Annotated in this window: 61 protein-coding genes (1 of these 61 running past the window's edge); all 61 read right to left on the bottom strand. The window is 31.4% G+C overall.

From position 1 onward, the window contains the following. A protein-coding gene (gene serA, locus ACAG39_11275) for a phosphoglycerate dehydrogenase (protein MEZ0537813.1) crosses the window boundary here: on the bottom strand, positions 1–852 show its 5' portion. It extends 744 nt beyond the left edge of the window; only the first 852 of its 1,596 coding nucleotides appear in the window; the start codon lies at positions 850–852; its stop codon lies beyond the left edge, outside the window. Between the two features lie 15 nt (positions 853–867). Continuing rightward, positions 868–2,022 carry an alanine--glyoxylate aminotransferase family protein gene (locus tag ACAG39_11270; GenBank protein ID MEZ0537812.1) on the bottom strand — a complete coding sequence of 385 codons (1,155 nt, stop codon included), beginning with the start codon at positions 2,020–2,022 and terminating at the stop codon, positions 868–870. A gap of 301 nt (positions 2,023–2,323) precedes the next feature. After that, entirely contained in the window at positions 2,324–2,809 is a 486-nt protein-coding gene (locus tag ACAG39_11265) for a CD1247 N-terminal domain-containing protein (GenBank protein ID MEZ0537811.1), read from the bottom strand. 60 nt (positions 2,810–2,869) lie between these two features. Next, entirely contained in the window at positions 2,870–3,427 is a 558-nt protein-coding gene (gene efp / locus ACAG39_11260; protein MEZ0537810.1) for an elongation factor P, read from the bottom strand. A gap of 67 nt (positions 3,428–3,494) precedes the next feature. Next, positions 3,495–5,210: a ribonuclease E/G gene (locus ACAG39_11255; GenBank protein ID MEZ0537809.1), complete on the bottom strand. Its 1,716-nt coding sequence runs from the start codon at positions 5,208–5,210 to the stop codon at positions 3,495–3,497. Further along, the gene (locus tag ACAG39_11250) at positions 5,210–5,824 is read right to left on the bottom strand and encodes a TIGR03936 family radical SAM-associated protein (GenBank protein MEZ0537808.1); all 615 of its coding nucleotides are present in this window, start codon (positions 5,822–5,824) and stop codon (positions 5,210–5,212) included. Before ACAG39_11250 ends, ACAG39_11255 begins: the two co-directional genes overlap by 1 nt. Then, positions 5,811–7,655 carry a TIGR03960 family B12-binding radical SAM protein gene (locus ACAG39_11245; protein ID MEZ0537807.1) on the bottom strand — a complete coding sequence of 615 codons (1,845 nt, stop codon included), beginning with the start codon at positions 7,653–7,655 and terminating at the stop codon, positions 5,811–5,813. Before ACAG39_11245 ends, ACAG39_11250 begins: the two co-directional genes overlap by 14 nt. 21 nt (positions 7,656–7,676) lie before the next feature. Next, the gene (locus tag ACAG39_11240; protein MEZ0537806.1) at positions 7,677–8,519 is read right to left on the bottom strand and encodes a DegV family protein; all 843 of its coding nucleotides are present in this window, start codon (positions 8,517–8,519) and stop codon (positions 7,677–7,679) included. A 23-nt stretch (positions 8,520–8,542) separates the two neighbouring features. Beyond that, a complete protein-coding gene (gene trmL / locus ACAG39_11235; protein ID MEZ0537805.1) occupies positions 8,543–9,007 on the bottom strand; it encodes a tRNA (uridine(34)/cytosine(34)/5-carboxymethylaminomethyluridine(34)-2'-O)-methyltransferase TrmL in 465 nt (154 codons plus the stop codon). Between the two features lie 28 nt (positions 9,008–9,035). Then, positions 9,036–9,500 (bottom strand): chemotaxis protein CheX, encoded by a 465-nt coding sequence (locus ACAG39_11230; GenBank protein MEZ0537804.1) that lies wholly within the window; start codon positions 9,498–9,500, stop codon positions 9,036–9,038. Positions 9,501–9,550: 50 nt separating this feature from the next. Continuing rightward, positions 9,551–10,681 (bottom strand): DUF362 domain-containing protein, encoded by a 1,131-nt coding sequence (locus ACAG39_11225; protein ID MEZ0537803.1) that lies wholly within the window; start codon positions 10,679–10,681, stop codon positions 9,551–9,553. Between the two features lies 1 nt (position 10,682). Continuing rightward, a complete protein-coding gene (locus ACAG39_11220) occupies positions 10,683–11,507 on the bottom strand; it encodes a Cof-type HAD-IIB family hydrolase (protein MEZ0537802.1) in 825 nt (274 codons plus the stop codon). A gap of 107 nt (positions 11,508–11,614) precedes the next feature. Continuing rightward, positions 11,615–13,237 (bottom strand): chaperonin GroEL, encoded by a 1,623-nt coding sequence (gene groL, locus ACAG39_11215; GenBank protein ID MEZ0537801.1) that lies wholly within the window; start codon positions 13,235–13,237, stop codon positions 11,615–11,617. Between the two features lie 22 nt (positions 13,238–13,259). Continuing rightward, on the bottom strand, positions 13,260–13,547 hold the full coding sequence (groES, locus tag ACAG39_11210) for a co-chaperone GroES (GenBank protein MEZ0537800.1): 288 nt from the start codon (positions 13,545–13,547) through the stop codon (positions 13,260–13,262). Between the two features lie 213 nt (positions 13,548–13,760). Next, entirely contained in the window at positions 13,761–14,597 is an 837-nt protein-coding gene (locus ACAG39_11205) for a helix-turn-helix domain-containing protein (GenBank protein MEZ0537799.1), read from the bottom strand. 136 nt (positions 14,598–14,733) lie between these two features. After that, positions 14,734–16,911 carry a hypothetical protein gene (locus ACAG39_11200; protein ID MEZ0537798.1) on the bottom strand — a complete coding sequence of 726 codons (2,178 nt, stop codon included), beginning with the start codon at positions 16,909–16,911 and terminating at the stop codon, positions 14,734–14,736. Positions 16,912–16,931: 20 nt separating this feature from the next. Further along, complete coding sequence (locus ACAG39_11195; GenBank protein ID MEZ0537797.1) at positions 16,932–19,019, bottom strand: RND family transporter; 2,088 nt, start codon at positions 19,017–19,019, stop codon at positions 16,932–16,934. Positions 19,020–19,128: 109 nt separating this feature from the next. Further along, positions 19,129–19,449 (bottom strand): hypothetical protein, encoded by a 321-nt coding sequence (locus ACAG39_11190; protein ID MEZ0537796.1) that lies wholly within the window; start codon positions 19,447–19,449, stop codon positions 19,129–19,131. Further along, positions 19,446–19,982, bottom strand: coding sequence for a hypothetical protein (locus ACAG39_11185; protein MEZ0537795.1), 537 nt, complete (start codon positions 19,980–19,982; stop codon positions 19,446–19,448). Before ACAG39_11185 ends, ACAG39_11190 begins: the two co-directional genes overlap by 4 nt. A gap of 13 nt (positions 19,983–19,995) precedes the next feature. After that, complete coding sequence (locus ACAG39_11180; protein ID MEZ0537794.1) at positions 19,996–20,259, bottom strand: hypothetical protein; 264 nt, start codon at positions 20,257–20,259, stop codon at positions 19,996–19,998. 15 nt (positions 20,260–20,274) lie between these two features. After that, on the bottom strand, positions 20,275–21,663 hold the full coding sequence (locus ACAG39_11175; GenBank protein MEZ0537793.1) for a DUF342 domain-containing protein: 1,389 nt from the start codon (positions 21,661–21,663) through the stop codon (positions 20,275–20,277). 10 nt (positions 21,664–21,673) lie between these two features. Next, the gene (locus tag ACAG39_11170; GenBank protein MEZ0537792.1) at positions 21,674–22,411 is read right to left on the bottom strand and encodes a FliA/WhiG family RNA polymerase sigma factor; all 738 of its coding nucleotides are present in this window, start codon (positions 22,409–22,411) and stop codon (positions 21,674–21,676) included. A gap of 21 nt (positions 22,412–22,432) precedes the next feature. Further along, positions 22,433–22,615, bottom strand: a complete 183-nt coding sequence (locus ACAG39_11165) for a hypothetical protein (GenBank protein ID MEZ0537791.1) — start codon at positions 22,613–22,615, stop codon at positions 22,433–22,435. Between the two features lie 15 nt (positions 22,616–22,630). Next, positions 22,631–23,113, bottom strand: a complete 483-nt coding sequence (locus ACAG39_11160; protein ID MEZ0537790.1) for a chemotaxis protein CheD — start codon at positions 23,111–23,113, stop codon at positions 22,631–22,633. A 6-nt stretch (positions 23,114–23,119) separates the two neighbouring features. Further along, a complete protein-coding gene (locus ACAG39_11155) occupies positions 23,120–23,737 on the bottom strand; it encodes a chemotaxis protein CheC (protein ID MEZ0537789.1) in 618 nt (205 codons plus the stop codon). A gap of 2 nt (positions 23,738–23,739) precedes the next feature. Then, the gene (locus ACAG39_11150) at positions 23,740–24,162 is read right to left on the bottom strand and encodes a chemotaxis protein CheW (GenBank protein MEZ0537788.1); all 423 of its coding nucleotides are present in this window, start codon (positions 24,160–24,162) and stop codon (positions 23,740–23,742) included. 26 nt (positions 24,163–24,188) lie between these two features. Next, positions 24,189–26,183, bottom strand: coding sequence for a chemotaxis protein CheW (locus ACAG39_11145; protein ID MEZ0537787.1), 1,995 nt, complete (start codon positions 26,181–26,183; stop codon positions 24,189–24,191). A 15-nt stretch (positions 26,184–26,198) separates the two neighbouring features. Beyond that, on the bottom strand, positions 26,199–26,879 hold the full coding sequence (locus ACAG39_11140; GenBank protein MEZ0537786.1) for a flagellar brake protein: 681 nt from the start codon (positions 26,877–26,879) through the stop codon (positions 26,199–26,201). A 28-nt stretch (positions 26,880–26,907) separates the two neighbouring features. Next, the gene (locus ACAG39_11135; GenBank protein MEZ0537785.1) at positions 26,908–27,822 is read right to left on the bottom strand and encodes a MinD/ParA family protein; all 915 of its coding nucleotides are present in this window, start codon (positions 27,820–27,822) and stop codon (positions 26,908–26,910) included. Further along, positions 27,819–28,940, bottom strand: a complete 1,122-nt coding sequence (gene flhF, locus ACAG39_11130; protein ID MEZ0537784.1) for a flagellar biosynthesis protein FlhF — start codon at positions 28,938–28,940, stop codon at positions 27,819–27,821. The genes ACAG39_11135 and flhF overlap by 4 nt, the downstream gene beginning before the upstream one ends. 2 nt (positions 28,941–28,942) lie before the next feature. After that, positions 28,943–30,979, bottom strand: coding sequence for a flagellar biosynthesis protein FlhA (gene flhA / locus ACAG39_11125; protein MEZ0537783.1), 2,037 nt, complete (start codon positions 30,977–30,979; stop codon positions 28,943–28,945). Continuing rightward, positions 30,976–32,079, bottom strand: a complete 1,104-nt coding sequence (flhB, locus tag ACAG39_11120) for a flagellar biosynthesis protein FlhB (GenBank protein ID MEZ0537782.1) — start codon at positions 32,077–32,079, stop codon at positions 30,976–30,978. Before flhB ends, flhA begins: the two co-directional genes overlap by 4 nt. Continuing rightward, positions 32,079–32,858, bottom strand: coding sequence for a flagellar biosynthetic protein FliR (fliR, locus tag ACAG39_11115; protein MEZ0537781.1), 780 nt, complete (start codon positions 32,856–32,858; stop codon positions 32,079–32,081). The genes flhB and fliR overlap by 1 nt, the downstream gene beginning before the upstream one ends. A 14-nt stretch (positions 32,859–32,872) precedes the next feature. Beyond that, positions 32,873–33,142: a flagellar biosynthesis protein FliQ gene (gene fliQ, locus ACAG39_11110; protein MEZ0537780.1), complete on the bottom strand. Its 270-nt coding sequence runs from the start codon at positions 33,140–33,142 to the stop codon at positions 32,873–32,875. 12 nt (positions 33,143–33,154) lie between these two features. After that, complete coding sequence (gene fliP, locus ACAG39_11105; GenBank protein MEZ0537779.1) at positions 33,155–33,913, bottom strand: flagellar type III secretion system pore protein FliP; 759 nt, start codon at positions 33,911–33,913, stop codon at positions 33,155–33,157. A gap of 17 nt (positions 33,914–33,930) precedes the next feature. Beyond that, complete coding sequence (locus ACAG39_11100) at positions 33,931–34,302, bottom strand: flagellar biosynthetic protein FliO (protein MEZ0537778.1); 372 nt, start codon at positions 34,300–34,302, stop codon at positions 33,931–33,933. 17 nt (positions 34,303–34,319) lie between these two features. Beyond that, positions 34,320–34,682, bottom strand: a complete 363-nt coding sequence (locus ACAG39_11095; protein MEZ0537777.1) for a response regulator — start codon at positions 34,680–34,682, stop codon at positions 34,320–34,322. Positions 34,683–34,748: 66 nt separating this feature from the next. Continuing rightward, positions 34,749–35,885 (bottom strand): flagellar motor switch phosphatase FliY, encoded by a 1,137-nt coding sequence (gene fliY / locus ACAG39_11090; protein ID MEZ0537776.1) that lies wholly within the window; start codon positions 35,883–35,885, stop codon positions 34,749–34,751. After that, positions 35,882–36,868, bottom strand: coding sequence for a flagellar motor switch protein FliM (fliM, locus tag ACAG39_11085; protein ID MEZ0537775.1), 987 nt, complete (start codon positions 36,866–36,868; stop codon positions 35,882–35,884). The genes fliY and fliM overlap by 4 nt, the downstream gene beginning before the upstream one ends. A gap of 14 nt (positions 36,869–36,882) precedes the next feature. Next, complete coding sequence (fliL, locus tag ACAG39_11080; GenBank protein ID MEZ0537774.1) at positions 36,883–37,353, bottom strand: flagellar basal body-associated protein FliL; 471 nt, start codon at positions 37,351–37,353, stop codon at positions 36,883–36,885. A gap of 3 nt (positions 37,354–37,356) precedes the next feature. Further along, complete coding sequence (locus ACAG39_11075; GenBank protein ID MEZ0537773.1) at positions 37,357–37,572, bottom strand: flagellar FlbD family protein; 216 nt, start codon at positions 37,570–37,572, stop codon at positions 37,357–37,359. Between the two features lie 66 nt (positions 37,573–37,638). After that, complete coding sequence (locus tag ACAG39_11070; GenBank protein MEZ0537772.1) at positions 37,639–39,009, bottom strand: flagellar hook protein FlgE; 1,371 nt, start codon at positions 39,007–39,009, stop codon at positions 37,639–37,641. An 87-nt stretch (positions 39,010–39,096) separates the two neighbouring features. After that, the gene (locus ACAG39_11065; GenBank protein ID MEZ0537771.1) at positions 39,097–39,459 is read right to left on the bottom strand and encodes a TIGR02530 family flagellar biosynthesis protein; all 363 of its coding nucleotides are present in this window, start codon (positions 39,457–39,459) and stop codon (positions 39,097–39,099) included. Between the two features lies 1 nt (position 39,460). Further along, on the bottom strand, positions 39,461–39,952 hold the full coding sequence (locus ACAG39_11060) for a flagellar hook capping FlgD N-terminal domain-containing protein (GenBank protein MEZ0537770.1): 492 nt from the start codon (positions 39,950–39,952) through the stop codon (positions 39,461–39,463). Between the two features lie 9 nt (positions 39,953–39,961). Then, complete coding sequence (locus ACAG39_11055; GenBank protein MEZ0537769.1) at positions 39,962–41,428, bottom strand: flagellar hook-length control protein FliK; 1,467 nt, start codon at positions 41,426–41,428, stop codon at positions 39,962–39,964. A 34-nt stretch (positions 41,429–41,462) separates the two neighbouring features. Beyond that, a complete protein-coding gene (locus ACAG39_11050) occupies positions 41,463–42,263 on the bottom strand; it encodes a hypothetical protein (protein ID MEZ0537768.1) in 801 nt (266 codons plus the stop codon). After that, positions 42,260–42,706, bottom strand: a complete 447-nt coding sequence (locus ACAG39_11045; GenBank protein ID MEZ0537767.1) for a flagellar export protein FliJ — start codon at positions 42,704–42,706, stop codon at positions 42,260–42,262. Before ACAG39_11045 ends, ACAG39_11050 begins: the two co-directional genes overlap by 4 nt. Before the next feature lie 13 nt (positions 42,707–42,719). Continuing rightward, positions 42,720–44,015 (bottom strand): flagellar protein export ATPase FliI, encoded by a 1,296-nt coding sequence (gene fliI / locus ACAG39_11040; GenBank protein ID MEZ0537766.1) that lies wholly within the window; start codon positions 44,013–44,015, stop codon positions 42,720–42,722. A gap of 1 nt (position 44,016) precedes the next feature. Beyond that, the gene (locus ACAG39_11035; protein ID MEZ0537765.1) at positions 44,017–44,772 is read right to left on the bottom strand and encodes a FliH/SctL family protein; all 756 of its coding nucleotides are present in this window, start codon (positions 44,770–44,772) and stop codon (positions 44,017–44,019) included. Further along, entirely contained in the window at positions 44,765–45,775 is a 1,011-nt protein-coding gene (gene fliG, locus ACAG39_11030) for a flagellar motor switch protein FliG (GenBank protein ID MEZ0537764.1), read from the bottom strand. The genes ACAG39_11035 and fliG overlap by 8 nt, the downstream gene beginning before the upstream one ends. Positions 45,776–45,781: 6 nt before the next feature. After that, positions 45,782–47,464, bottom strand: coding sequence for a flagellar basal-body MS-ring/collar protein FliF (gene fliF, locus ACAG39_11025; GenBank protein ID MEZ0537763.1), 1,683 nt, complete (start codon positions 47,462–47,464; stop codon positions 45,782–45,784). Between the two features lie 25 nt (positions 47,465–47,489). Further along, complete coding sequence (gene fliE / locus ACAG39_11020; GenBank protein ID MEZ0537762.1) at positions 47,490–47,804, bottom strand: flagellar hook-basal body complex protein FliE; 315 nt, start codon at positions 47,802–47,804, stop codon at positions 47,490–47,492. Positions 47,805–47,824: 20 nt separating this feature from the next. Next, complete coding sequence (gene flgC, locus ACAG39_11015; GenBank protein ID MEZ0537761.1) at positions 47,825–48,265, bottom strand: flagellar basal body rod protein FlgC; 441 nt, start codon at positions 48,263–48,265, stop codon at positions 47,825–47,827. Next, positions 48,265–48,663: a flagellar basal body rod protein FlgB gene (flgB, locus tag ACAG39_11010; GenBank protein ID MEZ0537760.1), complete on the bottom strand. Its 399-nt coding sequence runs from the start codon at positions 48,661–48,663 to the stop codon at positions 48,265–48,267. The genes flgC and flgB overlap by 1 nt, the downstream gene beginning before the upstream one ends. Positions 48,664–48,908: 245 nt before the next feature. After that, positions 48,909–49,691 (bottom strand): GTP-sensing pleiotropic transcriptional regulator CodY, encoded by a 783-nt coding sequence (gene codY, locus ACAG39_11005; GenBank protein MEZ0537759.1) that lies wholly within the window; start codon positions 49,689–49,691, stop codon positions 48,909–48,911. A gap of 18 nt (positions 49,692–49,709) precedes the next feature. Next, positions 49,710–51,101: an ATP-dependent protease ATPase subunit HslU gene (hslU, locus tag ACAG39_11000; protein ID MEZ0537758.1), complete on the bottom strand. Its 1,392-nt coding sequence runs from the start codon at positions 51,099–51,101 to the stop codon at positions 49,710–49,712. A 9-nt stretch (positions 51,102–51,110) separates the two neighbouring features. Continuing rightward, positions 51,111–51,641 (bottom strand): ATP-dependent protease subunit HslV, encoded by a 531-nt coding sequence (hslV, locus tag ACAG39_10995; GenBank protein MEZ0537757.1) that lies wholly within the window; start codon positions 51,639–51,641, stop codon positions 51,111–51,113. A 95-nt stretch (positions 51,642–51,736) separates the two neighbouring features. Further along, entirely contained in the window at positions 51,737–53,056 is a 1,320-nt protein-coding gene (trmFO, locus tag ACAG39_10990) for a methylenetetrahydrofolate--tRNA-(uracil(54)-C(5))-methyltransferase (FADH(2)-oxidizing) TrmFO (GenBank protein MEZ0537756.1), read from the bottom strand. Beyond that, positions 53,057–55,141 (bottom strand): type I DNA topoisomerase, encoded by a 2,085-nt coding sequence (gene topA, locus ACAG39_10985; protein ID MEZ0537755.1) that lies wholly within the window; start codon positions 55,139–55,141, stop codon positions 53,057–53,059. 20 nt (positions 55,142–55,161) lie between these two features. Continuing rightward, positions 55,162–56,229: a DNA-processing protein DprA gene (dprA, locus tag ACAG39_10980; GenBank protein MEZ0537754.1), complete on the bottom strand. Its 1,068-nt coding sequence runs from the start codon at positions 56,227–56,229 to the stop codon at positions 55,162–55,164. 13 nt (positions 56,230–56,242) lie between these two features. After that, the gene (locus ACAG39_10975; protein ID MEZ0537753.1) at positions 56,243–57,598 is read right to left on the bottom strand and encodes an RtcB family protein; all 1,356 of its coding nucleotides are present in this window, start codon (positions 57,596–57,598) and stop codon (positions 56,243–56,245) included. Positions 57,599–57,671 lie beyond the last annotated feature (73 nt).

Raw genomic sequence — 57,671 nt, 5'->3', positions numbered from 1 at the left:
GTGGGGTGTTATTATTACATTGTCAAGTTCGAGTAGTGGATGTTTGAATTCTTGATAAGCAAGTTCATAGTTTGGCTCTTTTTCAAATACATCTATTGCTGCTGCTGCGACAATACCTTCTTTTATGGCATTGTATAGGTCTATTTCGTTAATAATGCCACCTCTTGCAACATTGGCAATTCTGACACCCTTTTTCATCATCTTAAATTCTTTTTCTGTAATCATATTGTATGTTTCTTCTGTCTTTGGTGTATGAACAGTAATTAAATCAGATTCTTTTATAAGTGTCTCAAAAGAAACTTTCTCAACACCAAACTTTTTGAATCTTTCGTCAGAAATGTATGGATCATATGCAATTACCCTCATACCGCATGCCTTTAGTCTTGTTGCAACAAGGGAGCCTATTCTTCCAAGACCTATGATACCTGCTGTTTTTTCAAAAAGCTCAGACCCTTTATATCTATTTCTTCTGAAATCCCCATTCTTGCAGCCCCAATGAGCCTGTGGAATGTTTCTAAACATGCAGAATATATGTCCTATTGTTAGCTCTGCTGCTGCCATTGTATTGCTATCTGGTGTATTTACTACAATAACACCATACTTTGTTGCAGCATCAACATCAATATTATCTATACCGTTTCCTGCTCTACCTACAACCTTTAAGTTTTTTGCCCTAGCAAAAAGCTCTTCATTTACTTGTGTTACACTTCTAACAATAAGTGCATCATAATTTTCAATTATTTCAAGTAGATCATTGTGGCTTATGCCAAACTTTAAATCAACCTCAAAGCCTGCTTCTTTTAAAATATCAACGCCTTCTTGTGCAATTCTTTCGCTAACTATTACTTTCATTAATGTTGTCCCTCCTTAAAAAAACTTTAAAATGCTTGAGACTGCTTTACCTTGTTCAAAGTTTCTATAACCTGCTTTCATAAGCGAAATCTCAAATGCTGAAATGGTTTTAAGAACATCCATTTCATCAACATATCCCATGTGCCCTATCCTTATTATCTTACCTTTTAAATCACTTTGTCCGCCTGCAACCATTATGTCAAATTCCTTGTTCATTGTCTTTCTGACCTGTTCTATATCAACACCTTCTGGTGATTTTATGGCTGTGATAACATACGAGGAATGTTCTTTTTTGGGTAAAAGTTCAAGATTTAAAGCATCTACAGCTGTTTGAACCATTTGAGCTAACTTTTTATGCCTTAAAAAGTTATTTTCAAGCCCAATTTCATCAAATAGGACAGTAAGTGCAGCATCTGTTGCCTTGATTAGTGAAATGGCAGGTGTAAATGGATTGTCCTGAACCTCTTTCATAAGGCCATCTTTATACTTCTTGTAGTCCCAATAGAACTTTGGAAGTGTTGACCTTTTATAAAACTCCCATGCTTTGTCTGAAACTGATGCAAAGGCAAGCCCGGGTGGTGCCATAAGCGACTTTTGAGAGCCTGCAACAACAACATCAAGCCCCCATTCATCTGTCTTTAATTCAATACCACCAAGTGCTGATATTGCATCAACAATGAGTATCCTTTCGCCATTTTTCATATACTTACCAAGTTTTTCTATGTCATTAGTGACACCTGTTGATGTCTCGTTATGTGTAATAAAAACACCCTTGATTTTCATTTCTTTATCTGATTCAAGCATATCTATAATCTCGTCAATATTAGCTACATGACCGTCTTGATATCTTTTTTCTATAACATTAAGTCCGAACGTTTTGCAAATCTTTATGTATCTATCGCCAAAAACCCCAACTGATACAACTAATACTGTGTCATTTGGGCTAAACATATTTACAACTGAACTTTCCATAGCTCCTGTTCCTGATGAAGTGAAGGTAAGAACTGAATTTTTTGTTTGAAAAACTTGCATAAGTTTGTCGTTGACTCTTGTAAATATTTCTCCAAACTCTTTTGTTCTATGGTGAATAATTGGCTGACTCATGGCTTCTAACACCTTGGGTGGAAGTGGGGTTGGACCTGGAGTCATAAGTAACTTTGTTCTTTGCATGCAACTAACTCCTTTCAAACTTGCATCCGATAATATTGTTAAAATTGATTATATATTATCAATCTACTAATGTCAAGTATAATGGGAATATATGTTACGAATATTTTTAATGATTTTTTTGTTATTGTTCGGAAAGAGCCAACGGGGACGGTTCTCCCTGGCTCGCCGCTCATCCCACGATATAATAGGATAAGCAGCACTATGTAACGTTGTGCCAACCAGAACCGTCCCCATTGGCTCGAAAAATAAGGGACGGTGTTGTGGCTGGTGAGCCAACAAGAACCGTCCCCATTGTCACACTTTATTTATCTGTATCGTGGTCATTGTCATCATCATCTTGTTCGTCGTCTTCGTATTCGTCTACCTCTTCAAGTTCATCTACATATATTGTTTCATGGCAGTTTGGACATTCAAATTCATCTTCATCGAGGTATTCATCTTCTTCTACATAAAATGGAACATTGCAGTGCGGGCATGTTATTTCAACAAAGTCTTCTTGGTCAAAATCTTCGTCTTCATCTTCTTCTTCATCATCATAATCATCATCGTCATCTTCATCATAATCGTCATAGACTTCTCTTTCAAGTGTTTCTAAATCCTCATCAATTGAGTCTACAACATCATCCAATTCAGAATACTTCATATCAAGCTCATTTAATGCATCAGCAAATTCATCTAATACATCAATTATACTACGTATAAGCCTTCCTTCTTTTGATTCCTCATTTATACCAAGCCCATCAGCAAGACCTCTTAAGTATGCCACCTTTTCATATAGGTTTTCCATTTTAATCCTCCTAAAATTCAAAAAAAATTCTATAAGATATATTTACCCTAAAAATATTAATTATACCCTTGATAGATATTCTTCTGATTCTGTATCAATCTTTATCTTGTCACCAACATTTATAAATAATGGAACTTGAATGATTGCTCCTGTTTCAACCTTAGCTGGCTTTGTTGTGTTGCTTGCTGTATCACCTTTAAAGCCTGGCTCTGTATCAATAATTTCAAGCTCAACAAATCTTGGTGGCTCAATTCCAAAAACTGAACCATTGTGTGAAAGAACAATAACATTCATGTTTTCTTTTACAAACTTTAATGCATCTCCAATGAGGTCTTTATTTAAGGCAATCTGTTCATATGTTTCTATATCCATAAAGTAGTATAATTCTCCGTCATTATAAAGATATTGCATTTCTTTTCTTTCAATATGAGCTTGAGGCATTCTTTCATCTGGTCTGAATGTCTTTTCTAAAACTGCACCTGTCTTTATATTCTTAAGTTTTGTTCTAACAAAAGCAGCTCCTTTTCCAGGTTTTACATGTAAGAATTCAACTACCTGAAAGATCTGCCCTTCGTATTCTATTGTTAATCCTCTTCGAAAATCGCCTGCTTCTATCATTAAATTCCCTCCAGTTAAAATTTTTGCTCTTATATTTTATTAAAATGTAGAAAATTTTTCAACTATTTTAAAAGGAAGCTGATTCTTTTTCCTTATCTTCACATATCTCAAGTATTTTCCCTTTAGATTCAGTAGAAAAAATCTTTTCAATTTTCACAAAAACCTTTTCACCAATTAGATTTGCTGCATTCTCAAGCTCAATCTTGTTTTGATTTACATAAGCATTGGCATTGCTCTTGTTGTAGTCATTTACCTCTTCTACAAAGGCTAAAACCTCATCACCCTCATAAAGTGCTTTACAAAGTGCCATATAGTGATCCTCATCATTTATTGCTTGTATCTCAAAGCTATCTATGTGAATATTGCTTGATACCTTAAGATATATCTTTTTTTGATATTTTTCTTCTAATTCCTTAAACTTATCTTTATCATCCTTTCTCAAAACATCACATACCTTTGGGTGAATCTCAATAAATATATTCTTTTCTACTTTATTTTTGCAATACCACTCAGCTTCTTTTAACACTCTGAATGCAGTTGCCTCTCTTGAAAATATATTCCCTGTACCACCACAATAAGGACAATCTTCCATCATTACAGATGATAGCCTTTGTCGAACTTTCTTACGAGTCATCTCAACAAGTCCAAGTGGTGTAATACCTACAATTACAGTCTTAGTTTTATCCTTTTTGACTGCTTCTTTAAATGTATCTAACACAAGTTTTTGATGTTCTTGATGCCTCATGTCAATAAAGTCGATAATTATAATACCACCTATATCTCTTAGTCGTATCTGTTTTGCTATTTCAACTGCTGCTTCCAAATTTGTTTTTAATATAGTTTCAGAAACATCATTTTTCCCTGTAAATTTACCTGTATTTACATCTATTACTGTTAATGCTTCTGTCTGGTCAATTATTATATACCCTCCACTTTTTAACCAAACCTTTTTAGACAATGCCTTTAACAGCTTTTGCTCAATCCCAAAATATTCAAAGATATCAGCAGATAGATTAAAATATTCCACCTTACTCTTTAAGTTTGGTGCAAAGGTTGATAAAAACTCAACAACCTTGTTGTACTGTTTTCTATCGTTTATTACAAATCTGTCAACTTCATTTGTAAATACATCTCTTACTGATTTAAAAATCAAATCTAAATCCTTGTGTATCAATACCGGTGCTGATGATGTGCTTCTTTGTTTCACCCTTTCCCAAATCTTCAACAAGAAATCTAAATCCATTGCTAAATCTTCTTGTGATTTTCCTTCTGCAACAGTTCGAACAATTAGCCCCATGCCTTTGGGCTTAATTTGATGAGCTATCTTTTTTAACCTGTTTTTCTCTTCTTCATTCTCTATCCTCTTTGAGATTCCCACATAGTCTGTGTTTGGAAGTAACACTAAGTACCTCCCCGGAAGTGTTATTTGTGTTGTAACTCTCGGGCCTTTTTGTTCATAAGCCTCTTTCACAACCTGAACAACAAGCTCTTGTCCTACCCTTAAAGCTGTCGGAATCTCTTTTAATTCTATAACATCCTCATTATCCGAAAACTCTATTCTATTCATATCACCCAGATATAAAAAGGCATTTTTCTCAAGGCCAATATCAATAAATGCTGCCTCCATACCAGGTAAGATGTTTTCAACAACACCTTTGTAGATGTTGCCTACAATGCTCTTTGAGTTCTCTCTTTCGATGTATACCTCTACAAGTTCCTTGTCCTCCAAAAGAGCCACTCTCGTTTGGTCAAACCTTACATCAACAATTATCTCACAAAACATCATATCCCCCTTTGAAAATTTATTTTCTCCCTAATTACATATAAAATACTTGAGTTAATATTAAAGTCTTCTATGAATTTTTTTACAATCTCCTCTGGCTTTATAAAGCTTTGTTTTATTACTCTAATATCAAAAAGAAATTCAGTATACTTATCAAATATAACATCTGCAGTATTAATAAATTCTTTTGCATTTTTTGGTTTATCTTTTTTTATTATTATAATATCACCTTCCAAAAATTTTAAAAAAAGATTTTTATTAAAAGGCTCTGAATTTGTTACAACTCTGCTAATAAAACCATTTACTTCTATTTTATTAATAGCATTTTCTATTTTCAATATTCTGATACCTTTTGGAAGTATATTATTAATAGTATCAATCTTTTCATCAGTTATCTCTTGATCTAACTCAATCTCAAAAATATCCCCTTTTGTAGATAAACCAACAGACATAGGAAGTATAAAAGTAATTTTAGGGTGTGGATTAAAGCCTTCTGAAAATTTAAGCTTAATATCAGCTATCCTAAATGTTCTTTCCATAAGTCTCATCATATCAAGATGAGATATAAATGACTGCTCCCTCTCCCGTGTAAAATAAAATCTATACCTTGGCAAAACATATTCCTCCTTTGAATGTTGTAGCACCGCATAGAGAACATTTGTCAAAACATGATGGTGTTGTTTTTGCTTCCTTTGACTTTTTATGTTCTTTTATCAAGAATTCTTTGTCAACACCGCTATCAATAATGTCCCACGGGAGAATCTCATCATGGTCCCTTATTCTATCTGAGTAGAATGAATAGTCTACTCCTGCATTTTTGAAAGCCTCTTCCCATTTTGAAAAATCAAAGTAGTCGCTCCAGTTGTCAAATTGGCAACCTAATTTCAAGGCATTTTCTAAAACTACATCAAGCCTTCTGTCTCCCCTTGAAAATACCGCTTCCATCTTTGAGAGGTAATAATCATGATAACTGTAATCAACACCTTTTATTTTTTTCAATTTTTCTTTTAAGAATCTTGCTTTTCTTTGCATCTCTTCAATTGTAATCTGTCCTTCCCATTGAAAAGGTGTGTGTGCTTTTGGAACAAAAAATGATGTTGATATCCCAAGGCTTAGCCTAAATCTTTTTGCTGTTTTTGTATAAATGTCTTTTATCCTTTTTGCAATATCATATATGCCTAAAATATCGTCATCTGTCTCAGTTGGAAGCCCCAACATAAAATAGAGTTTTACATTGCCAAATCCCATTTCAAAGGCTGTTTGTATTGTTGAGAATATATTATCTTCTGTTATGTTTTTGTTTATTACATCCCTAAGCCTTTGTGTTCCAGCTTCTGGTGCAAATGTAAGTGTTGGCTTTCTTACTTTGTCTATTTCTCTTAATAGTTCCAAAGTTGTTGAATCAAGCCTCAATGATGGTAGCGAAAGATTTACCTTTTTGTGTTCAATCTCCCTTAATATATCTCTTGCAAGAAGTTCAACATCTGGGTAATCACTTGTTGAAAGCGAGCTTAATGACACCTCATTTGAGCCAGAGGTTTTTATCAAATTAATTGTTGTTGCTTTTAGTGATTCTTTGTTTTTAAATCTAACTGGCCTATAAATATATCCAGCCTGGCAAAATCTGCATCCTCTTGCACAACCCCTAAAGATTTCTAAGGTTACCCTATCGTGAACAACCTCAATAATAGGGGTTATCATCTTTTGTGGAAAATAAACATTCTCAAGATTTTTTATAATTCTTTTCTTTACTATCTTAGGAATTCCACTATATTTTGGAGTTATGCTTTTTATTGTTCCTTCCTTTGTATATAAAACATCATAAAGTGATGGAACATATATCCCTTCAATTTGTGATGCTTTTATCAAAAACTCTTCTTTTTTGTATTTCTTTTGTTTATAGTCTTTGTATAAATCAATAAGCTCTAATGTAACCTCTTCACCTTCGCCTAATACAAAAAGGTCAATAAATGATGATAGAGGTTCAGGATTAAAACTGCATGGTCCCCCAGCTATCACAATGGGATAGTTTTCATCCCTTTGACTGCTTCTTAGTGGAATATTACCTAATTCTAACACCTTAAGAAGGTTTGTATAGCTCATTTCATATTGTAGTGTAAATCCTATAATATCAAACTCATCAATTGTTGAATATGTCTCTAAGCTAAATATGGGTATTTGGTTTTTCTTCATTATCTCTTGCATGTCAAACCAAGGTAAAAATACCCTTTCACAGTAGATATCTTCTCTTTCATTAAGCATGTGGTATAAAATCTTTAGTCCTAAATGAGACATTCCTATCTCATAAAGATCAGGAAAACAGAAAGCAAATCTGACATCAACCTTGTCTTTGTCCTTTACTACCATATTTATTTCATTTCCAGTATATCTTCCTGGTCTTTCTACATTAAATAGTACATCAAATACCTTGTCTTTTACTATCAATTTCTGTTGCACCTCATTTAATTATTCTTCAAAAAATATAAAAGCCATTGTCCCTCTGCCAACATATGTTCCAATTACACTTCCTATCTGTGTAAAGATAACCTCTTTGGGATTTAGCTCTTTTTTTATTGTGTTTAAATATTCTTCAGCATCACTAAGTTCACCTGCATATGAAAATCCACAAAGCTGATTAGTTAAATCAAGCCCTTTATTCTTTACCTCTTCAATTATTCTTGGTAAGGCTCTCTTCATACCTCTTACCTTGTCAAAAGGCTCGACAACGCCATCAACAAGGTGAAGAATAGGTTTTATATTTAAGATATTCCCAAGTGTTGCTTTAGCTGGACTTATTCTTCCACCTTTTTTGAGGTATTCCAATGTCTCAACTGCAAATATGTGTCTGATATTTTTCTTTTTTTCTTCTATATATTGTGCAATTTCCTGTGCTGATTTCCCTATATCTGCCATCCTTTTTGCTAAAACTGCCAAAACACCTGTCCCAATGGATGCTGTTCTTCCATCTATTGGATATATTTTGTCACTTTCTAATATATCCTTTGCAATGCAAGCAGAATTATATGTGCCTGAAAGCTTTGACGAAAGATGTATTGAAACAACTTCATTGCCTTTCTCAAGTTCCTCTTTGTATATTTCAATAAACTGGTCTGGGTTCACTTGAGATGTCCTTGGAAGGTTAACGCTTTTATCAAGCTTGTCATAAAACTCTAGTGGTTTTAGTTCTATCCAATCTTTGTAGCTTTCTTCGTCAAAGTAAACAGTTAAAGGTACCATTCTAATTCCATACGAATTTAGCATCTCAAGGCTTAAATCAGCCGTGCTATCAGTAACTATTGTAACACCCATATATGATCTCTCCTTAAAATAATTTATACCATTTGAGGAAAACCAAGCTGACGTAAAGCCTCATAGCAAACTATTGCAACTGCATTTGAAAGATTTAATGACCTTACATCGCTTATCATTGGTATTCTAAAAGTTTTATGGATATTTTGTTCAATAAGCCATTTTGGAAGCCCTGCTGTCTCTTTACCGAACATTAGATAGCATCCATCTAAATATGTTGCTTTTGTATAGTCCTGTTTCCCTTTTGTTGAAAAATAAAATATATTGGCATCCCTGTTTTGTTCAAAAAAGTGATTAAGATCTTTATAAATCTTTATATCTAAATACTGCCAATAATCAAGTCCTGCTCTTTTTAAGTATTTATCCTCTATTGAAAATCCAAGAGGTTCAATCAAATGAAGCTTACTACCTGTGCAAGCACAAGTCCTGGCTATATTGCCTGTATTGTATGGAATTTCTGGTTCATGCAATACAATATTTATTGCCATCTTTTGTAATATTCTTCCCCTTTCGATATTATTCTATAACTGCTACGTCCATATCAATCTTATGGCCATTGTTCATATGAAGTGGCACACAAATATTTACCATATGAGAAAGGCTAATTACCATATTTTCACCCATAAGAATAGAAGGTGGTGTTATATCTATCATTATATTCTTTTGCGAAAATATGGTTGATGTATTACCCATTATCATATTAGCCATCTCACCAATTGCACTTTTTGCAATCTCATCAAACTCTGCTACCAGATATCCCCCCATCATCTGTGAAGCAATATAAAGAGCTGTATCTTTATTCATACAGAAGTTAACTTGGCCTTTAATTGTCCCTGTCATTCCTATAATAACTACAATCTGATCAACCTGATATGTTGTTTCCTTAATAAATACCTTCCCCAGAGTAAGATCAATATTAGCAATTTGTTTAAGAACTTGTTGGCTTGCTAATATGAATGGGTTAATGTATTCAACATTCATATTGTTACGCTGTGTTTTTTAACACAGCTTCCTCCTTTCATATACGTACTTTACTTTAATATCTTTTCAAACAAAAATGACCTTTTAATAGTAATTGCTTTAGCAGGACATAACTCATGGCAGCAATAGCATTTTATACATTTTGATAAATCCACATATGCCTTTCGTTCTTTCATTTCGATAGCTTGGGCAGGACAAGCATTAAAACATTCTTTGCAACCAATGCAATGGTTTCTGTTAAATACAGGTTTGGGTGTCATAAGGTTATTTAGAGCATCTTTTATAGGTTGGGGAATTCTGTTTTCTAAAAACGAAATTCCACTGCTGTCTGGAATCTTAAAATCTTTTGCAATAAAATGGTCAATATTATCTCCAATAACCTCAATATTATTCACTTCTAACAAGCCTCTATCCTCAGCTACTCTGAGTAAAGGAACTCTTTCAATATCAAGACCAATAATCTTGCATGCTATATAATCGGCTGCTAATAAATCATCAGACACAATTAGCACATTAAGTTTTTTTGGATTACCTGCTGATGGACCTTCTCCTTCCATAGCAACTATTCCATCTATTATTCCAAGAATTGGTCTTGTTGCTTCAAGAATGTCTAAAAGCATATCCATGAATCTGTCAACTTCTTGATATTTAAAGTGCATCTCAGCCTTCTTCCCACCCGGTATAAGTCCGAAGAGATTTTTAACAGCACCAGTATATATTGCCATTCTGTGTGTTTTTAATTTTGCAAGAGATATTAAGGCTTGTGAATTAAAAAAAGGTTTTATTAGATCAATGTTTTTTAACATTACACCTTTATTATACCTTAATACACTTGAGGATATATCATAATTTAGCTTAATACCAAGTTCATCGCATACATTTTTTAATCCCGAAGCAGTGTAAACACCTTCTAACCTTCTTTGTGTATATGGGCCTCCCGGACTATCAGCAAGAACAACATCCTTTTTAAGATCCATTAAAATACTTCCTATAGCTTTTACAACAGCAGGATGTGTTGTAGTAGCCTCCTCCGGCTTTTTTTTCATAAGTAGGTTGGGCTTTAATAAAAAGCTTTGGAATTTATTAAGGTCAATATTAAGTAATCTAAAAGCATATAAAAGTTTCTCCTTTATGATGTCACTGTCATAGTCTTGACACTCTAATAATACAACCTTTGACATTTTATCTCCCCCTCAAAACATATCTTATAGCCTCAGCTACACCATCCTCCCAATAGTTTGAAGTTATAAAGTCAGCTTTCTCTTTCAATTCATCAATTGCATTGCCCATTGCTACACCAAAGCCTGCAAATTCAATCATCTCTATATCATTTTCATTGTCACCAATTGCAACAACCTCTTCTCTATTTATACCAAGATAGTTACAAAGTTTTTCAAGCCCTTTCCTTTTGTTAACCCCTTTTTTCATTACTTCTAAGATATTAATATCCGATTTTGTTGTTTCAATATCTTTTACATTTTTATCAATAAGGCTTCTAACATAGTCTACCTTTTCTGGGTCATTATCTGTTATTACAAATTTTGAAACACCTTCGGGATTGTTATAGAGGTATTCAATATCATCATTTATTATTATTTCTACCCTATCTTCTTCGGGAAGTTCCTTGTTTTTTTCAAAGTAAAACTTAGCTGAATAATTTAGTTCACATGCTATCATTGTGTTTTTTGTGTAATAATGAAAATAGATCTCTTCTTTTTTACAGATTTCAAAGATGTCTGTACAGCTATTTTTATCAATCCCCATGAAAAAGATCTCTTTGTCATGTTTTATATCTTTAACAATTGCACCGTTACAACCAATTATTGGATGGTCGATTGAAAGAAGCTTAGCAAAATGCAAAACACCTTTTAGTATCCTCCCGGAACAAAGAACTATGTAAATCCCATTATTATAAGCTTCTTGAACTGCTTTAATGTTTTCTGTGGATATCTTTTTGTCTTTGTTTAAAAGCGTCATATCAAGGTCAAGTGCTACAAGTTTGTACATCTAAAACATCCTTTTTTATTCAATTGTTTTATAGATAAAAGTTTGTTAATTATATTATACATAAAAAAATAAAGGCTGCCAAATAGCAGCCTTTATTTTTATTCATATTAGTACATATCAGGCATAGCTGGTGCTGGAGCTGGTTTTTCTTTTTCTGGCTTTTCAGCAACAACAGCTTCTGTTGTAAGAAGCATAGCAGCAGCTGATGCAGCATTTTGGATTGCTGTTCTTGTAACCTTTGTTGGGTCAACAATACCAGATTCGATCATATCAACAAATCTTTCATGTAGAGCATCAAAGCCTACACCTGCTGGGCTTTCTTTTACTTTGTTAACAATTACAGAGCCATCAAGACCAGCATTTTGAGCAATTTGTTTAACTGGTTCTTCTAAAGCCTTCTTAACTATTGTAGCACCTGTTTTTTCATCGCCAGAAAGTGTTTCGATTAGCTTTTCAACTGCTGGGATAGCATTAATTAATGCTGTTCCACCGCCGGGAACAATACCTTCTTCAACTGCAGCTCTTGTTGCAGCTAAAGCGTCTTCAATTCTTAGTTTTCTTTCTTTCATTTCTGTTTCAGTAGCAGCACCAACTTGGATTACTGCAACACCACCAGCAAGTTTTGCAAGTCTTTCTTGAAGTTTCTCTCTATCAAAATCAGATGTTGTTTCTTCAATTTGTTTCTTGATTGATTGAATTCTTGCCTTGATTTCGCTTGGATCGCCAGCACCATCAACAATAATTGTATTTTCTTTTTGAACTTTGACTTGCCTTGCACGACCTAATTGATTGATCTTTGTTTCTTTTAGATCAAGTCCAAGCTCTTCTGAAATTACTTGACCACCTGTTAGGATTGCTATATCTTGAAGCATTGCTTTTCTTCTGTCACCAAAGCCTGGTGCTTTTACAGCAACGCATTGCAATGTTCCTCTTAGTTTGTTAACAACAAGTGTTGTTAATGCTTCGCCTTCAACATCTTCAGCAATTATCAATAACTTCTTACCTTGTTGAACAATCTTTTCAAGAAGTGGAAGGATATCTTGGATTGTTGAAAGCTTCTTATCAGTAATTAGGATATATGGGTCATCTAATACAGCTTCCATTTTTTCTGTATCTGTTACCATGTAAGCTGAAACATATCCTCTGTCAAATTGCATACCTTCAACAATTTCAAGAGTTGTTCCCATTGTTTTTGATTCTTCAACAGTGATAACACCATCGTTTGTAACCTTTTCCATAGCATCAGCTATTAGCTTGCCAATTTCTTCGTCACCAGCTGAAATTGATGCAACATAAGCAATATCTTCTTTTCCTCTAACTTTTTTGCTCATTTTCTTAATTTCTTCAACAACTGCATCAACAGCTTTTTGGATACCTTTTCTTAAGATGATTGGATTTGCACCTGCTGCAACGTTCTTAAGACCTTCTCTAATCATTGCTTGTGCAAGTAATGTAGCTGTTGTTGTACCGTCACCTGCAATGTCATTTGTCTTTGATGCAACTTCTCTAACAATTTGTGCACCCATATTTTCAAATGGATCTTCAAGTTCAATTTCTTTTGCAATTGTAACACCATCATTAACAATTTGTGGTGCTCCAAATTTCTTTTCTAATACAACATTTCTTCCTTTTGGTCCAAGTGTAACTTTAACTGTATCAGCAAGCTTATTAACACCTCTTTCGAGTGCCCTTCTTGCTTCTTCATCAAATGAAATCATTTTTGCTGCCATTTAAATTCCCTCCTTATATTAATTAGTCTTCTACTACTGCAAGAATATCATCTTGTCTAATAATTGTGAATTCTTGATTATCAAGTTTAACTTCTGTTCCTGCATATTTGCTTACGATAACTTTGTCTCCTTTTTTAACTACCATTTCAACCTTTTGTCCATCAACAAGTCCACCTGGACCAACTTCGATAACTTCTGCGATTTGTGGTTTTTCTTTAACTGTATCAGGAAGAACAATACCGCTCTTTGTAACCTCTTCTTTTTCTTTGAATTTAACTATTACTCTATCTCCTAGAGGTCTAATAACCATGTCTAAATACACCCTCCTCTTAGAATTTTTTATTAGCACTCATTAATGATGAGTGCTAATTACATTATTTAATATAGTATATTCTTCCTTTATATATCAAGTCTTATTTTTCCTCATTTTCGTCAATATTATTAATTTTTTTTTGATTTCTTTGTTATTTATTTTATTTTACTTTCATTTTCTTTATTTTTCTTTAATTATCTAAATTACTCTTTAGTTTTGTTTGTTTCTGTATTGTCTTGGGCTTACACCAATATATTTTTTAAATATATCATTAAATCTTTGAATACTTGAAAAACCACAAATAAGTGCAATCTCCCCTATTTTTAGGTTCCCATTCAAAAGATACTCTTTCGCCTTTTCAATCCTTTTTGATAATAAATAGTCTTTAGGTAGCATTTTGAACTCTTTTTTAAAAATTCTACACAATGCACTTTCTGATATGTAATATTGACGTGCAATCATTCCTATACGCAGATCCTCTTGATAGTTCTCATCTATAATTTTTTTAACCTCTTTTGCTATCATTGTGCTGTCCTGAAGTGCTTTATTGCTAAACTTTTTAACCTCACGAGTTATGTAAACAAATAGCTCAAGTATCTTTAGATGTTGCAAAACACTTTCTTTGTTATTTTTTGCCTCATTCAACATATGTTCCAAGCATAAGAAAACATCACTTTTTTTTCGAACTTTGAGATTATAATAGCTTTGCTTATGTTTATCAATTTCAAATATAAAGCCATAAATTTCATAAAGTTGGTTCATTTTGAGCCTATATGATTCCTTTATATGGAATCCTAAAACTATAAATTCTGCTTTAATATTCCCTATAACCTCAAACTTATGCCTTGTATTTGGCTTTATTATTAATATCTCACCGTTTTTTAGGTTTACTGTTTCATCTATTATGGTAAACCTAAGTTGGCCTTTTTTGACATAAACAAATTCATAGTTCTCATGCTCGTTGTAATCCATTGACCAGGAATTATCATGTACTCTTTCAATAGTCTTAACAATAACTGGCATAATACTATATAGTTCATCAAGCATTCCACAATACCCTCGACCAAAGTAATATTAGATATAGCTTATCATATTGTGGACAAAAAAAACAGTACCTATATTAGCCAGTGAGCCAGTGGGGAACCTTCCCCACTGGCTCGCATGGGAGCTTGCACTAATGTTATTATGCTCCTATGTGAAGAAGTTTTTTTAGCCACTGCCAGAATGTGAGTTTCTTTTCTTGTGTTGCTTGTGGCTTTTCATTTGTAGCTTTTTCTTCCTTCTTTAATTCTTCTGTTTTTATTACAAATTTTACTTCTCCATTCATTCCATCACTTATGCCTGTATATGTTTTGTATTCATTTGAAAATTTAATAAGTTCATCTTTTAGTATTTTTACCTTATCAAGCCCAACAGTTAGTTCTTGAGATTTTTTATAAAGCTCATCAATACCTTCTTTATTAAACTTCTCAATATTATCACTTAAAGTTTTTGAACCTTCTGTTAGTTTTTTTGAACCATCTAATAAAAGCTTTGATTTGTCATTCAAAAGATTTAAATTTTCATAAAACTTTTCAAACCCATTCTTGTACTGCATAAAGCCATTATTTAATTGTTGCATACCATTTGATAATTTATTTGCTCCTTGAGATAATTTATCAAATCCATTTCCTAATGAAGATATGTTACTATTTATCAAATTACCACCAGCAATTAGTTTTTTACCATTTTCATTAAGTTGTTTTTGTCCTTGTTCAATCTTACTTACATTTTCAGATATTAGATTCATGTTTTGTGAAATAGCCAAAGAACCTTCATACAGCTTCTTATTTCCATTTTCAAGCTGACTCAAACTTGTATTAATCTTTTCTGAACCTTCCTTTACCTGCTTTGCACCAAGTGATAATTTATTTAATCCTTCAATCATAGCATTGCTTGAAACAACTAAGTTTTGCAGCCCTTCCTTCTCTTTTTGCAAAGCAGCATCTAACTTGTTCATAGCATCAGCAATTAATTGAACATTCTTAAGAGGTTCTATCATCTTTTGAATGGTATCTATACCAGAGATAAGTAAGTTTATCCCTTCAAGCTCTTTCTTTTTACCATTTAGAATTTGTTCTATCCCTGAATCAAGATTAGCAACACCTTCATTTAATTGGCTATGTCCATTTTTTATTGCTGTTGTTGCATCTAATGACTGCTTAAGTCCTTGTGTAAGTTCATTTTGCTTTTGTCCTAAAATATTAACACCATCAAGAAGCTTAGATGTTGAATCATTAAGGGTTTGTGAACCATAAACAAATTTATAAACACCATCTGTATAGTCCTTAATCCCACCAATTAGCTTGGGTGAGTTTGTTTTTAGTTCATCAATACCATTTTTAAGCTGTAATGCACCTTTATTGGCTTCATCTATACCTTTTGATAAGTTAGTTGTCCCATCCTTTAATTCTTTAGATGCAGCTGTAAGTTTATTAAGTCCATCTACAAACTTTGAAAGGTTTAAATTAAATTCCTTTTGACCATTGCTAAGTGTAACTGAACCTTCTGCTAATTTATTGCTTGCATCCTTAAGATCTTCAATTCCTTTTTTAAATTCATCGAGTGAGTCTGTTTTAAGATTATCAAGCGTAGGAACCTTATTAACAACTGTAAAGTATATTGAACCAAGTTCAAAATCTTTAACATCAGATTCAATAGAAATACTATTAGGTAAATCTATTATCTTATTAAATTCATCAGAAAGACTTAGGCTTTCTTTTAATCCTGGGAAAAGCACTGAAGCTACTGCTTGATTATTCCCATCTGAAATTAATTGCCCAAAGTTTGATTTTACATTTTTGAATTTGTCAACTGGCATATTTAAAAGGCATGCTACACTAAATGGAATGTAGATTGTCCTTCTTTCATTTTTAATTAAAACATCTTTTTTAAGGTTATTAATAACATTAATAGTTATTTTCAAATGCCCGCTTTTACCTAACAACTCTTTGTATGAAATCTCTTTGCCATCTAAAAAATATCTTACTTTAATGCTAAAAGGTAAATTTAATGGTGCATTACCTTGATAGAACAAGTCATTACCCTCTAAATTCCACTTAAGATTTTGACCATCTATAATAGGATTTTGCTCACCTTTAAGATTAACAATATTAGTAAGATTCGATTTATCATCAATAGTTATATTAGGAAGGTCAGAATGAATCCAATCTGTAACAATACATTCTTTTGCATTTCCATCTGGATCTAAGATAGCATAAACTGTTTCATCCTTTTTAATATTTGTATTTGCAAACACAACAGTAGTTAAAAATGAAAATACCAACATTGTTGATAATGCCCTTATTAATTTTTTTTTCATAAAAATCCCTCCTTATTTTATTATACCGTTTCATATTCTTCTTTTATAGTTTTTTGCCAGCCACGTGTTGTTTTACTTATAAGCCCTTCAAAAAGAACTAATAAGGCTGGTAACAAATAGATTATTACAAACATACTTATAAGTGCACCACGTGATAGCATCAAACAAAGGGTTTTTATCATATCAATCTGTGCAACAATAGCAACTGATAATGTAGATAAACAAAATGCTAATGCACTTGTTACAATTGACCGTGATGATGCAGAAATTGCAACCTTAATTGCTTCAATCTTGTCTAGCCCATTTCTTAACTCCTCTCTAAATCTTGTTGTTAATAATATTGCATAGTTTACTGTGGACCCTAATTGTATTGTCCCAATAACAATTGAAGCAATAAAAGGTATTATCTTGTTTGTATAATATGGTATCGACATATTTATAAATATTGCAAGTTCTATTGAGCCAACTAAAATAACTGGTATTGATATAGATCTAAATGTAAGTAAGATTATTAAGAATATTGCAATTATTGATACAAAATCTACCCTCTTGAAGTCAACCTTAGCTATTTCAACTAAATCCTTTGTTAAAGCTCCTTCACCAGCAACAATTGATTCCTTTGAGTACTTTTTTATTATTTTATTTATCCTATCAATCTGTATATTAGCCTCATTTGTTGCAGCCTTATATAAAGAATTAACTAATATAAGCTTATAACCATTGGCTTCAAAGTTTTCTTTTAATGTTTCAGGAATAAAACTTGATGGAATGCCTCCACCAACAAATTTCTCAAATGCTAAAACCTTGGTAACACCACTCACATTTTCAATTTCAGAACACATTTTATTTATACTTCCATTAGAAATATTATCCTTTACAATAATCATATGAGTTGTTGTCATATTATAGTCTTTTTTCAATTTGTCAGTAGCTTCAACAGATTTCAATGTTTTTGGTAATGAATCAATAAGATTGTAATATACTTTTGTATTGTTTGCACCATATATTGCAGGAAGTATCAGAAGAATCATCAAGGCTACTAAAAGATGATAGAATTTAGAAACAAATTGTGCTGTCTTATTAAATGTTGGAAGAATATTAATCATCTTAACCCTATCTATCAGCTTATCAAACAGAAGAATAAAGGCAGGAAGTATAGTAATTGTTGAAAGAACCCCTAAGAATACCCCTTTTGCCATTACAATACCAATATCTACTCCAAGCTTTAGTTTCATAACACAAAGTGCTAAAAAACCGGCAACAGCTGTTGCAGCACTACTTCCAATTGCTACAATTGTCTTTGAAATGGCCTCTGCCATTGCTTCATTTGTATCTTGGAATTTTTTCTTTTCCTCTTCAAACCTATGAAGTAAGAATATTGAAAAGTCCATTGTAACACCAAGCTGTAAAACCGCTGCAAGTGATTTTGTTACATAAGATATTTGTCCTAAAAATCTGTTAGATCCTAAGTTATATATAATTGCTATACCGATACATAACAAAAATATGAATGGAACAATAGGTGATTCCATAGTAAAAGTTAATAAAATAAATGAAAAAACAACAGCAATAATAACATAAATAGGTGTTTCTCTATCCGAAATATCCTTTGTATCTTTTATAATTGCTGACATTCCACTAAGATATGAACTTTTATCCATGATTTTTCTGATTTCCCCAATCGCTTTTTGAGTAGACGCTGATGATGGGGAATCCAAAAACTTAATTAGTAAAAGAGTAGAATCAGAACTATAAAATGTTGATCTAATCTCCTCTGGTAACATGTCATTAGGTATTGAATTATCAACAATATCATCAATCCAGATTACCTTATCAACCCCATTAACTTTTGAAATTTTATCCTTTATTTTTTTAATATAATTTGGATTGTTATTTTGAACTATTAGCATTGATAATGATGCCTGTTTAAAGTCCTTGTCTAATATCTCTTGTCCTTTCATAGAATCCAGGTTTTTCGGAAGATAGGTTAAGATATCATAGTTTATCTTTGTAGTAAAAAAGCCATATAATGCTGGAATTAGTAGTAATATAGCTATTAGAACAATAAGTTTTTTATGTTTCGCAACAAAAAATCCAAAGTTTTTCACTTATGTCACCTCCAAAAATTATGACTATTAGTCATTTATTACATTTATTATTATAATCAAAATTGACTGATAGTCAATATATTTTATAAAAAAAGAGAGGCTTTGCCTCTCATTGACTATTATAAACTGCATCTAAGATTTCATCATATGTCATGCCTTTGTCAAAGGTTACATTCTTATCTTTTATAATCTTATATTGCAATTTATGGCTTTTAACATATCCAATAAATGAATTTCTATCTTGAATTACAGAGTTCCTAAAAAGTGCATCAGCAAATTCATTTAAATTATCTGTTGTATAAATCCGGATGGTATTCTGTAAATTTCCTTGTCTATATGAGATATCATTTTTGAATATTATATAAAAAAAGATTGAACATAGTATCCACCCTATGCCAATCCCTAAAAGAATCAATTTATATCCTTTCACTTATCTTTGCCTCCCATTATTCTAATAGCAAGCCTTACCTCACCTTTGCCAAGTGAAAGTTTACTTGCAATTTGATCTATATCCATTCCACTTTGGTAAAGATCTAATACCTTTTTGTACTTTTCTTCAATCTTACTCACTTTTATTTCAGGCATGCTTTCTTTCTTTGTATCTTCATCAACTTTTCCCATGTTCTTTACTTCATTTTGAGAAGTATACTGCTTTTCAATATTATTAACTTCAGTTGAAATCTCATCTTGTTTTTTTACTTGATTTTCTTTTGTTACCGTGCTCAGCATTTCTAATGCCCATTTTGTTTTATTTTCTATTCTATCAACAATATATTCTCCAAAGGCATCAATCTCTTCAATTGTTTCATTTGCTTCCTTAAGAAGATTATCCAATCTATTTATGTTATATTCACTTTGTAAAATAATTTTTTCACCTTTTTCAAGATCCTTTTTTATTGAAAAAAGAGCAAATACTATTATAGTAATCCCAAAAAATATTGATAAGATAATATATCCATCCATAAGTTAAACCTCTCTAAATTCTAATATCAAAGCCCTTCTTTTTTTTCTCTTCTTTCTTCTTTTTTTGATTTTGTTCTTTCTGCTTTTCATTTATTTTAACTTGGCTTACCTCATCTTTTGCATGTATACTTTTTAAATTATTATCTATCCTATTTTGATTTTTATGAATCAAATCTTGTTTTTGCAAATTTTCTTTCTGTTGCTCTGCATAAACTATCTGTGAAACCTCTGTTGATTTTGGAAGAAGTATCTTAGCATCAATAGGTCTTAGATTCATAATAAACACCTCAAATTATTTGTAGGGTTCAACTTTTATATCGGCTTCATCTCTGTAAAATTTACAAAATTTCATCTCTTCTTTAATATATTTGCATACTGTTCCAATAGTAATTTTGGTGCCTGGATATATAACTTCAGATACTTTAATAATACCCTCGTTTCTTTCATCTAACTTCTTTTCAATATCTTCAAATTCTTTAGTTAACGATTGTAATCTTTCATTTGAAATAATCTTGGAACGCGTAAATTTAGCTAACATCTCTTTTTTGTCATCTGTTAACATATTTACTGCTTCTAATTTTTTGAGAACTTCTATACCCTGATCACATTTTTTAATATTTTCTTTTAGCTCCTGTATTTCTTTTTTAATTGTGTGATATCTATCAAGCATCAGTGGGTCAATCCCAACCTCTATCTCAGTAGTAGTAGATAAAAGTGATCCAATTACCTTTGCATCAACCTCTTTCCCAACCTTGCAAACACCACCAACAATTGATGCCTTTCGCCCTATTAGTATTAGTTTGTTACCACAGTTCACTGTACTATTTACAATTGCCTCTGCTTGTATATCGTTTTTAGCAGATACATAGGCGTTTTCAATAAACTTTGCAAAAATATTATTACCAGCAGTAACCTTACCTTTCCCCATTCCAGTAATTCCTTTATGTAAGATAACATCGCCCTTTGCTTCTATTTCTGAAGCTTCAACAATTCCTTCTATCTCAACATTACCTTCTGCAAATATCTTAAATCCTGAAAGTACACTACCATGGACATGAACATTCCCAACAAAGTTTATATTACCTGTGGAAATATCTACATTTGAATTAATTTCTAATGTATTTAAAACTGTAACTTTTCCTTCGATAAATGTCACTTGTCCATCACAAGCTGCCTTAAGTGTTTTCCCAGCATCACTTATATATGTATTCTTGCCTCTTGGTAAGGCTAACTTCCTTGGTTTTGGAGCCTTTAAAACAATACCCAAAACGTCCATCCCATCTTGACCGTCAATTGCATCAACTAATGTAGCTAATATATCATCCTTTCTAACATTTTGAACAATTCCTAAATCTTTGTAATCAACTCTCCCATCCTCAAGTTCCTTAGGTTTCAAGTCCTTTTTAATCTCAAAATGATAAATTATTTTTGAATCAATACCTTTTTGTGGAAATTTGCCATTAGCTACTACAATTGGTGAATCAAAAACTGGATTTTGAATAAGTCTATTTATTGCATCTTCGTCAATCCCATAAACAATTCTATTTTTAGATAAAGCTTGCTTAACATTTTCGGCAGACAAATCAACCCCATTTTCTGATTGTAATAATAAAACCATAGCCTTCATTCTATCTGTTGTAACCATTGTTTTTATGTCAACTTTTATGTTATTTAAATTCATAATTTCACCTTCAATTAAAGTATTGGTTAATCTTGCCTCTTAGTTTCATAAGTGATCTTGTATGAAGTTGACTTACTCTTGATTCAGATATTCCCATAATTTTGCTAATTTCTTTAACTGTAAGCTCTTCAAAATAGTACAAGGTAATAACCATTCTTTCATTTTCATTTAGATTATCAATCTCTTTTTTAAGAATACTTTTTAGCTCATCATTTTCTATAAAATCCTCTGGTTGGTTGGTAAAATCATAAATACTTCCTATTTTAACTTCACTGTTCTGTTCAATGTAATTATCTAGTGATATAATCATGCCTGAACTGACTTTTTCTTGTATTTTAGATAATTCCTCTAATGAAATATTAAGTTTTTTTGCTACTTCTTGATCGGTAGGTTTTTTACCCTCATTTTCCAAGTCTTGATATGCCTTTTCTATCTCTTTAGCCTTTTGCCTAATGCTTCTTGGAACCCAATCAAGACTACGGATGTTATCTATTATTGTTCCTTTTATTCGAAGATATGCATATGTTTCAAATTTAACACCTTTATTTACATCATATTTTTCTATCGCATCTAAAAGACCTAAAGTCCCATAGCTTATCAAATCATCATATTCAACATTTGTTCCAAAATACAATGAAAGTCTACCTGCAATAATTTTAACAAGAGGCATATATTTTAAAATAAGCTCCTCTTTAAGTTTTGGATCTTTTGTTTGAATATACTGTTTCCACAATGTAGCCTCTTGCATAAAAAATCCCCTACCCTAAATCTATTTATCATCATCTTTCAATATATCTTTTATAATTTTACCACTTCCATATAGAACTACTGATACAGCAAAAGTAACTATAAAAGTATATTCACCAGATTTTCGTAAGTTAATACAAAGAATAAATATAATAAATCCTCCTATAAGTGCTAATAATTCCGGAATGATATTAACTACTTTCAAGCTTGCCTACTCCTCTTAGATGATTTTTACCCCTCTCCCTATTGTTTTTATTTCTAATCTCCCATCAGTTGAATAAAAAGTAATAGTCCTACCATAATTACCTCCAGTATCCTCTGATATAATCTTTATCCCATTTTCATCCAATACCTCTTTTGCTGCTTCAACATTTCTTTTACCTATATTCATAAACTCACTCTTTACAACATTAAACATCTGAGCTCCACCAGCCAACTTTGCTATCATAAACTTCTTTTGTGCACCTATCTCTTCCATTTGATTTAAAAGCAGTGGAATCCCCGTATCAGCATATTTAGCTGGATTTGAGCTAATCTTGGAATCTCTACTGTATGGTAACATTATATGTATCATTCCAATAATCTTTGCCTTTGTATCATATAAACATACTCCTACGCATGAGCCAAGGCCTAAAGTTGTTAATGCATCAGGCTCCCGTGCTACATTTAAGTCTGCCATTCCTACTTTTATTATAGTATCCATCATCCCTTATGCTACTCCTAACGCTTTTAACATTTTTGTATATGAATCTATAGTTGGTATTAAAAAGAAATCAGCTATAATTTTGCTATCACTTTCGAAAATTTCTGTTTCAATATACAATGCAACATCACCAGATTCACTAAACTGTAGAGCAGGAAATGAGAGAATTGCTCCTGCCATATCTTCAGCTAATTGTGGAACCGATTGAGACATTGTAAAATTAGTAAGTTTAGATAATGCAGTCAAATATGAACCTGCTAATATATTCCCTATTTCTTGTAGTGCAGATTTTTCAATCTCAGTAAATTCCTCATATCCATTTAGTGATTTGCCAAGGAGCATATTCACTAAAACATGTGCAGAAGCTTGAGATAGTACAAGCAAAATAAATCCTTCTATATCTCCTTCAAGATTAAGTAGTATACCTACTATTGGGATATCAGCACCACCTAAAATCTCAGGTACCTCTGTTATATCAATCATCTTTACAGTAGGTACATTCATATCAATACGTTTACCTATCATAGTGGCTAAAGCAGATACTGCGTTCCCTGTTCCGATATTTCCTATCTCTCTTAATACGTCTAAATATATATCATTTACATCATTATAAGAAAAGGCCATGCTTAGACCTCCTCTTTTTTATCAAATAGTATTTCGTCAATATTTATAAGATTTATTAATAAATCATTGTATTTTGCTACTAAAAATTGGAACTCATTTTTATCCTTACTAACAGGGTCTATATCCTCTTTATTCAAAAATACAACATCATGTATTTCATCTATTATCATTCCAACTTTTGTATTGTTCTTATAGTTTATAATAATAATCCTTGTATCATCATCAAATTCCTTCATTTCAGTGTTTAATCTTTCTCTTAAATCAATTACTGGTACAATTTCACCTCTTAGGTTTATAACACCTTTAACAAAAGTTTTTGCTTTTGGCACCCTTGTAATTGGCATTAATCTTTCAATACTTTCTAAATATTCAATTGATATACCATAATATTCTGTTGATAACTTAAAAATAAGATATTGTTCCATTTATATTCACACTCCTTGCATTTAGGCTAAATGCCTAAAAAATTAGGGTCAAGTATCATTGCAACACTTCCATCTCCAAGTATTGTTGCACCAGAAACAATTCTGATATCCTCTAAATACTTTCCTAATGGCTTTATTACTATATCCTGCTGCCCTAATAGAGAATCTACAATAAGTCCGGTAAGTTTTTCCCCTCTCTTTAATACAACAACTATCATTTTTTGTTTGTCTTCCACTTCTTCTATATCAAGTATTGTTCTAAGTCTCTTTATTGGTATAACCTGATTTCTAAGCATTATTATCTCTTTATTTTTCTGAAGCCTTTGAATATCCTCTTTGTTAATATCAATAATCTCTTTTATTGATGCAAGAGGAATTGCATACATTTCGTCCTTTACCTTAACAAGAAGTGCTTGTATTATTGCAAGTGTTAATGGTAGTCTTATAGTAAATCTGGTCCCTTTATCCTTTTCAGTCTTTACTTCAACAATTCCACCAAGTTGCTCAATTTTAGTTTTAACAACATCAAGGCCCACACCTCTACCAGAAAGGTTTGTAACCTTTTCTTTTGTACTAAAACTTGGTAAGAAGAGTAAATCAATAATTTCTTGTTCTGTCAAATCTGTTTGTTCAATTTTTATCAAACCTTTTTCTATAGCTTTATTTTTAACTCTTTCTATATCTATTCCTGCTCCATCGTCCCATACCTCGATTACTACATTATTCCCATCATGATATGCATCAAGCCTTATTGTCCCCGATCTTGGTTTTCCTTTTTTAATCCTTTCTTCTGGCATTTCTATCCCATGATCTGCAGAGTTCCTTAGAAGATGAATTAATGGATCTCCTAATTCATCAACTATTGTCCTATCAACCTCTGTATCTTCACCAGTGATAATTAGTTCAAACTCTTTATTAAGCTCCCTCGAAAGATCTCTCATCATACGTGGAAATCTTGAGAATACCCTCTCAACAGGCACCATTCTAACTCTCATAACAGCTTCATGAAGACTTGTTGTAATTCTTTCAAGATATTCAATCGACTCGTCAAATGTTCTATCGTTGTATCGTTTTGCAACACCATCAATTCGGCTCTTTATGATAATAAGCTCACTCACGAGGTTCATCAAAACATCTAATCTTTCAATATCCACCCTAACTGTTTTGCTTGTCTTTGCCTGTGAAGAAACTTTTTCTTCTTTTGAAGTTGGTTTTTGCTCCTCTTTTTTTGATTCTACTTGAACTACCTGTGTGCTATTTTCTTCAACTTTATAATCCATTCCATCTAATTCTATAGAAATAGCTAAAACCTCTTTTATCTCAGCAATTGAAGAAAGCCTCTTTTTTATTGCATCCATACTCTCTTTGCTAATTAATATAATCTCAAAAGAAAGATCAAATTTCTCATCTTCGATGTCTTGGACAGATGGATTAGACTTTATTATTTCTCCAAATTCTTCAGCGGCTTTAAAAACAAGATAAGCACGGGCAGATTTTAGTAAGCATCCGTTATCAAGTTCTATCTTAAATTTATAGGCTTTATAGCCTTGTTCATAGGCTTTTTTTATTGTCCTAATTGAATATTCATCGTATTCATTTAAATCTTTAGAAGATAAATTTTTTTCATCATTAGGTTTGGGGGCATTAAGAATTCTATTTAATTCATCAATAAGGTCACTATTATCATCAGTGCCTTCTTTTTCTGTTGCAATAATTGTACCAAGATATGTATCAATAGCATCTACTGCTTTAAAAAGAATATCCATTATATTGCTATTAATTTTAAGATTTCCATCACGAGCTGCAGAAAGTACATTTTCCACAGCATGAGTAAGCTTTTGCATTCTTGTGAAATTCATTGTACCTGCCATACCCTTAATAGTGTGAGCAGATCTAAATATCTCATTTATAACTTGGCTATCCTCTGGATTTTCTTCAAGTCTTAATAGATTATCATTTAAGCTTTGTATATGGTCTCTGGTTTCTTCAATAAACATATTGAGGTATTGGGACATATCCATGACTTTTTCACTCCTTTAAAATATTCCTTTTTGTCTCATTTTCTGTTGTTCTTTAAATATAAACTTTACAATTTTATCGATAGCCGTATCCTGAGCGTCAAAAAATTTGCAAGCATATTCGTATTTATATGCTTTTGATTCAAGCCTTTCTTTTCTAAGCACAACTCCTTTTAAAGTCAATTCCTCATTATCTATATTAATTTTTATTACCACTTTTGTACCTTTTTCAAACTCTCCATCAGTCAAAAAGCACACGCCACCACCACTTAAATCTTTTGTAAGTGCTTTTATAAGTTTTCCGTTTACATACTGTCCATCGGAACTCTCTTTCTGTTCATCTTCTAAATGTTTAATCTTTATATCTAAAGAGATAGGAAGTCTATAAAACATCCTTCTTTGTATTTTTTTTATCTCAGATAATGGTTTTACAACTATCATGTAATCAGGTTCTTTAAGCCTATCAACAACCTCTGCTTCAAATACCCATACACCGTCCCTCGTAGAACGATATATTCTTAAAACTTCATCAATAAAAAAGGTTACATAAACACTTTCTTTAATTGGGGTAAAAATATATATCATTGAATCTTTAATATCTGCTATTTTACTAACATATTGTGTTGGCCTTTCTTCCCATGTTCTTTTATCAATCCTAGTTATTTCAATCTTAGATCCAATTTTGAATACCTGCTGCAATTTAATTAACCCCTTTCAGTCTACAAAATCATTTCTTTAGTAATATATTTAACAGCCTTTTTATTCCTCCTACTTCCTCATTATTAATATTACCAGAAATTTTTGATGCAATATTTCTTACCTGTCTAGAAACATCACATTTAGGATTATATAGTATTACAGGAGTCTGATACAAAACAGCTTTTGAAACAATATCATTGTGTTCTATATAACCTAAATATTCGACATCTTTCTGTAAAAACCTCTTAATAACATTGTTAAGCCTTTGATGAACTTCAATTGCTTCTTGTTGGTTTTGTACCCTGTTAATAATTAGTGAAATCTCTTTTTCTGGCATTTTGTTTATAATTGCTTTTATTATAGCATAACCATCAGTAATAGCAGTAGGTTCAGGTAAAGTTACAACAATAACTTGGTCTGCAGCTAATACAAATGATAAAACATTATTGGATATTCCAGCACCTGTGTCAATAATTATAAAATCAAAGCTATTATCTATCATCTCAAAGCATTTAATTAATTCTTGTATTTTCTCTTGATCTATTTGTGCTAGATCTATTAATCCTGAGCCTCCTGAAATAAACTTAAGTCCATTAGGCCCTTCTTCAATAATCTCAGAAATATCTTTTTCCCCATAGATAACTTCTCTTAGGTTCCATTTAGGGCTATTTCCTATTAAAACTTCAATATTAGAAAGACCTAAATCTGCATCAATAATAAGTACTTTTTTATTTAACTCTATAAGTGCTAGTGCTAAATTAACAGATATATTGCTCTTACCAACTCCGCCTTTGCCACTTGTTACCGATATTACTTTTGCTTTTTGCTTTGGTAAATTTATGGTCCCTTCTTCAATATTTTCTTGTTGATTTTGGATATTGAACTTTGACAATAATCCTTTATTTTTGATTAGGTTTCTTAGATTTTGGGCTTGATCATTCATACACTCTGACTCCCCATTATGAGTTTTGAAAACTTCTCAGCATCAAACTCCTGTATATCATCAGGAACATTCTGCCCTGTTGTTACATACGATATTGGCTTCTTTGTAAAATATTTTATGTTTAAGATGTTCCCATAGCTCGAACATTCATCAATTTTTGTAATAATTATATTGTAATGATTCAGAAAACTATATTTATCTATAATATCCTTTAAAATATTGGGGCTAGTTGTTATATTTAATAATAGATAAATTTGGTTGGGTATTGCTATCTCAATAAAATTCTTTAATTCATCCATATGTTGATCATTTTTATGGCTTCTACCGGCTGTATCTACAAGAATATAATCAAAGTCTTTTAATTCATCAATTATTTGTGGATATTCGTTTGCGTCATACCATACTTTAGTTTTTATACTCATAATCTCAGCATAAGTTTTGAGCTGCTCTACTGCTGCTATTCTATATGTGTCTGCTGTAATAAATGCTACGGTTTTGTCATATTCATAAATAAGTTTTGCTGCGATTTTAGCAATAGTGGTGGTTTTCCCAACACCAGTAGGTCCTACAAAAAATATGACATATGGTTTTTTATCGGCTTTTGTATCTAAAATTTCAACAGGTTCAAGTTTGTTTTTTATATTTTTGTAAAGACTATTTATTATGTTGTTTATCGATTGTGATGAATCAATTTCTTTTATAATGTCTTCAATTATTTCTTCTTCAACACCATTTTTCTTTAGATTTTGCTTTGCAATATCAATAAAGCCTTTCTTTTTTGCTTGGTTAGCTTGTGGAGTTTCTGTAATCTCTTTTGAGATATTTAAAATGAGCCTTTCAATTTCTTCTATTCTTTTTTCTATTTTATCAATATTTTTCAAATCTTCTGTTTCTTCTTTTTTATCTTGTATATCTTTATTATAACTCTTTTCTAAAGGATATGGATTTTTTTCTTCAAAAGCGGCTGTAACCTCAATAAGTGGTTTTTTAAAAAACCCTAATAAACCTTTTTGTTTTATTTTTTTTGTAGATAGAATAACAGCATCTTTTCCTAATTCAGATTTTATCCTAATCATTGCTTCTTGCATATCATTTGCTATATAACGTCTTATCTTCATTTCTATACTTCCACCATCCCAATAGTCTTTATCTGAACGTTAGACATAATTTCGTTATATGAAAGAACCACAACATCCGGAAAGAAGTTTTCAATAAGCCTTCTAAAATACAATCTTACAACTGGTGAACAAATAACAATTGGCTGTTGAGACTTTGTAACAAGCTTTTCAAGTATATTGCTAAAGTTATTAATAAGTCTTTGGGCATAATTGGGTTCTAAATTTAAAAAACTCCCTTGTTCTGATTTTTGTATGGAATTTATTATAGTATCTTCAATTTCAGGTGATAATGTAACTGCCTCTGCAATATCTCCTTGAATATATTTTTTAGTTATATATCTTTGCATACTTTGCCTTACATATTCTGTTAATATATCAACATCCTTAGTAGTTGGTGAATAATCAGCTAGTGTTTCTAGTATGGTTACCATATCTCTTATACTTATTCTTTCCTTTAAGAGATTTTGCAAAACTTTCTGAACCTCGCCAACACTCATAAATTTAGGTATAAGTTCATCAACAAGTACAGAATTTGTTTCTTTAATATTATCAATAAGCTTTTGAACATCCTGCCTTGTCAAAAGTTCATGTGCATACTTTCGTACAATCTCTGTTAAATGTGTAGAAATTATTGAAGGAAGATCAACAACTGTATAACCTAACATCTCAGCCTTTTCCTTCTGATGAGATGGTATCCATATGGCATCAATACCAAATGCTGGTTCTTTCCCTGGAATTCCATCTATTGGCTCAGTGACAAACCCAGGATTTAATGCAAGGTAGCTATCTGCCATAAGCTCTGATCTCGCAACTTCAACACCTTTAATATTTATTACATATTCATAAGGTCTTAGAGAAATGTTATCTCTCAATCTTATTGTTGGCACAATAATTCCAAGTTCTAATGCAACCTGTCTTCTTATCATTACTATTCTTTCTAATAGGTCTCCACCTTGAGATGTATCAGCAAGAGGTATTATCCCATAACCAAATTCCACTTCAATTGGGTCAACATGTAATAAATTAACCACATTTTCAGGCTTCTTTAATTCTTCTACCTCTTTTTCTTCTATCAGCTGTTCCTCAACTGTTTCAACTTTTTTCAATGTTGAATTAACCTTTACACCAATTGAAATAAGACCTGCACCAAGCAATATAAGTAAAAGTTTTGGCATAGTAGGTATAACAGAAAGTAACAAAATCACACCGCCAGCAGTCATCAAAACCTTTGGTTGACTTTCAAAAAGCTGTCTAATAAGGTTATTTGAAAGATCACTTTCATCAGCTGCCTTAGTAACAACAATTCCTGTAGCTGTTGATATCAAAAGTGCAGGAATTTGTGCCGCTATACCATCACCCACAGATAGAAGCATATACTTTTGAACAGCTTCAAGGATGTCCTCTTGCCTCATTGCAACACCAATTATTAGCCCACCTAATGCATTAATAAATGTTATTAAAATAGCAGCTATTGCATCACCTTTAACAAATTTACTAGCACCATCCATAGCTCCATAAAAGTCTGCTTCTTTTTGTATTTTCATACGCCTATTCTTTGCTTCTTGTTCGGTGATTAATCCTGCATTTAAGTCGGCATCAACAGCCATCTGTTTCCCTGGCATAGCATCAAGTGTAAATCTTGCTGCAACTTCTGATACTCTTTCAGCACCTTTTGTAATAACAATAAACTGAATTATTATAATGATAAAGAATATAATAATACCAACAACAATGTTTTCACCAATTACATAGTTGCCAAAAGTGTATACTATCTTTACATTCTCACCATTGCCCATAAGAATCTGCCTTGTTGTTGATATATTGAGTGCAAGTCTTAAAAGTGTTGTAAAAAGAAGCAACGAAGGAAAAACTGAAAAATCTAATGCCTCTTTTACATTAATACTATTTAGCAAAACAATCAATGCAATAGCAAGATTAAGTGCAATTAAAACATCCAAAAGTTGTGCTGGTATTGGAAGTATAATTGTCACAACTATTACTATTGCAAAAATAGAAACCATTGATGTTTTTAATCTCATCTATTTTTCACCTTCTGGTAGTTATTAAGACTATAAATATATGCTAATACCTCTGCAACAGCTTGATATAAGTCTTTTGGTATTAAATCGCCTATTTCACACATTTTATATAAGCTCTGTGCTAAAGGTTTATTTTCTACTATTTGTATATTAAGTCTTTTAGCCTCTTCTTTAATTTTTTGAGCAACATAATCCTTCCCTTTTGCTATAACCTTTGGAGCTTCATATTTATCTGGATCATACATAATTGCGACAGCATAATGGGTTGGGTTTGTTATTACTACATCAGCTTGTGGAAGTTGCTGAAACATTCTTTGTAGTGATATCTTCCTTTGAACCTCTTTTATTTTTGATTTTATCTGCGGATTCCCTTCTGTTTGTTTATATTCTTCTTTTATCTCTTCTTTGGACATCATAAGTTTCTTTTCATATTGCTGTCTTTGAAATATAAAATCAATAATAGCTATCCCAAAAAACATTATTGACATCCACAAAATCACATTTATAATTGAAGTAAATGCTAAGTTTATAATACTCATAATATTTAGTTCAGACATTATAAGTAAATCTTTTGCAAATGACTGTGTATATGAATATGCAACATAACCGATTATAGTAACTTTAAATAATGACTTTATAAGCTCGATAACCGAATTTATCGAAAAAATCCTCTTAAATCCTTCAAGAGGATTTATTTTATTAAAGCTTATTCTCAGTGACTCGGTTGAAAACAAAAAACCAGTTTGAAAGCTTTCTAAAAGCAATGCTGTTACTAATAATATTGTTGCAATTGGCAAAACTGCTTTTAAAATTGAAAATAATGTTGTAGTTAAGTATTGGTATAATACATTTTTATCCTCTATCTTAATATTTAGATTTGAAAATGAATATTTAGTAAACTGATTAATTGGACTTATTATCACTCCCTTTAAAAACTTTATAGAAAGTACAGAAAAGAGAAGCAAAAAGGCTGACGTTACCTCCCTACTTTTTGGCACCATACCTCTTTTTCTGGCTTCTTGCCTTTTTTTGGGAGTTGCTTTTTCAGTTTTACTTGAGCTATCATCTGCAAAATATTGTATATCAAATAATAGTTTCACTAAATCATCCCTTTCAGGACCTCAAACATATAAATTCCTATCTTATCAATAAGAACCAAAATCATTTTACTGAAAAATGGTAATAATATTACCAAAATAAGTATACCTATTATTATTTTAAGAGGCAGTCCTACCATAAAAACATTCATTTGAGGTACTGCCCTTGATAAAACACCTAAAATAATATCTACAACAAGCATACTGAGAAGTATTGGCAAGCTAATTTCAATCCCAATTACAAAAAGCTTTATGAATATTTCAAGAAAGTGAGAAATAAATATTTTAGAAATACTTAACCTTCCAAATGGTATAATCTTGTAGCTATAAAATATACCCCTGATTAATACATGATGTGCATCTGTAATAAAAAACATTAGCAGCATTAACATATATAAAAAATTACCGATTAATGGAACTTGAATCTCGCTCATTGGGTCAATAACATTTGCCACACCAAAACCAATTGATGTATCAATTATCTGGCCAGCAAGTAATATTGTTGTAAAAACAATATAGGTAATAAACCCGACTATTAGTCCAACTGCAAATTCTTTTATAACTAAAAAAGAGTATTGTATTATATCTTGAGGAACATCATATTTAAAATTAAACATAAAAAAAACAGCAATACTTGTAAAAAAAGCAAAACCAATTTTAAAATAAGCTGGTATATTTCTTCGACCAAAAATAGGTGAAGCAATAAAAATACCACTCATTCTAACTAAAATAAGAAAAAAAATCGAGGCATTGTTTAAAGAAACATTTATTATGTAGTCCATTATGATCCCTATTTCTATTTAATAAATTGATTTATATTTATTAGAAGATATTTTGTAAATTCAACTGCTTTGTTAATCATCCATGGCCCAAATATTAACAAACTTAATGCAATTGCTATTAGTTTTGGTATGAAGGTAAGTGTCTGTTCATTAATTTGGGTGGTGGCTTGAAATATTGATACTGCTAATCCAACGATAAGCCCTATCAAAAGTAACGGCCCTGCAATATAAAATGCAGTCAAAATTGCTTGTCTAGTTATCTCCATAACAAGTGAGGTATCCATAAATATCAGCTCCTATTTAAAACTTGTAACAAGTGACTCAACAACAAGCCCCCAACCATCAACCAGTATAAATAGCAAAATCTTAAATGGTAATGAAATCATAACAGGTGGTATCATCAACATACCCATTGACATAAGTGTACTTGCAACAACAATGTCAATAACTAAAAAGGGCACATAAATGATAAATCCCATTTCAAACGCAGTTTTAAGTTCACTAATAACAAACGCTGGTACAACAACATGTATTGGTAATTTTTTTATATCAGTATTGTTATCAATCTTTCCTAAATCCATAAAAAGTTTTAAGTCTTTAGAACGAGTATTTTTAAGCATAAAATCTTTTATTGGCGTTTCAGCCCTTTTCAATGCTTCTTGTGATGTTATTTGTCCCTTAGTATAAGGTACATAACTCTGGTTATAGATATTTGTCCCAACAGGTGCCATAATAAAAAAGGTTAAAAATAGTGCAAGTCCTATAAGTATTTGGTTTGGTGGCATCTGTTGAGTTCCAAGTGCATTCCTTACAAATCCTAAAACAATTAGTATTCTTGTAAAAGAAGTCATTAAAATAAGTATTGAAGGTGCTAACGATAAAATGGTTAAAAATATAATAATCTGTAACGTAGTGCTCACATCATTTGGTTTTGTAGAATCACCCAAAGATAAATTTAAGCTTGGTGCTGAGAAAACTTTATCAAATTTTAATAATACTACTACATTAATTAAAATTAATGACGATAAAATATAAGTAAGAGGTTTTTTATTCATTTTGGTATCTCCATCTATTAATGGTCTTTGAAATTCTCATAGAGCTTTTCAATCTTATCTTTCATTTTACTTTTGCTTATATTTATATTGTTTATGTTATTCTTTAGTATATTATCAAAAGGTTCTTCTTTGATGTTTATTTCTTTCTTGTCAAATTCTTTCAAAATTGAAATGTTCTTTTGGGTCCTTGATAAAAGTAAAACCTTATCAAAGACCTCAACAAGAATAAGAAGACTATCAGAAGAAAGAGGTAATGTCTCAATAATTTTTATATTTTCACCTTTTCTTCGTGATACCTTCTTACTTAGATATTTGCTTGTGAAATACGATAAATAAAGAATTATTGCAAAAAGAAGAATACCAAAAAAAAGTTTAATAAATTCACTCATAATTATTTCACCTTAATTTAGCCTAAAACCTTTTTAATTGCTTCAATAATTCTATCTGCCTGAAATGGCTTTACAATAAAGTCTCTTGCTCCAGCTTGAATTGATTCAATAACCATCGCTTGTTGACCCATAGCAGAACACATTATTATTTTGGCTTGAGGGTCAATCTTTTTTATCTCTTTTACAGCCTGAATGCCATCCATTTCAGGCATTGTAATATCCATCATTACAAGATCTGGCTTTAGATCTTTATAAAGTTCAACTGCTTTAAGACCATTTTCTGCCTCACCAACTACTTCAAATCCATTCTTTTGCATAATATCTTTTAACATCATTCTCATAAAAGCTGCATCATCAACTATTAAAATTCTTTTTGCCATTATTTTCTCTCCTTTTCTTATGAATTAAATAAATAAATTTATTTTTTAATATCATATATCAATATTCTATAATCTATTAGCCGGATTTACAATATCAGTTATTCTAACACCGAAATTCTCGTCAATAACTACAACCTCACCTTTTGCAATAACCTTCCCATTAACTAAAATATCAACTGGCTCACCAGCTAATTTATCCAGTTCAATAATGGTTCCTGTTGAAAATTCCAATATATCCTTAATTAACTTATTAGTTCTACCCAACTCAACAGTAATCTCTAAAGGAACATCCATCAAAAGATCGATATTTTCAGGATACTTCAAATTATTTTCTTCACCAAATGATTCAAACTGCACTGGTGAGACATTTACAACAGGTTGAGGCTTCTTTTCTTGTTTTGGTATATTTGATTTTGGTTTTTGGCTCTGGTAATTATTAATACTTTCATAAGATGTCTTATTTTCTTGAGGTTTTTGTTCAATTACCTCATTAATATTTGGAGACTCACTCTCAACCATTTTAGGCCCACCCGAAAATGTACTTTCAAACATAGCATTTACTAATTTCTTTGCGAAATCAACTGAAATAAGCTGCATTATCTGGCTATCAATTAATTGGCCAATTGTCATTCTGAAGGATATTTTTACTATATCACTTACATTTGTAAATTCAGGTATTAATTCTTTCGCATTATCAGTAAAATCAATAATAAAGGCTTCTGGCGGGTTAATATCTATCTTTAAACCTAGCAACGATGAAAGTGATGTTGATGCAGAACCAACCATTTGGTTCATTGCCTCTTGAATAGCTGATAGCTGTAAATCAGTAAGTTCATCTGTTATCTCAATTTTCCCATCTCCACCCATCATAAGGTCAGCAATTATCTGAACATCTTCTTTTTTAAGTATCAAAAGGTTTATTCCATCAAGTCCTTCTTTATATTTAACCTTAATTGCTACATATGGTGATGGAAATTCATTAGGTAAATCTTCCCACTTCAAAACCTGAACCTTTGGTGTTGTAATATTAACCTTTTGATTTAACAACAAATTAAGGGTGGTTGCTGCTGTTCCCATAGAAATATTACCTATTTCACCAAGAGCGTCCTTCTCATTATCAGAAAGGTCAATATCTTGGCTTCTACTATTATCTATTCCTCTTAAAAGAGCATCAATTTCATCTTGTGATAGCAAATCGCTCATACTGTTTCCTCCTCTTCCACCCTTGTTATTTTTACAGCAAGTCTTCCATCTTTCTTGCCTGGTACTCCATGATACTTAATCTTGTTCCCAACTCTTATTTCAATCTCTTGATTTTTTCTTGTATCTAATTTGATAACATCTCCAATTTGAAGCTCTAAAAATTCTCCTACAGTAATTTTAGAAGTTCCTAATATTGCTCTTACAGGTATTTTAGTTTTTAAGAGCTTTTTATGGATCATCTCTTTGGTCTCTTCTGAGGTCTCTTTTGCGGTTGATGAAAACCAATACTTTGTAGATAATTTAGGCATTATTGGCTCTATAACCATATGTGGAATACATATATTAATAAGCCCCTCAACTTCTCCAATCTTCATTGTTATTGTTATTAATGCTATTGTTTCATTTGGAGAAACTATTTGTGTAAATTGAGGGTTTGTTTCAATTTTTTCAAGCCTTGGCCTTATTTCAACAACATTTTCCCAAGAATCTCTAAGATATCCTATTATCTGATTTAGCAACCTTTCGAGTAGAACAATCTCTATCTCAGTAAATGTCCTTATTTTATCCACGCCTTTCCCAAATCCACCTAATACCCTGTCAATAATTGAAAAAGCAATCTCTGGTGACATTTCGTAAACAATGCTACCTTTCAAAGGTGCAATATTTACAATACCCATTACAACAGGGTTAGCAAGGGAGTTGCTAAATTCATAATAAGTAAGTTGTTCAACTGATAATACATCCATTTGGACAATAGATCTTAGATATCCAGACAAAAAGGTGGTTACAATTCTTGAATAATTCTCATGTATAATTTGCAATGTTCTAAGATGGTCTTTCGCAAACTTACTTGGGCTCTTAAAATTATAGGTTCTAATCTTTTTATCTTTTTTGGGTTGATTTATCTCTTCTAGTTTAACATCACCTGATGTAAGCGAACGTAAAAGCTCGTCTATTTCGCTTTGTGATAATACATCACCCATTTATCACACCACCTTTACTGGATAATGAACTCCCCAAAATTGACCGATTCAACTTTATTATTAAATATTTCATTTAATCTATCTTTTATTTCTTTTCTTACCTTTTCTTTCCCTTCGGGTTTTAATAGCTCTTGTGCTGTTTTACTTCGAAGAACACTATCAATAATGTCTGCTATAACTATATTTTTAGTTGCCATTTGTTGTGGTAATTTTTTATCTGTAACCTCAAGCTCAACTGAGAGCCTTATTATTTTACCTGCATCAGTTTCTGTATCTTGTAAATTGCTCATTAACGACTTACCATCATTAACTTCATATGGATATGTTGTTACATTCTTTTTATGTGTTGTTTCTGTTGCTGTTGTTTTATTAGAAGGATTTAAATTTTTTATTACTGTAAAGAATCCAATAGCCATTCCTATCATAAATAAAAAAATAAGAATAAGAAGTCCAAGTATTAATGTATTTGTCTTTTCGCCTTTCATTTTTTATTCTCCTTCTTCTCTATGTATGATGTTTAAAGAGGAGTGTATCATTCTTTTGTACTCAATTACTTTATTAATTACCTCATCAACTGTTTCTTTAACAACCAATTTAAGACCATTGTTTAAAGTAATAACAGTGTCAGGTGTCGATTCAATAAATTGAATAAATTCAGCATTTACAACGAACTCTTTATCATTTATTCTCTTTAATTTTATCATAAATATCATCCTTGACTCAAAGTTATCTTTTAGGGTAAGTATTATCATCTACTTACCCCATATATCTTATCTCTTTAAGTTTACAAGATCCTGTAAAATTTCATCAGATGATGTAATTACCCTTGCATTTGCTTGATAACCTCTTTGGGTTATTATCATATCAGTAAATTCTTTAGCTAAATCAACATTGGACATTTCAATTGTTCCCTGTGAGATTGTACCTCTTGATGCTGTTCCTGCAACACCTATCTCTGGTTCACCAGAGTTTACTGTATTAATAAATAGATTATCCCCAACCCTTTGTAAACCAGAAGGATTAGAAAAATCTGCAATAGCTATCTGCCCTAATAATTGATTTCGACCATTTGAATAGATACCTGTAATAATACCTCTTGAATCAACACTAAATCCTTGTAAGGATCCTGCTTCATAACCAGTTATATCTGAAATTCTTATTGAACTATCCATACTATATTGTGTAATTGCCTTTAAATTAAATATCTTGTTTGGATCTGCAATGTCAAACGTAATATCATTAACTGTATTTGGCTGAAATTTTATCGTAATAGCATTACCTTGTGCGTTTGCACCCCCAGATATTGCAACAGATGTAACCTTACCATCATTCCCAAACTGCAACTCGCCATATGCAATAAATTGGTTTGTGGATTGTTGTAGTTTTGTATCTATATAGTTGCCATTTATATCCCTAAGGCCATCTAATGCCCATCTCCATTTATTGTTGTCTATTTTTACAAAGCTAAGCTGCAAAGTATGTTCTTCCCCTTGAGAATCATATACCTTAACACTAGTTGAATATTTTTTGCTTGAATCAACATTTTTAAGCTCATCATAGTTTGTTACTTGTGTTGCATTATATATATCTGTTGACGCATTTAGATTACCTTCAAAAACAATTCTATCAGTTGCTTTTGGTGCTAGATTAGGCAATGACAAGATATTTATTTTTTCAGGTGTCTTTGAAGTATCTATTGAATTAGTAGTTAAGTCATATTTCCATCCAAGAACATTAAGTCCACTTTGTGTTACTAAATTGCCACTTTTATCAAGAGTAAAATTACCTGCCCTCGTAAATCGTGGTGCTTTACCATCTCCACCTACTATAAAAAAGCCATTTCCTTCAATTGACATATCAGTTGTATTATCAGTCCTTTGTAAGCTACCACGAGACATATTAAGATCTATTGAGGATAGCTGAACACCAAGACCTATTTGCATAGGATTTGAACCTCCCATGCCTGTATCAGAGTTTGGTGCTGTTGCTGATCTTAAAACTGATGCAAACACTGAAGCAAAAGTTGCTCTTGATGATTTAAAACCTATAGTATTTACATTTGCTATGTTATCACCTATAACATCCATACGTGTCTGATGTGCTCTTATGGCAGACACAGATGAAAACATTGACCTCATCATCTTATATCAAATCCCCCTTTTATATTACTTCCATCTGTCATTCAGGAAGTTTTTATGGGGCCTCCTACTTATTTTGAGGTCCAGCCCCTAAATCATTAATACACCATCAATATTTGTAAATATATTATCTTTTAAATTAGCTTTATCCTTAGTAGTTACTAATACATTATTCTTAATATTAATTACATAAGCTATATCATTTGATAAAATTAAAACATCATTACTAAGCCCTTTTTCTTTTGCTTTTAGGACAGCTTTATTTAATTTATTGAGAATTTCATCATTTACTTCAATTCCTTGTGTTTTTAATCTTTCATTAGCATGCTTTGATATTTTTAATTGGGTACTTTCAAGAACATTTTTAAAATCTTGCTCTGGAGCATTCTCAACTTTGTTTTTTATTTTTGCAGTATTATTTAGAATATTGATCCTTTGAATATTAGGTGCCATATTACTTCCCTCCAAAAAGGTTGTTAAAAATCTCTGTTAAATCCTGTTTTGTTGGGATTTTTTCATAAATTTCATTTAGCTTATTAATTATGGTATTGCTATCAGAACTTTGATTGATATTTGTAATATCTGTAAGCTTAACCTCAGAACCATTTACGTTTAACAAAACATTTTCTCCTTCAATTCTAACCGAGTCAACAGTTCCTTGTATTTGTTTTGTTGTTGTTCCATCAGAAATTGATGCTGTTACGTTTTTACCTATAAGGGTTTGCGACCTAAGAAGTTGCATATTTTGGTTCAGGTTTTGCATCTGCTCTAAACTTGAAAACTGTGCAAGCTGTGCAACAAACTCTTTATCTTCCATAGGTTTTAATGGATCCTGATATCTTAGCTGTGTAACTAATAGATTCAAAAAATCTTGCTTTCCTAATGTTTTGTTTGTTGAACTGGTTAGTATTGTTGAACTGCTTTGCGTAACATTATTTACTTCCATTATCTCACCTCAGGCTTTCATACTAAAATATCCTTCTTCAATTCCATAGAAAATTGAATCAATGTTTACTGGAGTTGTTTCTATCTGTTTTGTTGGTTTATATTTCTTTTGCATAAAGCTATTTTGATTTTGACTTTGCTGATTTAAACCAACGTTAAGTCCAGATATATTAATGCCTTGGTCTTTTAGCATACTGACTAAATTATTAAGTGAACTTGATACAACTTCTTTAACCTCATTTGATTGAACTATAATGTTACCTTTTATTAGACCATTAGCATCTTTAGTAAGCTCAATAACAATTTTTCCAAGGCTTTCAGGCTTTAAGGATATACTTACATTTGCTAAGTCTTTTGCAACAGCTATTTTGATATTATCAGCAACTTTTTGAATTATATCAGTCTTTTGAATTTGGCTTATTTGTGTTTCTTTTAAGTTTTGAAGGTTTATTTTATTACTAATTTGAATTATGTTAGAAAAATTACTTTGGTTATTAATACTTTCGTTACTATTTTTTCTTTGGCTTTCATCAGATGTTTCATTATTTAGTAAGGTAAATAGCGAATCATTTGTGTTAGCAATATTTATATTTATTATTACATTAGTAGTTTTATTAACGGTTGAATTAATTGTTGCATCAATTTTCTGTGGATTTTGATTGTTATCATCTAAAACTTTTTGAAGTTTATCTGTTACTTTTAGAATTTTTACTATTAACTCATCTAATGTTGCTGAATTTTCTACATTTTCATTATCCAAGTCAAAATTAATACTATTATTTTCATTAAAAGAATTATTATTGAAATTATTTGCCAAAATATTTTTTAGATTTTGTAGGTCTTCCTTGTTGATAGTTAAATTCTTAAAATCAAATAGTATTGAAAAATGGTTAATTATTTCTTTTAGCTCACTATCAATTTTTAAAATATCTTGATTGTTAAAATCTATATTGCTTGTTAGTTCTAAATCAAGTTTTGATTTTATGCTTTCCAAATTTTTAGTTACGTCTTTCAATGAAATTTCCAAATCATTAAGTGATATAAAATCAATATTATTTTGATTGGTATCTTTTAATGCATTTAAGTTAATTAAATTTAGTAGATTCAACAATTCAACAAGTGCATCATATGTTCGGACAAGGTTATTCTTTTTATTTTCATCTTCAATAATATCTTTTTTATTTTCAAATTTATTGTTTATTTCTTTTTCTTTTGCATCTGATGTATTTAGTTTATATTCACTTTCAGTTTTCTTTGAATTATTTACATCATCTTTTGCTTGTTCTTGGGTGGTATGGTTAGTATTTTTTATTTCTCGATTATTAATGCTGGTTTTAATGTTCTTAGTGTTGTTATTAATTGCATTTCTAACTTCATTAAGTACTCTATCAAAGCTATCTTTTTTAATATCACTCCCCTTATCTTTATTTTGACTTTTAAATGACAAGAGATTTAAGGCAATTGACTGGCTTTTCAATCTCTCACCTCCATTCTCAGCATAATATATATCCTTATTGCTGCATAAGTTTAGTTATTTGTGCAGCATTAGTAGGATTCATCTTAGATAGAATGCTTGATATTTTTTTTGTATCAAGACTTTTTAAAATACTAACCACTGTTGCTGTATTTTTATTTGTAATCATACTTTCAAAAATTGATGCAGCAATAGAATCATCCATTGCTGAGTAAATCTTGGTTATTGTCTCATCAGCTACTGAATTTGTTTTTGAATTATTTGAAACTCCTAATAAGATTATCGACTTATCTGCTGAAATATTTGATAGTATTTCTGATGCATTTTCTGTCGGAATTAAACTGAAAATATCCTGAGCCATTTTAGCATCAGAAGATATTAAGCTTTCTAAGATCTTGGCTGCTTTTTTACTATCCATTGAAGTAAGATAATTAGCATAATTTTTTAGCTTATTTTGTCTATCCTCTTGTTCTTTATTTTTCTTAGCAAGCTCATTAGTTAAACTTTCTATTTGTTTTGTCAATTCAGAGATTTTAGTATCTTTTTCTTTAACAGTACTATTTAATTTAGTAATATTACTTTTTAAATTACTTATTTCGTTTTGCAAGCTATTTATTAGTTTATCTTTTTCACTTTTGTCCTTTGCTGTTTCTATAAAAGGAACCTTTTTCAATAAATTATCAACAACATTTTTAGAACCAAATAAATTAAATCTAACTGTAACAAAACTTAATGTAAAAAGCAATAACAAAATCAAAAGAAAAATAAGTAACTTTTTTGACTTTTTCTTTTTAGTCTTCTTTTCATAATCAGTTGTTTGCTTTACTGCCTCGCTCATTTGTCTTCACCTAATTTCACATATTGTTTGTATGTTACAACAGTATCAATCTCTTTCTTTTCATTTTCCCTTTGTGATAATAGTTCAAGTTGTATATGTCTTTCTTTTAATTTTTCATATTTCTTTTTCTCTATCATATACTTTATTGTTTCTTGTCTTTTTTGCTCTACAATGCTTTCTTGATACTTAATAAGTTCATCTTGAATGTTTATCTTTTTTTTAATAAGAGAAATATATTGGTTATAGCTCTTTAGAAATTCAGGAGTTATAAAATCAGTTGAAGCAATTTTTATCTCTTCAAATTTTGATTTCAAATTCTTTATGAGTTTTTCTTTATTTTCAAGATATCTATTTAAAATATCAATCTCTTTCCCAAGCTCTGCTTTTTTTATATTTTCTAATTGTGTTTTTAATCGAAGAATTGATTCGAATCTATAACCCATTTTCTTCACCTTGTTATATTAATATACTTCTCAACATCTCTAGCTCTTCATCAAATTCAAAATTTTCGTCCACATCTTGCCTTAAAAATTGATTTATCTTGGGAATAAGCTCAATAGCCTTATCTATCTCAATATTACTGCCTTTCGTGTAGGCACCAATATTTATCAAATCTTCTGCTTCTCTAAATGTAGCCATTATACGTTTAATTTCATTAGAAATTGCTTTATGTTCTTTTGTTACAATATCATTCATAACCCTACTTATACTAGCTAATACATCTATTGCAGGATAATGGCTTTTATTTGCTATTGTTCTCGAAAGAACAATATGACCATCTAATATCCCTCTTGCAGTATCTGTTATTGGCTCATTAAAGTCGTCACCATCAACTAATACTGTAAATAGGGCTGTTATTGTACCATTTTTATTTTTACCTGCTCTTTCAAGCAGTCGAGGCATCACACCGAACACAGAAGGTGTGTATCCCCGAGAAACAGGTGGCTCGCCTATTGCAAGACCTATCTCTCTTTGTGCCATAGCAAATCTTGTTAGTGAGTCCATCATAAATAGAACATTTTTACCTTGATCTCTAAAGTATTCTGCTATTGCCATTGCAACATAAGCAGCTTTAAGCCTTCTTAAAGCTGATTCATCAGATGTTGCTACAACAACAATAGATTTCTTTAAACCTTCTTCTTTTAAATCTTTATCTAAAAATTCCTTTAATTCTCTTCCTCTCTCACCAATAAGTGCTAATACGTTTACATCTGCCTTTGCATTGCGAGCTATCATACCAAGTAGAGTGCTTTTCCCCACACCACTACCTGCAAAAATTCCAAGTCTTTGCCCCTGTCCAACTGTTAAAAGGCCATCTATAGCTTTTATACCAAGTGGCATTATTTTATCAATTCTTCCTCTTTCGAGCGGATTTGGAGCTCCATTTTCGACAGGATATCTTGCTTTTGCTTTAATATCACCTTTCCCATCAATTGGCTCACCAAGACCATTTAAAATTCTTCCTAATAAATTTTCGGACACCTTTATTTCAAATGCATCATCAGATGCAATAACTTTACAACCAGGGTATACACCTTTTAGATCTGAATAAGGCATAAGTAAAACCTTATTTTCCTTAAATCCAACAACTTCTGCAAGGTTTTCATTTTTTGATGTTTTTATTTTACATATTGTTCCTATACTCACAGGAGGACCAATTGTTTCTATTGTAAGTCCTATAACTTGATTAACATATCCTGTAAAATGGTAGAAGTTTGTATGTTCAATTTTTTCTAATATTTTTTCAAACATTTTAATCACCAATTAATGTTCTTATTATGTCTTCCAATTTCGTAAACCTTGAATTCAAACCTGTCTCAATGGATCCATATGGAGTTTCTATAATAATATCTCCACATTGTAATGCCTTGTCTACTTTCACCTGAATATTCCCAAGACCCTCGATTCCTCTTGTTATTTCTTCAATATTTATTGATATTATATCAAAATCATCTTGGCAGACTTTTATAGTTATACTGTTTCTAATAGAAAGCATCTCGATTGACTGTCTTATATATGTGTACATAAATTCCTTATCTTGAAGTTCTCTTTCTACTATTTTTCTAAATAATTGAGGAATTAAAATTAAAAGTTCCTCATATGCTTTATTTAATAGTTTTTCCCTTTGTGCATATATATCAAGTTTTAGTACTTCAATATCATCTAAAATCTTCATTATTTCTTCTTGTGATTTCTGATATCCTTCTGAGTAACCTATATTGTATCCATCCTTTGAAGCATTTTCTTTTATAATCTCTGCCTCTTTCATAGCCTCATCTATTATCCTTTTTGCTTCAGCCTGGGCTTTTTCGATTATCATTTTAGCCTCAGTTTGGATTTGATCTCTTTCTTTTTTGTATTTTTCTAATTCTTCCCTGTGGTCTTTTATTTTTTCTTCATATTTTAAAACCTCATTTTGTGCATTAAATAATTTCTCCAGAACTAATTTGTATCCTGCTTCAACAGGGTCAGATACCTTTACTTGTGACTGCCTTATAACATTAGACAATTATCTCATCTCCTCCGCCACGAGATATTACTATCTCACCAGCATCTTCAAGCTTCCTAATAATATTTACTATCTTCTGTTGTGCTTCTTCAACATCTCTAATTCTAACTGGTCCCATGTAATCCATATCCTCTTGGATCATCTCAGCCATTCTCTTTGACATATTAGTGAAAATTACCTTCTTAACCTCTTCTGTAGTTCCCTTAAGTGCAAGCGATAATGTATTATTTTCAATCTCTCTAAGTATTCTTTGAATTGATCTTCCATCAAGCCTAATTATATCTTCAAATACAAACATTCTCTTTCTAATTTCTTCAACAAGCTCTATATCCTCAAGTTCCAGTGATTCAAGTATTCTTTTTTCAGTTCCTCTATCAACAGAATTAAGTATATCAACAATTGCTTGGATACCGCCAACAATTGTATAATCCTGCATAACAACTGAAGAAAGCTTCTTTTCAAGAACCTTTTCTACTTCTTTTATTACATCAGGAGAAGTTCTATCCATAAGAGCTATTCTTCTTGCCACTTCAGCTTGCTTTTCTTGTGGTAAGGAAGCTAATACTTGTGCTGCTTGTTGAGGTTTTAGGTATGATATTACTAATGCAATTGTCTGTGGATGTTCATTTTGTATAAAGTTAAGTATCTGTGATGCATCAGCCTTTCTTATAAAATCAAAAGGTCTTACCTGTAATGATACAGTAAGCCTTTCTATTACCTCTCTTGCTTTTTCTGGTCCTAATGCTTTTTCCAAAACATCCTTTGCATATTCAATACCGCCTTCTGCTATATATTCTTGTGCAAGACAAATATTATAAAATTCTTCAAGTATACTTTGCTTTTGTTCTGGTGCAACTGTTCTAATATTTGCTATTTCAAGAGTTAGTTCTTCAATTTCCTCTTCTTTAAGATGTTTAAAAATCTTTGCAGAACGTTCTGGTCCTAATGCTATTAAAAGCATTGCTGCCTTTTGCTTGCCGCTAATTTCTGTTTGCTTTGCCATTTATCTTCACTCCCATTCCTCAGTAAGCCAATTTCTTAGAAGCTGTGCAACAAGCTCTGGCTTTTCTTTAATTAGTTTATCAAGCTGTTTTTCATATTGATTGGACCCAAAATCCTCAAGATCTATTTCTTCAATATTATCTTTTTTCTCAACTGCTTTAGTCAATATCTCTTCTGGTGTTAAATTTTCAATCAATGTTGGGCCACCAGCTCCTGCAAGTTCTACCTGAGTAAGTGGCGTCTTCTTTGACTTTAAAGCCTTTAACATCATAGTAACAGCAAAGGACATCAGCAAAATAAATGCAAAAATCATATAAATCAAATCATATGGAATTTGTTTTGGTTCAGAATCTATAAATCTTGGTATTTCATACCCTTCAACAGTTATATTGGAAATACCTGTAGCATTCTTTATTAAGTTGGTAATATTCTGAATATCATTCTGACTTGCTAAAAAGGATGTTTTATTATTTTCATTTTGTAACTTAAAACTTTCCCATGGTAGTGTCTTTGCCTGAGCAGTTTTTTCATACTCAGATTGTGTATAGCTTTTGTATCTATATAGAACTACTGCAATAGAGGATTTATCATAATTTATTGTGCCTGGTGCTTTAATAATTTCTGTTGTTTTTTGGTTGTTTTGATAGTTTGTTGTCTGATCAGTCTTTGAATACGTGGATCCCTGTCCATTATTTGCTAAAGGATACTGTGGTGTTGTTTGTGTAGGATTGGTATCTGTTCCAGGAGTTCCAGAAGCATTAGAACCATTTACAATTTCCTCTTTTGTAGTTTTTTGGGATACAATAATCCCACTATCCTCTAAAACAGGAGAATACTTTGTTTCATTTATTTTTTGAGTGTCAAAATTCATATCCAAATTAATACTTACTTTAACATCTTCAGGAGAATCAACATAACTCCCGAGAAGTTCTTTAATCTTCTTTTCAAGCTCATTCTTTGTTTCTATCTTTACCTGAAGTTGTTTGCTAGCATTGCCTTCTGGTGTTGAAGAATCATCCTGTGACAAATAGTTGCCTTTATTATCAATAATTACAACTCGTTCTGGTGCCAGTCCTTGAACAGATGCAGCAACAAATCTTTGAATACCTTCAATTTGATCTGTGGACATTTGTCTTTTGAGTGTAAGTTTAACACTTGCTGAAGCCTTATCAGCATTCTCATTTAGTGCAAATGTATAGCTATCAGGGATATTTAGGTTTACAATAGCGTTAGAAATATACTCTTCCATTTCTTTCAAAGCCTTTTCAATTTGACTTTCCTTAAGCTTTGTGAATGTTCTTTGTTTATCTGTTTCTGTTGCTGTCATAGATGATGTAAGTTTTAGTGCATCTTCAAATGTCATGCCCTCATTTTTGGGATAGCCTGCTAAAGCAGCAGCCATCTTTGCTTTATCAACATCAGTATCTCTAACTAAAATTGTTGTTCCACCACTTTGAATCTTTGTTTCAATCTTTTGTTCGTTTAAAACATTTTGTATCTCTGCACTATCTTTCGGATCAAGCCCTGTAAAAAGAGGAACAAAATTCGGTTTAGATGTAATATAAATTGCTAAAATGACCGATAATAATATTATAGAAACCGATGTTATAAGCATTGTTTTTTGAGATTTTGATAAATTAGCCCATTTCTCTTTAAGTTTTGCTATTAAATCATTAATAAATTGAGGCACTTTTTACCCCCCTTATGTTTTAAAATTAAACCTGCATTCTCATTATTTCATTATAAGCATCAAGTATTTTATTTCTTATCTGTAATGTAAATGATAATGCTAATGACGCCTTTTCTGATGCTATTGCCATATCATATGGATTTTGACTTCGTCCTGAAATAAAAAGCTCTGTTTGTGCTTCTGCCTCTTTTTGTAAACTGTCAACCCCTTCTATTGCTTTATATAGATAATCAATAAAAGACACATCCTTTTGATTCTCATCAGTGGTATTCTGTGTTAACAAAGAACTATTAATTTTATTAAGAGAATTCACATTACTGTTTATGGGATTTATTGCCATTTAGTTTTGCCCCCTATATTTTATTTGCCTATTTCAAGAGAACGTGAAATCATTGATTTTGTAATGTTAAGAGCTGTTATATTTGCTTCGTAGTTTCTACTTGCTTCAATCATATTTACCATTTCTGTAACTGTATCAACATTGGGCATATTTACATATCCGTCTTTGTCGGCATCAGGATGATTTGGATCATAGACTCTCTTAAATGGGCTTTGATCTTCAATAATAGCTTTTACTCTAACTCCACCTGATGAAATTTGATTATTATTTATTTGGTTATTCAAAACCTCTTGAAAACTTGTTTTTCTTTCTTCAAATACAACCACCTTTCTTCTATAAGGTGTCCCATCCTCTGTTCTTGTTGTATTTGCATTTGCTAAATTTTGTGCTATTACGTCCATTCTAACTCTCTGTGCATTTAGTGCTGATGATGAAATATTTATTGAATCAAACATACCCATTATTTCCTACCTCCTTCTGTAATAGCATTTCTAAGACTATTTAAACTTCTTGATAGTTGCATGCTAAGTCCATCAAAATATAACGAGTTTTTTATCATATTACCCATTTCTTGTTCTACATCAACCGTATTGCCATCTAATCTCATTGGATTATTCTGATTATAAATAAACTCATTATATGTATCATTAGATACTTCTTTAATATGTTGTGGCTCTGTTGTAATAAGTTCAAAAGTATTATTTTCTGCTTGACTCATAAATTTTTCAAAATCTATATCTTTTGCCTTATACTGAGGTGTATCAGCATTAGCAATATTATTTGATATTATTTCGTTTCTTTTCCAAGAATAATCAAGTGCTTTTTTAAAGTTATCTATCTTATCAAACAAATTCGACATTTTATGATAACTTCCTCTCTATTTCAACAATTATTGATTATATTTTACTAAAATATTTGATAAAACTCCATAACAATTTTTTTAGAAATAAAATAAGAGGCTACCAAAAGGAACAATCTGCCCCCTGTCTACTTGACAGGAAACAGGTCAAAGTTGGTAGCCTCTCCATTTTTACATTTTAAGTTGTTTAGCATCATAATTATGTTTTAATTTTTCTAGCTTTGGCTATTATATAACCTCACATTTTAAAGCTTGCTTCTATATTTTTTAAGTTCTTGAATTAATCTATCGTTTGTTATTTTTATATAAGTTCCTTTCATTCCTAAAGACCTTGTTTCAATAAGTTCAGCACTTTCAATCTTTCTTAAGGCATTTACAATTACTGATCGAGTTATACCTACTTTATCAGCTATTCTACTTGCTACCAATTGGCCTTCGCTTGATTTTAGTTCATCAAAGATAAATATAAGTGCATCAATCTCGGTGCTTGATAAAGTAGCTAATGCAGATTCTATTATTTCAAGCTTTTTATTTTCACTTTCAATTTCTTCATAAATAATATTCATAAGCTCTGAACTAAGTAATGTAGCACAATATTCGGCAATCAATGTATCCTCATCGTTGAATGATTCATTATGTTTCAATAAAAATAAAGTACCAACCTTCTCTCCAGCTTTACTCATTGGAATAATCATGCAAAGGCAAGAATCATCCACTCCATCTAATGTAACCCCAATTAATTTAAACACATCAGCAAGCTTGATATTATTTCTTGTATCAATTATGGACCTAAAAAATCTATTAAATTTTTCGCCAACCAATTCATCAGCAAAAACATCGCAGGAATTAAATACAAAAGGATTTATATATTTCCCTAAAATTTTCCCATTTCTATCTATTATATAAACATTTGAAGTTGTAATATCCCCTAATATTGCACTTATTTGTGGATATGATACTGCGTCCTTCTTGTATGATGAAAACAATCTGCTAATTTTTCGAGTTTTCTCAAGTAAATCCAATGGCATAAAAAACACTCCTTCGATTTATATAATAAATCTGCTTAAATCCTTGTCTTTAAGCATGTCTGATATCTTGCTATATACAAATTGCCCATCAATTGTTAAATTTACTATTTCATCAAGATTTGCATACTCAAAAGATATATCTTCCATAAGCTTTTCAACAACTGTATGAAGCCTTCTTGCACCAATATTTTCATTCTGTTCATTTATTTTTACAGAAACCTTTGCTAAAGCATCAATTGCGTCCTCTGTAAACTCTATGTTTACATTTTCAGTTTTCATAAGCTCGATATATTGCTTTAGTATTGCATTTTTTGGTTGTGTTAATATCTTTTTAAAATCTTCTTCAGTTAAGCTATTTAGTTCAACAACAACTGGAAATCTTCCTTGAAGCTCTGGTATTAAGTCAGATACTTTAGCAACATGGAATGCACCGGCTGCAATAAAAAGAATATGATCTGTTTTAACAGGGCCGTATTTTGTTGTAACAGTACTTCCTTCGACAATAGGTAGTATATCCCTTTGAACTCCTTCTCTTGATACATCTGGGCCTGAAGTTGAACCTCTTCCGGCAATTTTATCAATCTCATCTATAAAAATAATCCCGTGTTCTTCTGCACGTTTTATGGCTTCTTTTGTAACTTCATCCATATCAATAAGCTTTTGGTATTCTTCTTGTTCAAGAATTGGTCTTGCTTCCTTTATTGGCATTCTTTTTTTCTTTTTCTTTTTTGGAAATAAACTTCCCATGATATCTTGAAATGATACACCCATTTCTTCTGTAATTGTGCCCATTATCATTTCAAATGGTGGCTTCACAGAATCTTCAACTTCTATTTCAATTATCCTATCTTCGAGTTCACCGTTTCTTAACTTTTCTCTTAAAAATTCTCTTTGATTTCTAACAAAGTCTTCTGATGCAGTGTAAACCTCTGTTTCTTGTGAAGATGTTCCAAGCAAAGCTTCAAATGGGTTTTTAAAGCCAGCTTTTTTATTTTCAGTTGGTACTAATATTTCAAGTATTCTATCCTCGACAAGTACCTTTGCTCTTTCTTTCATTTTTTCCATATATTCATTCTTTACAAGTGAAATGGCATTTTCAACAAGGTCTCTCACCATTGAGTCAACATCTCTACCTACATAGCCAACCTCTGTAAACTTAGTAGCTTCAACCTTGACGAAAGGTGCATTAACAAGCTTTGCAAGTCTTCTTGCTATCTCTGTTTTACCAACACCAGTAGGACCAACCATCAAGATATTCTTGGGTATTATCTCTTCCTTAATTTCATTAGGCAATTTTGATCTTCTATATCTATTTCTTAATGCAACTGCAACCCTTCTTTTTGCCTCATTTTGCCCAACTATATATTTATCTAACTCAATTACTATTTCTTTTGGTGTAAGTTCATGCATATTTCTCACCTACAATTCAATTACTGTTATATTATTATTTGTATATATACATATATCAGCTGCAATCTCAAGTGACTTTCTTGCAATCTCAGAAGCAGATAAATCAGTATTATTTAAAAGTGCCCTTGCTGCAGCTAAAGCATATGCTCCACCCGAACCTATTGCTGCAACATTATCATCTGGTTCAACAACTTCACCACTTCCGGAGATTATGAAAAGGTGCTCCTTATTTGCTGCAATAAGTAATGCTTCAAGCTTTCTTAATACCTTATCTTGTCTCCATTCCTTTGCAAGCTCAACAGCACTTTTTTGTAAATTGCCGCTATTTTGTTCAAGCTTTTCTTCAAACTTTTCACAAAGCGTAATCGCATCAGCTACCGAACCTGCAAATCCAACCAAAACGTTTCCATTATATAATTTACGGACTTTTTTTGCTGTTGCTTTCATTATCATATTTTGGGAAAATGTAACTTGTCCATCGCCTGCAACAGCTACCTTGTCCCCCTTTTTAACACCCACTATTGTAGTCCCTTCAAACATACTAAACCTCCGAATAAATATTCTCAAACAATGTTAATGCTATCACAAATAAGTTAATTTTTCAATTATTTAATTAACAATATTTTTTAAACAACCTAGAATAATGTTTTTATAATATTATATGTTTCTCTGCATGTTAATAAAGACTTATCAGCTATTTTTATTTTTCTTTGGTCCTTATCCTTCATTTTAGAAATTTCCTCATTAACACTTATTATCCCATAGTTTGAGTTCATTGGTTGAAAGTTTTCTCTCTCTTCTGTTATATAATGAATTAATGCACCAATGCAAGTGGTTGATGGAAGAATTATTGGCTGTTTTCCTTTTAATATTAAACTTGCATTTATTCCTGCAATAATACCTGTTGATGCTGATTCTATATATCCTTCAACACCTGTAATCTGCCCTGCAAAGAAGATATTGGGATATTCTTTCAAATTTAAATACTTGCTTAAAACCTTTGGAGAATTGATATATGAGTTTTTGTGCATAACTCCATATCTTACAAACTCAGCATTTTCGAGTCCGGGAATTAATCTAAATACCCTTTTTTGTTCTGGCCATTTAAGTCTTGTTTGAAATCCAACAAGATTATATAATGTCCCTTCTTTATTTTCTTTCCTAAGCTGCACAACTGCATATGGCATTTTACCTGTTTTTGGGTCTATGATGCCTTTGGGTTTTAGAGGACCAAATCTTATTGTGTCAACACCCCTTAAAGCCATTTCTTCTATAGGCATACAACCTTCGAATAGAAGATCTTTTTCAAAGTCATGAACCTCAATCTTTTCTGAATTTATTAATTCATTATAAAACCTTAAATATTCATCTTTTGTCATTGGGCAGTTTATATAGTCGTCATCACCTTTTTGATATCTTGAGGCAAAAAATGCCTTTGAAAAATCAACACTTTCTTTTGTTAAAATTGGTGATGCTGCATCAAAAAAATATAGGTTGTCTTGTTTTAATAATCTTGAAATATCATTCAACAGAGCCTCTGAGGTAAGAGGCCCTGTTGCTACAATTACCATTTTGTCTTTTGGAATTTCTTCAACCTCATCATTGATAACCTCAATGAGTTTATTATTCTTTAATTTATCTGTTATATAATTAGAAAATATATTTCTATCAACAGCCAATGCTTGGCCAGCTTCCACACTTGAATAATCTGCTGCTTCCATAATAATTGAATTAAAAACCTTCATTTCTTCTTTAAGTAACCCTGAAGCATTTGTTATTAACTTTGATTTCAGTGAATTGCTACATACAAGTTCAGCAAATCCTTCATGGTGGTGAGCAGGAGTGAATTTCTTTGGTTTCATCTCATAAAGTTTAACCTTTATGCCGAATTTAGTTATTATATTTGCTGCTTCAACACCTGCAAGCCCAGCACCTATTACAGTTATAAAGTCCACTTAAATTTTTTCCTCCTTTTTGGTCTGCTCTTCTTTATATCCACATTGTTCATTTGAACAGACTAATGTCCTTTCGTTCTTCTTACCTTTTAAATACATAAAATTACCACATACTGGACAGTTTTTTTGTGGTTTTTCCCAACTGATTGTGTCGCAGTTTGTATTTTCACAAGAATAATATATCTTACCTTTTTTTGATCTTCTTTCAACCATCCTCGAGGAACATTTTGGGCACGTTACATCTATATACTTTAGAAGTGGTTTTGTATTTTTACATTCTGGATAGCCAGGACAAGCTAAAAACTTACCAAACCTGCCTCTTTTTATAACCATGTTCCTTCCACATTTATCACAAACAATATCTGTTTCTTCTTCCTTTACTTCAACTTGCTGGAGATTTTGTTTTGCAATCTCTAGTTCTTTTTCAAGCGGTTCATAGTATTTTTTAACAATATCAATCCAGTTTATTTTTCCTTCTTCGATAAAGTCCAAGCTATCTTCAAGTTCAGCAGTAAATTCTATATCAACAATATCCTTAAAATATTCCTTCATAATATTTGTAACAATTATGCCTAATTCGGTAGGTTTTAAAAATCTGTCTTCTTTTGTTACATAATCTCTTTCAAGTATTGTTTGTATAGTAGGAGCATATGTGCTTGGACGACCTATTCCTTTTTCTTCAAGTGCTTTTATAAGTGTTGCTTCTGTATATCTTGGCGGTGGTTGTGTAAAATGCTGTTTGGGGTCTATTTTTTTAGCTTTTAGTTTATCATCTTGATTTATCTCTGGAAGTAACGCATTTTCTTCTTCATCATCTTGGTCTTTCCCTTCGATGTATACATCCATAAAACCAGGAAACTTAAGCTTTGAACCGCTAAGTTTAAAAATATAACCATTTACATTTAAATCAGCATTTATTGTATCAAATATGGCACTTGCCATCTGTGAAGCTAAAAATCTATCATATATCAATTTATATAGCTTATATTGCTCGTTTGATAATGAATCTTTTAAGGACTCAGGTGTTCTATCTATATATGTTGGCCTTATTGCTTCATGGGCATCCTGGGCACCTTTTTTGGACTTATATATTCTTGGCGAATCTGGCAAGTACTTTTCACCAAATCTTGTTTTTATAGCATCCAATGCATTTCTTTGTGCCTCTTCGGAAATTCTTAGTGAGTCTGTTCTCATATATGTTATTAAAGCAACATTTCCTTCACCTTTTATTTCAACACCTTCATAGAGTTGCTGGGCAATCATCATTGTTCTTGCCGGAGTAAATCTTAGTTTTCTCGATGCTTCTTGTTGAAGTGTACTTGTTGTAAATGGTGGCGAAGGATTTTTCTTTTTTTCACCTAGTTTTAATTTTTCAACAACAAATTCCTTTCCTTTAATATCTGCTAATATTTTGTCAACTTGTTCTTTATTTTTAAGTTCAATCTTTCCTTTTTTATCGCCATAAAACTTAGCACTGAACTTTTGTTTATCTTTTTCAAATATAGCTTCAATAGTCCAGTATTCCTCTGGTATAAAATTATTTATCTCTTCTTCTCTTTCCACAACAAGTCTTGTTGCAACAGATTGGACCCTACCAGCAGAAAGTCCACTCTTTACCTTTTCCCAAAGGACAGGACTTATTTTGTACCCAACCAATCTATCTAATACTCTTCTTGCTTGCTGAGCATCAACAAGATTAATATTAATTGAACGAGGTTTTTTTATTGATTCCTTTACTGCATTTTTTGTAATTTCATTAAAGGTAATTCTGCATGGCTCATTAGGATCAATTTCAAGAATCTTTGCAAGATGCCATGAAATTGCTTCCCCTTCTCTATCAGGGTCAGTAGCAAGAAAAACCTTATCTGCTTCTTTTGCACTTTTTTTAAGCTTGTTTATTATCTCAGCTTTACCACGTATATTAATATATTGTGGCTCGAAGTTTTTTTCTATATCAACACCTAATTTACTTTTTGGTAAATCCCTAATATGTCCCATAGAAGCCTCAACTTTAAAATCCTTACCAAGATACTTTGCTATTGTTTTTGCTTTGGCTGGGGACTCCACTATAACTAATTTTTTCAAATATAATTCCTCCTTAGAATCTATATCTTGATATACTTAGATGCCCTCTCTTTTTGTATTTTTCCTTTAATTTCGAGCATAGTTAATATGCTAAGTATATCACTTATTTGCCTTTTTGATAATTCAGCAATTTTCTCAACATCCATTGCCCCTTCAGTCTCAATTAATGATAATATATATTTTTCATCATTTGTCAATTGTTCTTGATCATTTTTATCATTATTTTTTAAATCAGTAATTCCAATATCCTGCAAAAAATCATCAATTGAGCATATAACCTTTGCCCCTTCTCTAATAAGCTTGTTTGTCCCAGCACTTTTTGGCGATGTAATATTACCTGGAACTACATAAATATCCTTCCCTTGATCTAAGGCTGCATCTACAGTTGAAAATATACCGCTTTTCAGTGGTGCCTCTACAACAACTAATATATCACTTAACATACTAATTATTCTATTTCTTTGAGGAAAATTGCCTTTATCAGGTTTTGTTTCAGGTGGGTATTCAGATAAGACACACCCATTTTCTATTATATCCATATATAGTTTTGTATTTTCTCTTGGATATACTACATCAACTCCACATCCTAAAACCGCAATTGTTTTGTTGTATTTAAGTGCTGCAGTGTGAGCAAAAGTATCAATACCTTTTGCCATCCCACTTACTATTATTATATTATTCTGTGCAAGCATTTCTGATAACTCTGTTGCAACCTTCTTACCATAATATGTTGGATATCTTGTTCCAATAATTGATATTTTATTTGTATTTTTTAATATTTCTTTATCTCCCTTTAAATAAAATATAGGTGGAGAATCTTCATAATTTTTGAAATCATCTGGATATATATCATCATCTTCATAGATTATATGAATATCTTCTTTGTTGCATTTTTCTATTATCCTCTCTGCAAAAGATAAATCACCTTTAAAAATCTCTTTTTTAGCATCTTCAGAAATAAATTTTTGGTTAGCATCTTTCCTGTTTTCATAAAAATTCTTTATTGTATTATATCTTTCCTTTATCATCCTAAACCTTATTGGCCCAATCCCATTTATTGAATATAGCCATATTGCATAGATATCCATACTATTTTCTCCTTTAGTCTTTCCCTTTTATTACTCCAAGAGGTTTTAATTTTGCAACTACTTGTGCTAATCCAGAAGTTATAACAGATTCTATAACAAGATTAATATCTTTGTAACTTTGTGGGCTTTCATCTATAAAGTCTTTAAGATTTCTTGTATTTATTAGAATTTCTCCTTCATTGCCTTGATTTAATGCTTTTGAAAAATCTTCAATAGATATAGATTTTCTTGCTTGATTTCGTGATATTACCCTTCCTGCACCATGATTAACTGTATGGTAACTTGCTTTGTTTGTATCAATTCCCCTTAAGATATATGAAAAACTTCCCATACTGCCAGGAAGTATCACAGGATGACCATATTCAGTAAATAATTGAGAAGGGATTAAATAATGCCCTTTAGGTAAAGCTCGTGTTGCACCTTTTCTTATTATTAACTTTTCTTTATTATTGAAAACTTCTTTATAGGCTATATTATGAGAAACATCATATAAGACACTACTATTTATATTATTTTTATCAAGAATATCAATTATAAATTTGCTCATATAATGCCTATTTAATTTTGCATATATGAAAGCTACCTGCATTGCTTTTATATAATCTCTTGATACTTTATTATCAATTGGAAGAAATGTAAGGTGCTTATCAGGTGTATTTATATGCTTATCCTCCATAATGCTTTGGAATTTCTTTTGATAATAGTCCCCAATTACAGATCCTAATCTTCTCGAACCAGAATGAACCATGATTACCAACTGTCCGTCAAATAATCCCCATTTCCCACCTATTTCTTTATCAACAAGATTTAGTTTTTGAAACTCTATAAAGTGATTACCTCCACCTAATGTTGCAAACTGTTCAATTCCAATATCATAAGACTCTTTTGGAATTGTATCTATATCATATTCTTCAAACATATCCATAATATCAGATATGTCTTTGTCAATTTCTACATTAAAAAGATTATTTTCATATTGTGTTTTAGTAAGACCAACTTTTTTATTCTTTTTACCAACACCAGTTGGTATCATTTCTTCTATTTCATTCATAAGCTTTCTTAATGTTTGCTTATTTAAATTGTCAGCATAGTAGTCTGTTTTAATAAGCCTCATTCCGCATCCAATATCAACACCAACAATGGTTGGACTTATCCATGCTTTTGCCATGTCCCAAACAATTATTGTTCCAATTGATGTCCCCTTGCCAATATGTGCATCTGGAGTATATCCTAAAAACTCAACATCAGGTATCATTGATGCATTTTTTGCTTGTTCAAAAACACCTTCTTCAAGAGTATCTAAAATATCCTTTGTCATAAAAAAAGTGGCATAACTATTTTTATAAATACCTTCTTTAATCATTTCCATTAAACATCAGCTCTATAAAACCTATAAATATCTAAAATTATCTATTATATTTATAGATTTTACTCATACACTT

It is taken from the genome of Caldicellulosiruptoraceae bacterium PP1, from assembly GCA_041320695.1.
Taxonomy (GTDB): domain Bacteria; phylum Bacillota; class Thermoanaerobacteria; order Caldicellulosiruptorales; family Caldicellulosiruptoraceae; genus JBGGOQ01.
The sequence above is the reverse complement of the archived record's forward strand: the minus strand, read 5'-3'. Positions and strand labels throughout refer to the sequence as shown.

Excerpts from the sequence above, each read along its gene's own strand:
- ACAG39_11270 (MEZ0537812.1), bottom strand. The coding sequence starts at position 2,022 with ATGCAAAGAACAAAGTTACTTATGACTCCAGGTCCAACCCCACTTCCA.
- ACAG39_11265 (MEZ0537811.1), bottom strand. The coding sequence starts at position 2,809 with ATGGAAAACCTATATGAAAAGGTGGCATACTTAAGAGGTCTTGCTGAT.
- efp (MEZ0537810.1), bottom strand. The coding sequence starts at position 3,427 with ATGATAGAAGCAGGCGATTTTCGAAGAGGATTAACAATAGAATACGAA.
- ACAG39_11255 (MEZ0537809.1), bottom strand. The coding sequence starts at position 5,210 with ATGTTTTGTGAGATAATTGTTGATGTAAGGTTTGACCAAACGAGAGTG.
- ACAG39_11240 (MEZ0537806.1), bottom strand. The coding sequence starts at position 8,519 with ATGGGTGTTACAATAGTTACTGATAGCACGGCTGATTTAAGCCTTGAG.
- trmL (MEZ0537805.1), bottom strand. The coding sequence starts at position 9,007 with ATGGCAATAAATATTGTATTGCATGAACCAGAAATTCCATACAATACA.
- ACAG39_11230 (MEZ0537804.1), bottom strand. The coding sequence starts at position 9,500 with ATGAATGTTGAATACATTAACCCATTCATATTAGCAAGCCAACAAGTT.
- ACAG39_11225 (MEZ0537803.1), bottom strand. The coding sequence starts at position 10,681 with ATGTCAAAGGTTGTATTATTAGAGTGTCAAGACTATGACAGTGACATC.
- ACAG39_11220 (MEZ0537802.1), bottom strand. The coding sequence starts at position 11,507 with ATGTACAAACTTGTAGCACTTGACCTTGATATGACGCTTTTAAACAAA.
- groL (MEZ0537801.1), bottom strand. The coding sequence starts at position 13,237 with ATGGCAGCAAAAATGATTTCATTTGATGAAGAAGCAAGAAGGGCACTC.
- groES (MEZ0537800.1), bottom strand. The coding sequence starts at position 13,547 with ATGGTTATTAGACCTCTAGGAGATAGAGTAATAGTTAAATTCAAAGAA.
- ACAG39_11205 (MEZ0537799.1), bottom strand. The coding sequence starts at position 14,597 with ATGCTTGATGAACTATATAGTATTATGCCAGTTATTGTTAAGACTATT.
- ACAG39_11200 (MEZ0537798.1), bottom strand. The coding sequence starts at position 16,911 with ATGAAAAAAAAATTAATAAGGGCATTATCAACAATGTTGGTATTTTCA.
- ACAG39_11185 (MEZ0537795.1), bottom strand. The coding sequence starts at position 19,982 with ATGGATGGATATATTATCTTATCAATATTTTTTGGGATTACTATAATA.
- ACAG39_11180 (MEZ0537794.1), bottom strand. The coding sequence starts at position 20,259 with ATGAATCTAAGACCTATTGATGCTAAGATACTTCTTCCAAAATCAACA.
- ACAG39_11175 (MEZ0537793.1), bottom strand. The coding sequence starts at position 21,663 with ATGAATTTAAATAACATAAAAGTTGACATAAAAACAATGGTTACAACA.
- ACAG39_11170 (MEZ0537792.1), bottom strand. The coding sequence starts at position 22,411 with ATGCAAGAGGCTACATTGTGGAAACAGTATATTCAAACAAAAGATCCA.
- ACAG39_11160 (MEZ0537790.1), bottom strand. The coding sequence starts at position 23,113 with ATGGATACTATAATAAAAGTAGGAATGGCAGACTTAAATGTAGCACGG.
- ACAG39_11155 (MEZ0537789.1), bottom strand. The coding sequence starts at position 23,737 with ATGGCCTTTTCTTATAATGATGTAAATGATATATATTTAGACGTATTA.
- ACAG39_11150 (MEZ0537788.1), bottom strand. The coding sequence starts at position 24,162 with ATGGAACAATATCTTATTTTTAAGTTATCAACAGAATATTATGGTATA.
- ACAG39_11145 (MEZ0537787.1), bottom strand. The coding sequence starts at position 26,183 with ATGGATATGTCCCAATACCTCAATATGTTTATTGAAGAAACCAGAGAC.
- ACAG39_11135 (MEZ0537785.1), bottom strand. The coding sequence starts at position 27,822 with ATGAATGATCAAGCCCAAAATCTAAGAAACCTAATCAAAAATAAAGGA.
- flhF (MEZ0537784.1), bottom strand. The coding sequence starts at position 28,940 with ATGAAGATAAGACGTTATATAGCAAATGATATGCAAGAAGCAATGATT.
- flhA (MEZ0537783.1), bottom strand. The coding sequence starts at position 30,979 with ATGAGATTAAAAACATCAATGGTTTCTATTTTTGCAATAGTAATAGTT.
- fliR (MEZ0537781.1), bottom strand. The coding sequence starts at position 32,858 with ATGGACTACATAATAAATGTTTCTTTAAACAATGCCTCGATTTTTTTT.
- fliQ (MEZ0537780.1), bottom strand. The coding sequence starts at position 33,142 with ATGGATACCTCACTTGTTATGGAGATAACTAGACAAGCAATTTTGACT.
- fliP (MEZ0537779.1), bottom strand. The coding sequence starts at position 33,913 with ATGAATAAAAAACCTCTTACTTATATTTTATCGTCATTAATTTTAATT.
- ACAG39_11100 (MEZ0537778.1), bottom strand. The coding sequence starts at position 34,302 with ATGAGTGAATTTATTAAACTTTTTTTTGGTATTCTTCTTTTTGCAATA.
- ACAG39_11095 (MEZ0537777.1), bottom strand. The coding sequence starts at position 34,682 with ATGGCAAAAAGAATTTTAATAGTTGATGATGCAGCTTTTATGAGAATG.
- fliY (MEZ0537776.1), bottom strand. The coding sequence starts at position 35,885 with ATGAGCGATTTGCTATCACAAGATGAAATTGATGCTCTTTTAAGAGGA.
- fliM (MEZ0537775.1), bottom strand. The coding sequence starts at position 36,868 with ATGGGTGATGTATTATCACAAAGCGAAATAGACGAGCTTTTACGTTCG.
- fliL (MEZ0537774.1), bottom strand. The coding sequence starts at position 37,353 with ATGAAAGGCGAAAAGACAAATACATTAATACTTGGACTTCTTATTCTT.
- ACAG39_11075 (MEZ0537773.1), bottom strand. The coding sequence starts at position 37,572 with ATGATAAAATTAAAGAGAATAAATGATAAAGAGTTCGTTGTAAATGCT.
- ACAG39_11070 (MEZ0537772.1), bottom strand. The coding sequence starts at position 39,009 with ATGATGAGGTCAATGTTTTCATCTGTGTCTGCCATAAGAGCACATCAG.
- ACAG39_11065 (MEZ0537771.1), bottom strand. The coding sequence starts at position 39,459 with ATGGCACCTAATATTCAAAGGATCAATATTCTAAATAATACTGCAAAA.
- ACAG39_11060 (MEZ0537770.1), bottom strand. The coding sequence starts at position 39,952 with ATGGAAGTAAATAATGTTACGCAAAGCAGTTCAACAATACTAACCAGT.
- ACAG39_11050 (MEZ0537768.1), bottom strand. The coding sequence starts at position 42,263 with ATGAGCGAGGCAGTAAAGCAAACAACTGATTATGAAAAGAAGACTAAA.
- ACAG39_11045 (MEZ0537767.1), bottom strand. The coding sequence starts at position 42,706 with ATGGGTTATAGATTCGAATCAATTCTTCGATTAAAAACACAATTAGAA.
- fliI (MEZ0537766.1), bottom strand. The coding sequence starts at position 44,015 with ATGTTTGAAAAAATATTAGAAAAAATTGAACATACAAACTTCTACCAT.
- fliG (MEZ0537764.1), bottom strand. The coding sequence starts at position 45,775 with ATGGCAAAGCAAACAGAAATTAGCGGCAAGCAAAAGGCAGCAATGCTT.
- fliE (MEZ0537762.1), bottom strand. The coding sequence starts at position 47,804 with ATGGCAATAAATCCCATAAACAGTAATGTGAATTCTCTTAATAAAATT.
- flgC (MEZ0537761.1), bottom strand. The coding sequence starts at position 48,265 with ATGGGTATGTTTGATTCAATAAATATTTCATCATCAGCACTAAATGCA.
- flgB (MEZ0537760.1), bottom strand. The coding sequence starts at position 48,663 with ATGTCGAATTTGTTTGATAAGATAGATAACTTTAAAAAAGCACTTGAT.
- codY (MEZ0537759.1), bottom strand. The coding sequence starts at position 49,691 with ATGCCATTGGATTTACTTGAGAAAACTCGAAAAATTAGCAGATTGTTT.
- hslU (MEZ0537758.1), bottom strand. The coding sequence starts at position 51,101 with ATGCATGAACTTACACCAAAAGAAATAGTAATTGAGTTAGATAAATAT.
- hslV (MEZ0537757.1), bottom strand. The coding sequence starts at position 51,641 with ATGTTTGAAGGGACTACAATAGTGGGTGTTAAAAAGGGGGACAAGGTA.
- dprA (MEZ0537754.1), bottom strand. The coding sequence starts at position 56,229 with ATGGATATCTATGCAATATGGCTATATTCAATAAATGGGATTGGGCCA.
- ACAG39_10975 (MEZ0537753.1), bottom strand. The coding sequence starts at position 57,598 with ATGGAAATGATTAAAGAAGGTATTTATAAAAATAGTTATGCCACTTTT.